Here is a 47,917-nt window from a genome sequence, read left to right as displayed (position 1 = left end):
CCGCGAGACCCTCGCCGAGCAGATGCTCAGCACCGGCGCGCTCTCGGTACACGACGTGGCCATCCGCCTCGGCTATGCCGAATCCGCGAGCTTCATCCACGCCTTCAAGCGCTGGAAGGGATTGACCCCCAAGCAGTTCCAGATGGCCGCCACCTCGGCCTCGGTGGCGATGCCACCCGCTGCGCCGGACGGCTAGGACGAGGGTCCCTGTGGTCGCACCGGATTCGCGCCACCCATGCCCGCCGGTCGCGGATTCGCGTGGGTCAGATCCCCTCGACGGTGTCGGTCACCGAGCGGCGCGGCGTCATCGGCAGCGGGTCGGCGGCCGTCGGCATGGCGCCGACCCGCAGCATGACCTGCGGGTGGGCGACCTCGTGGAGGAACGATCCGCGGATCCGGTCCCGCAGATCGATCATGCCCAGCGGCTCCGACTGGATGCTCGAGGCGAGGCCGAGGTGGGTCGCCTCCAGCACCATGGCGCTGAGCGCCTCCCCCGCCCGCACCTGGGCGACGGTGTCGTCGTGCGAGGTGCAGACCACGAGCCAGTGCGCCGCGTCCGGGCCGTCGGTGAACTCGCGCAGCGCGGGCTCGGCGAACGCGCGGACCGGCATCTCGTCCGCGGCGCGGGCCGGGGGCACATTGCGCGCGGGAACTCCCGCGTCGGCGCCGGTGCGCCCGCTCCAGGCCGTCAGTTCCGCCTGGTAGGCGCTGTCGAGGCGGTGGCGGTCGGCGGCTTCGCGCATCGGGGCCGCCAGTTCGGGCAGGAGGATCTCCGGCACGACCCGGGCCGCGGCGCCGTGCTCGGCGGCCGCGGCGGCGATCGCCCGCAGCGCGCCGGCGGGCAGCGGGCGTTCGGGAAAGCGGCGGCGGTCGGACTGCCGTAGCCGGATCGCGGCGGCCCAGCCGATGTCGCGGTCGGTGACCGGGCGCGGGAACAGGGTCAGGCGGGCGAGGTGGTCGGCGTCGGCGGGATTCGGGTGACGATGGATCTCCACGCCCCAGCCGAGCACATGAAACGCCACGGCGGCATGATGCAGCGCGGCGCCGCAGCTGACGAGCAGCGCCCGCGCGAGAGGATCTGTCGCGGGCAGGTGGCGGTGCGCGTCGGCGAACAGGTCGATGCCGCCGGGCTGTATCCGCCATTTCCACGGCTGGGTGTTGTGTACCGACGGGGCCCGCCCCGCCAGTTCCAGCGCTTCCCGACAGATCGCGGTGTCGGGACCGGACAGGCATTCCATCACCGAGAGTCCTTGGGGTCACCATTGAGCATCTCTACCGGAGGACATAACTCCGGTTCCAATTCCGATTTCGACCATAGGTCGGCAACGGCGTGTCCGCCAACTCCGCCGATGCCGGCGGAATTCCGGTTTCCCCAGTACACCGGCTCGCCGGCGCCGCCGGGATCCCCTGCACGATCGCCTGTTCCGCCCCGCCCGTGACGGTCGCGGCGACGGCGGGAAATCGCGGCCGAGCGTGACGATCGTCGCATCCGACGTCACCTTTTCGCGTCCCACGGAACCTTTCCGGATACCGAATTGCGAGGTTTCCTCCACCGGAAACGACTTTCCACATCGCTCGCCACGGCGTTGTTCGTTCGGCGTGCATACGAAATTTCAGGTGGATCACGATGCGATGCGACGGGAGCATTCGTGTGCTGGAATAACCAGGACCGGCCGATCTTCAGACCAGCAGGGTCGGGCGGGGCAGTTCGTAGGCCTGCCGGTGCCGAGGAATCGAGTACTCGATGAACACCACACAACGCCCACACCCGGGGGACGACCGGTACCGCGACGACGATCGCCGGCGAGCCCGCCCGGCGCGTCTGCGGATCGACACCGAACCCTGCGGATCGACCACCGTCGCCCATGTGCGCGGCGACGTCGACGCCGCCACGCTGGCGCAGTGGCACGCGCTGCTGGACGCGGCGATCACCGACACCGCGGCCGACGGCGGGCGACATCTCGTCGTCGACCTCAGCGACGCCGACTTCGTGTCCGTCCGCGCGGTGCTCGATCTGGCCGCGCTGACCCGGCAGAGCTGCCGCCGCCGCGTCTCGATCAGCCTGGTCGACGCCCGCACCTACTCGGCGACGGCCCGCATCATCGCCGTCGCCGGGCTCGGCCAGTGGCTTCCCGTGCACGCGGACCTGATCGACGCCCTGTCCGCCCAGAAGGCCGACGTGCCCCGCCTGCAGGCGTCCGCGGTCCGGCGCGCGGGCCCGCGCTCCCGGCGCCTACCCTCCCGGCTCTCCAGTCCCACCGGACGCGGCTGAAACCCGCCCTCCCCGCGGTAACCCCTCGCGCCACCACGGCGAGCACGACACGTGCCCCGGGCCTTTCGACGGTCCCGCCGCGTCGCGGCCACCCGTGCGGGGGGGTGATTCGCTGCGCGGTGAAGCCGCGCAGCGCGTCACGGGGCGCCGGTTCGGGCGACAACCCGCAGGCTGTTCGACCGTGGTTGATTTCGGCGACGGCGGGCCCTACATTGTGGACATCGTGGCGTATTGACACGCGGCCAATAGCGTACGACGGCGGGTCGCTCCGGGAGGACAGATGGATTACGGCTGGTCAGCGAAGGATCTGGCCTTTCGGGACGAGGTGCGGGAGTTCCTGGACGCGAACCTGACACCCGAGCTGCGCCGCGCCGGGCGGCTCGCGACGAGCGTCTACCCCGACCACGAGGCCAGCATGGCCTGGCAACGGACCCTGCACGCGCGCGGGTGGGCGGCGCCGCACTGGCCGGTCGAGCACGGCGGGTGCGACTGGAGCCTGACCCAGCACTACATCTTCAGCCGGGAAGCGACGCTCGCGGGCGCGCCGACGCTGTCGCCGATGGGGATCCGGATGGTCGCCCCCGCGATCATCGCCTTCGGCACGCCGGAGCAGAAGGGGTTCTATCTGCCCCGCATCCTGACCGGCGAGATCTTCTTCTGCCAGGGCTACTCCGAACCCGAGGCCGGCTCGGACCTGGCCTCGCTCGGCATGGCCGCGGTCGAGGACGGCGACGATCTGGTGTGCACCGGCAGCAAGATCTGGACCACCCACGCCACCGAGGCGAACTGGATCTTCTGCCTGGTCCGCACCTCGCGCACCGGCCGCAAGCAGCAGGGCATCACCTTCGTGCTCATCGACATGACCAGCCCGGGCATCGAGGTCCGCCCGCTGGTGATGACCTCCGGCGAGCAGGTGCAGAACCAGGTGTTCTTCGACAACGTGCGGGTGCCCAAGAGCAACGTGCTCGGCCGCGTCGACGACGGCTGGACGGTCGCGAAGTACCTGCTCGTCCACGAACGCGGCGGGGCCGCCTCGCCCATGCTGCAGGTCATGGGCCAGGAGCTGGCCGAGGCCGCGGCGCGGCAGCCCGGCCCCGACGGCACCCCGCTGATCGACGACCCCGGCTTCGCCTTGCGCCTGGCCGACGCGCGCATCCGCACCGAGGTGCTGGAAGTGCTGGAATACCGGACGATCTCGGCGATGGCCCAGGGCAAGGACCCCGGGCCCGCGTCGTCGATGCTGAAGATCCTGGCGACCGAGCTCAGCCAGCAGCTCACCGAGCTCGCCCTGGACGCGGCGGGCCCGGCGGGCCGGGTCTACCAGCCGCACGCCACCGCGCCCGGTGGGCCGATCGCCGGGTTCACCCCGCCCGCGGACGGCTACCACAGCGGCGAGCCCTGGCAGGCCGTCGCGCCGCTGCGGTACTTCAACGACCGCGCCGGCTCGATCTACGCGGGCAGCAACGAGATTCAGCGAAACATCCTCGCAAGAGCAGCATTGGGACTCTGATGGACAGCACACTCACCGAGGAGCAGCAGCAGCTGCGTGACGCGGTCGCCGGGTTCCTCGGCGCCCGCTACGACCTGGAGACGAGCCGGGCCGCGGCCAAGTCGACGCCCGGCTGGCAGCCCGCCGTGTGGCGGGGCTTCGCCGAGGAACTCGGCATCCTGGGCGCGACCCTGCCCGAACGCGTGGACGGGATGGGCGGCGGCGCCGCTGATTTGATGGTCGTGGTCGAGGAACTGGGGCGGGCGCTGGTCGTCGAACCGTTCGTCGACACCGTCGTCGTCGGCGCGGGACTGCTGGAACGCTCCGGCGGCGAGCGGGCCGACGCCGTCCTGCACGGCATCGTCGCGGGCGAGGTCCGCACCGCGTTCGCGGCGGTGGAACCCACCGCGGGCGCGACGCTGCACGACGTCGCGACCGTCGCGCGGCGCGACGGCGCCGACTGGGTCATCGACGGCGCGAAGGCCGTGGTGACCAGTGCGCCCCTGGCGACCCACCTGCTCGTCACCGCCCGCACCGGGGGCGAGCGGCGCGACCGGGACGGCATCTCGCTGTTCCTGACCGAGTTCGACGCGGCGAACCCGCCCGCCGGTGTCGAGGTGCACTCCTACCGCACCATCGACGACCGGGTCGGCGCCGATCTGGTCTTCACCGGACTGCGGCTACCCGCCCACGCCCTGCTCGGCGCCGAGGGCGGCGCCTGGGCGGCCATCGAGGAGACCGTGGACGTGGCGACGGCCGCGATCTGCGCCGAAGCGGTCGGCTGCCTGCGCACGGTGCTGGCCGACACCGTCGAATACGCGAAGCAGCGCAAGCAGTTCGGCGTCCCCATCGGCAGCTTCCAGGCGCTGCAGCACCGCATGGTCGACATGTACATCGAGCTGGAGCAGGCCGTCGCCGCGGCGCGGCTTGCCGCCGACGCGCTGTCGGCCGCCCCGGCCGACCGCGCCCGCGCGCTGTCGGCCGCCAAGGTCACCGTCGGCCGCGCGGCCCGCTTCGTCGGCCAGAACGCCGTCCAGCTCCACGGCGCCATGGGCATGACCGAGGAACTCGCCGTCGGCCACTACTTCAAGCGCCTCACCGCCCTGGAACGCGAATTCGGCACCACCGACCACCACCGCGCCCGCTACGCGCGGCTGACCCGGCCGTAGCGCGGGGCGTTCACCGGTTCCCCGCCGACCGTCGCCTGGGGCGGGGAACCGCCTGCGCCGCGGGCTGTCCCGCCGCCCCGGGCCCGCAGAGGGCGAGGACGAGGTGGTCGCCGAGCCACGCCTCGTACGCCGCCGGGCTCCATCCGCCGCGGCGCAGGAGACGGTCGGCGGTCTCGGGCGCGGTCAGTACCCAGACGGCGTCGATCGCGCGCTCCGGGGTGAGCCCCGCGGGCAGGCCGTGCCGCGCCCGCAGCGTGGTCACCATGTGGGTGTTGCCGGTGCGCCGCTCCCGCTCGATGGTCTCGGCGAACGTCGTGAGGGCGGGATCGGCGCCCGCGTGGGCGAGCACCGCCCAGACCAGCGGGCCGACCCGCTCGTAGATCGCCCGCGTCCACGCCGCGTAGGCGCGCGCGTGCGCGGCGGCGTCCGGCGCGGCGCTCATCGCCAGGAACTCGGGACGCTCACTCATCGGCACCTGCTCGTCGTCCCCGGCCAGGACCGCGTCATAGGTGGCCTTGAGGACGTCGGCCTTGCCACCGACGGCGTTGTAGATCGTCTGCGGGCTGACCCCGGCCGTCTTCGCCAGCGCGGTCACCGTCATCGCGGGATAGCCCGAGGACAGGAGGAGGTCGTGTGCGCTGCTCAGTACCCGGCGACGGGTTTCCCGTGCCGCGTCCCGGCGGGACGAATTGTCGTAGGTTCGCGTGGTTGCCACGCGCTCATCATATTGGCTAGAATTCAATTCCATTGGAATCTGAATCCAGTCGAATGAGGTCCTGCCATGGACAACCCGGCCCTTCCCGCGGCACTCGCCGTCTTCGATGCCATCAACACCGGCGACTTGGACGCGCTCCCGCGCCTCGTGACCCCCGACTTCGTGGACCACGGTTCCCCGTTCCCCCTCGAACCGGGTCCCGACGGCTACCGCCGGATCCTCACCTGGGTGACCCGGGTACTGCGCATCCGGTACCGGATCACCGACACGATCCAGACGGCCGACCGGATCGTCCTGCGGGCCGAGGCCACCGGTCACGGCATCGCCCCGGTGCACGGTCCGGACGCGGTGGGCATGCCGTACACGATGACCACAATCCACATCTACCGGACCGAGGGGACGCGCCTGGCCGAACACTGGGGCGTGCGCGACGAGGTCGGCGCGATGGTCCAGGTCGGCGCCCTACCCGCGCCGGACCCCTCCGCGCTCGACCTCGCCGCGCAGCTCCCCGCGCCCCACGAAAACACCGCTGCGCGTTGATGTCCCGGCCGTCCCGGCCGTCCCGCGGGCGCTACCGCCGGCCTCACGATCGTGGAGCGGCGCCCGGCCCGTTCAGGCGGTGAGCGCGTCGAGCGCCTTCTTCAGTGCGCGCGGCGCGGTGGGCGAGGTCGGTGCCTTCTCGCGCAGTTCCAGCATGCGGGCACCCATGTCCTGGAGCTGTTTGCGCCCGAGGTGCTTGCGGACCTCGGGGAACCACTCCTTCTCCTCTTCGTCGATGTGATGGTCGACGTTCTCGATGAGCACCGTCACCTTCGCGGTGAAGTGCTCGTCCTCGGGCTTCATCGTCGCGAGTTCCATGACCAGCACGTCGGCGACGTGGTGTTCCTCGTAGGACTCGAGGATGTCGTCCTCGACCTCCGGCACGAGGGCGCGGACCTCGGGATACACGCACTCGTTCTCGAGATAGGTGTGCACCGTCAGCGCCTCGATGATCTTGTCGACGATCCGGCCCTTCGTCGCGTACGCGTCGGTCCCGGCCTTCTCGAACTCACGGAACAGCCTGCGGATCTCCTTGTGGTCCTCACGCAGCAGCACGATGGCATCGGTGGACATGGGTACTCCTTCGCTACGGATCCGGCGGGTCCGGGCACCCGGCGTCGGCGCCGCGTGCCTCCGGTGTCCCAGCCGTACCCAGCGCTCGCGCGGCCAATCGGCCGGAACGCGCGCCGCCCGGCCGGGTACATCCCGCGATTCCGGGTAGTCGCCGTCTGTACCGGCCGAGATCCGGCCGTACAGAAAGGCAGTGATGAAGGCGGTAACGTGGCAGGGCAGGCGGAAGGTGTCCGTCGACACGGTCCCGGACCCGATCATCGAAGCGCCCACGGACGCGATCGTGCGGGTCACCTCCACCGCGATCTGCGGGTCCGATCTGCACCTGTACGAGGTGCTCGGCGCGTTCATGACCGAAGGCGACGTCCTCGGGCACGAACCGATCGGCATCGTGGAGGACGTGGGCGCCGGGATCGGCAACCTCGCGGTCGGTGACCGGGTGGTCGTGCCGTTCCAGATCAGCTGTGGTCACTGCTATCAGTGCGATCAGGGCCTGACCACCCAGTGCGAGACGACCCAGGTCCGCGAACAAGGCAGCGGCGCAGCGCTTTTCGGCTATTCCAAACTCTACGGGCAGGTCCCGGGCGGGCAGGCGCAGTACCTGCGGGTCCCGCACGCCGACTTCACCCACATCAAGGTGCCCGAAGGCCCCGACGACACGCGCTACCTGTACCTCTCGGACGTGCTGCCCACGGCCTGGCAGGCGGTCGAGTACGCCGCCGTGCCCGTCGGCGGATCGGTGACGGTGCTGGGGCTCGGCCCGATCGGCGACATGTGCGCGCGCATCGCGCTGCACCGCGGGCTGCGGGTGTTCGGCGTCGACCGGGTGCCCGAGCGGCTGCGGCGCGCCGCCGCGCGCGGGGTGGAGACCATCGACCTGGACGCCGAGAACGGCACGGTCGCCGAGATCATCCGGGACGCGACCGACGGGCGCGGCACCGACGCGGTGATCGACGCGGTGGGCATGGAGGCACACGGCTCACCGCTGGCCTCGACCGCGCAGAAGGCGGCGGCCTTCCTGCCCGACGCGCTGGCGGCCAAACTGGTCGACACCGCGGGCGTCGACCGCCTGGCGGCGCTGCTGTCCGCGGTCGACATCGTGCGCCGGGGCGGGACGATCTCGCTGGTCGGCGTCTACGGCGGGATGCTGGACCCGCTGCCGATGCGGGTGCTGTTCGACAAGCAGATCCAGCTGCGGATGGGCCAGGCCAACGTCAAACGCTGGACCGACGACATCCTGCCGCTGCTCGGCGACGACGACCCGCTCGGCGTGGACGACTTCGCCACCCATCACCTGCCCTTGGCGGCGGCGCCCGACGCCTACGAGATGTTCCAGCGCAAGACCGACGGCGCGGTGAAGGTCGTCCTGGACCCGTGGGCGTCGAACTGAGGCGCGCGTCCCCACCCATCTCCCTGGAGGTTGACATGACCCGGACCGAACCCGAATCCGCCCGCCTGCGCGCCGAGCGCGAGGAACTGGTGCGCCGGCGCACCGCCCTGAGCGAGGCGATCGAGCACGTGCAGCAGGTCGGCAGCTCCGCCGACGGCGAGCAGTACGTCGCCGCGCGGGAGGAGAAGTCGCTCGTCCAGACCCGTATCGACGAGATCGACGCCGAGCTCGGCCACCGGTGAGGCGGTGGCGCGGCGGGAACCGCGTGTCACGGCCGGACGGTCATCGATCCGGTCGCCGCAGGACTTCCAGGCGCGCCAGGTATTCCGGCTCGTCGATGTCGCCGCGAGCGAAGCGCTGGGCGAGCACCTGCTCGGCGGGGCGCGCGGGCGAGCCCTGGGCGCCGGGTCGGGATCGCGGCGCGAACCGCAGGGCGACCAGCACCACGACGAGCGTGGTCAGTGCCCACAACAACAGCATGCCCATGCCCATCCACGCATAGCCCATGTGGTCGGGGCCGTGGTCGTACCAGTACATGATCGCTCCTCCTCGGCGGTCGGTCGGCGGACCGAGGTGGTCTCCGAGCGGCTGGTAATACTCACCACCATTCGACTCGTGTTCCGCGTCTGCCGTCAGGGCCTGCGGTAGTCCGTCCGCCGGACTTTCGTCCCTCCTCGGCAGGACCCACGTCCGGCGGGTTCAGCTGCGCGGTGTCCGGCATCCGCAGGTGTCGCCGAGGTGCAGTTCCGGGGCGCTCGGTGCGGCGGCCGGACGATCGGCGGGCGCGGACGGGCCGGTGAGCAGTTCGTCCAGGGCGCGGCGGGCGATGCGGTCGACCGGCTGGCGGGCGCTGGTCAGGTCGTAGGGGCCGTATCTCGCCTGGTTGCCGTCGAAGCCGACGACGCGGACGTCCTCGGGGATGCGCAGACCGTGGTCGGTGAGGGCGCGGGTGGCGGCGGCGGTCTGGCCGTAGGTGCCGACGACGACGGCGTCGGGGGGTGCGGGGCGGACGCGCAGGAAGTCACGGACGGCGGCGTAGGCGCCGTCGGCGGTGAGGTCGGTGCGGATCTGGTGGAGCGGGGCGTCGCAGGCGGCGACCGCGCCGGCGAAACGCTGCGCCACGGTCTCCCGGTCACCGTGGGTGACGTCGTCCTCGGTGAACCCGCCGACGAAGGCGATGTCGCGGCACCCGTGGATCCCGGCGAGGTGCCCGGTGACGAGCCGGCCCGCCTCGACGTGGTCGGCGCCGATGATCTCGGCGTCGATCTCGCCCCGCATGCTGTGCATCCACGCCACGGGGACGCGTGCCCGCGCGCACAGCGCGGCGACCTCGGCCGCGTCGCAGGCGCCGATGACCACCAGACCGTCGATACCCGCCTCGATGAACGCGGACACGAACTCGGCCTCGCGCACGGGGTCGTAGCCGGTGTTGCCCACCATCGTCAGGTGATCACGCGCCCTGGCCTGCCGTTCGACGCTGCCGACGAACTCGCCGAACAGCGGCAGGATGAGATCGGGTACCAGCAGCCCGATCTGGCGCCAGCGTCGCGGGCGGCGCAGCGACTGGGCGCGGCGGTCGAGGCGGTAGTCGAGTTCCTCGATCGCCTGGGACACCCTGGCGCGCAACGCGTCCGACACCGGCCGCGGCCCGCCGTTGAGGACATAGCTCACCACGGCGGTGGACGTCCCCGCGCGGCGCGCGACATCGGCGACCGTCGGACGTTTCGACACCACTGACACCTCCTGCTCGGGACCGGCCCGGCCGGTCCCCTCCACAGCAACGTCCCCACCACCGGGGCGGAAGGGTTCGATTCACGTCGATTCTGACAGTTCCCGGGCCGACGCGCCGTCCCTACGCTAATCGATTAGAACGTTACGGAGCGGACCTGCCGCCGTAACACGGCATTGGTGGAGTAGCGGACATGGCATTTGTGAGAATCACCGGGGTCACGTACCTGGATCCCGAACTCGTCCACGACAGTTTCGTGGTGTTCACCGGCGCGGACTCGGTGACCCGCCTGATCGACCTCACCGGGACCGTCGTGCACGAATGGCCCCACGCCGGGGTGCCGCCGCGCGTCCTCGACCCGGCGCTCAACGGCGGCCGCGTCGGCGATGTCGGCGTGCAGCTGACCGAGAGCGGTGACGCGCGCGGCGGCATCTACGCCAACGGCACGGTCGGGCAACTGGATTGGGCCGGCGAGCGGGTGTGGGAGTGGGGCACCGAGGCGCCCGGCGGCGCGGCGCGGCAGAACCACGACTGGGAACTGCTGCCGAACGGCAACCGCCTGATCCTGGTCACGGTGCCCCGGGTGGTACCCGCACTGGGCGACCACGTGGTCGGCGACCAGGGTCTCTACGAGGTCGCCCCCGACGGCACGATCGTCTGGTCGTGGCTGGCGGGCGACCATCTCGCGGAGTTCGGCTTCTCCGAGGCGGGCTGGGAGGCCCTGCGCGCCACCGTCGCTCGCGATCCGGAGGATCCGTGGGGCTACCTGGAGATGAACAGCGCGAAGTCCCTCGGCCCGAACCGCTGGTTCGACGGGGACCCGGACAGCGTGTTCGCCCCGGACAACATCCTGATCAGTTTCCGCAAGGCCAACATCATCGCCCTCCTCGACAAGGCCACGGGTGCGCCGGTGTGGCAGTGCGGCCCCTACTACGAGGCGACCCCCGGTGCGCAGCATCAGCGGATCACCACCCACAAGGTGCCCCGCCCCCTCGATCAGACCTCCGGCCAGCACAATCCGCACATGATCGCGCCGGGCCTGCCCGGCGCGGGCAACATCCTGGTCTTCGACAACCAGGGCGGCGCGGGCTATCCCGCCGCGCCCCTTGGCATCTACGCGGGCTCGCGGGTCCTCGAGATCGATCCCTCGACGAGGGAGATCGTCTGGCAGTACACCGCCGAGGACTCCGGCCTGCCGCCGTGGACGTTCTTCAGTTCCTTCGTGAGCAACGCCCAGCGCCTGCCCAACGGCAACACGCTGATCACCGAAGGTATGCAGGGCAGGCTCTTCCAGGTCACCCCGGACGGTGACGTGGTGTGGGAGTACCTCAGCCCCTACGAGGGTTACGGCGTGGCCGGGGAGCCCGAGGTCAAGCACACCCGGGTGCCGGGCGTGGACCGGCTGACCCTGAGCCCGCTGGTCTACCGCGCCCAGGCGGTGCCCTTCGCGTGGACCCCGCTGGGGACCCCCGCGCGGGCCCTGCCGTCCATCGATCTGCGCGGTCGATCGTGACCGGCCCGGTCGTCGCCGAGAAACCGCGCACGCGCGTCGAGTCGGCGCCGCCCCCGGTGAGCGCCGGGCGGTCTCCCGGGCACGCAGTCGCCCGGCGGCGGATCGGCGCCGCGGTGCGCCCGGTGGGCTGGGCGCTCGCCGGTCTGCTCCTGGCGGGGCTCGCCTGGTCGGCCGTGGTCGCCACCGGCCACTTTCCCCGCCAGCTCTTTCCGAGCGTGCCGGAGATCCTGGCCGCCGGACGGTCGCTGTGGGACTCGGGACTGCTCGGCGAGGACCTCCTCGCCAGCCTGCGCCGGGCGGCGGCCGGTTTCGTGCTCGGCGCGGCGGCCGGGACCGCGGTCGCGGTGCTCACCGCGACCACCGCACCCGGGCGGCGGCTGCTGCAGCCCGTCCTGCGGGTCTTCTCCCCCATCCCGACCATCGGCCTGGTCCCGCTGGCCATCCTCTGGTTCGGGCTCGGCGAGGACAGCAAGATCCTGGTCATCACCCTCGGCGTGTTCGTTCCGGTCTGGATCAACGCGCACGCCGGCCTGGCCACCACCCCGATCGACTACCTCCAGGCCGCGCGCTGCCTCGGCGCGGGCCGCCGGCAGACCCTGGCCAGGGTGGTGCTGCCCGAGGCGGCGCCCGACATCATCGCGGGGCTGCGAGTGGGCGCGGCGACGGCCTTCGTCCTCATCGTGGTCGCCGAGATGACCGGTACCACCGCCGGACTCGGCTACCGCATCTACCAGGCGCAGCTGTTCTCCCAGGCCGACCGGCTGATCTTCTGTCTGCTGGTCCTCGGCGCGATCGGCGCCCTGTGCGACCTGGCCCTCCATACCCTCACGGCACCGTTCACCCGATGGGCGAAAGAGCAGCACTGACATGAGCATTCGGACCGACGATCTGGTCGTGCGCTTCCCCGGCGCGCCGGCGCCGACCATCGACCACCTCACCATGAGCCTGCCGGAGGGATCGTTCACCGTCCTGGTCGGCGCGTCGGGCAGTGGCAAATCGACTCTCCTGCACTGCCTCGCGGGGCTGACCGCGCCCACCGGCGGCCGCGTCGTCCACGACGGCGAGACGGTCACCGGCCCCGATCCCCGCCGCGGCGTCGCCTTCCAGCGCGACGTGCTGTATCCGTGGCTGAGCGTGGCCGACAACGTCGGCTTCGCCCTCGCCGCCCGCGGCACGCCGCGGCGACGACGCCGCGAGCGCGTCGCCGAACTCCTCGAGCTGGTCGGGCTCGCTCCCGAGGTCGCGGGCAGGCGTCCCGCCGAGCTCTCCGGCGGCATGCGCCAGCGCGTGGGCATCGCGCGCGTCCTGGCCGGTGAGCCGCAGGTCATGTTCATGGACGAACCGTTCGCCGCGCTCGACGCCCTCACCCGGCTGCGGATGCAGGACCTGATCATCGACCTCTGGCACCGGCTCCACCGCACGGTCGTGTTCGTCACCCACGACATCGACGAGGCCATCCGCCTCGGCGACACGATCGAGGTCCTGCGCGACGGCGGCATCGCCGAATCCCTGAACAACCCGCTCCCGCGCCCCCGGCCCGCCGACAGCCTCGCCGATCTGCCCGGCTACAGCGCGCTGCGCAAGACACTGCACCACCACCTCGGCGTCGACCACGCCGAGCCCGGCCCCGCCCCCGCACACCCCCGAGGACACCGATCGTGAAAACCCCACTGCGCCGCGCACTTCTCGGCCTGCTCGCCGCCCTCACCATGACCGCCGCGACCGCGTGCACGGGCTCGGACTCCGCCCCGGGCACCCTGACCGTCGGCTTCGTCGTCGACCCGTCGTGGGCCCAGATTCCCGTCGCCTCCGCCACCGGGCTCTTCGACAGGGAGGGTGTGCGCGTGAAGGTCGTCAACTTCTCCTCCGGCGTCGAAGCGCTGCAGGCCCTCGCCGCCGGACAGGTCGACATCACCACCGCCGCGGACGTGCCGAGCTCGGCCGCGCTGGCCCGCAACCCGTCCCTGCGGGTCGTCGGCGACGGCTCGCGCTGGCAGGGATCGAGGATCGTCGCCCGCCGCGACGCGGGGATCAGCACGCTGCGCGACCTGGCGGGCAAGTCCGTCGGCACGCCGCTGGGCACCAGCGCCGCCTACTACGCGACCAACGCCCTGGCCGCCGGGCACGTCGACGCCCGCCTCGTCCAGGCCGCGCCGTCGGCGACCCTCACCGCGATCACCCAGCGCAACGTCGACGCCGTCTCGATCTTCCAGCCCTACCAGGCCCAGGTCGTCGCGGCGCTCGGCGACAACGCCGTCGAGCTGACCGGCGGCACCTACAACCAGCACAGCCTCTACCTGTCCTCGCAGTCGGCCATCACCGGCAAGCGCGCGGAGATCGGCAGGTTCTTCACCGCGCTGCGGGCGGCGGGCGGCGAACTGGACCGCCGCAGCGACCCCGCCGTCGCCGCCGTGGCGGCCGCGACCCAGCTCGACCCCGCCCTGCTGCGCACGATCCTGGCCGAGTTCGACTTCACCCTCCAGCTCACCCCGGACGCGGCGACGAAACTGCTCGAACTGGGCACGTGGGCCCAGACCCAGGGCAACCTCGACCGCGCCGTCGCCCTGCCGGACTACGCCACGCTGCTCGAGACCGGGTTCGTCGGATCCTGACGTCGCCGTCGCGCCGGCCGGCGTCACCGCGACAGTGAGCAGCGGAATGGACTGGTAACCGAGCACTTCCGGCCCGCATCCTGACCGCCGTCGCCGAAACGTCAGGAGGTGCGCGATGGTGCGCAGAGGTGAACACGCGGTGGTGCTCGGGGCGAGCCTGGCCGGGTTGCTGGCCGCGCGGGTCCTCGCGGAGTCCTACGACCGGGTCACCGTGGTCGAGCGGGACCTGTTCGAGGACGAGTGGGGATTCCGTCGCGGCGTGCCGCAGGCCAGGCACGTCCACGCGCTGCTGCCCAGCGGGTCGGGTGCCTTGGAGGCCCTCTTCCCCGGGCTGCTGGCCGAACTCGTCGCGCACGGAACCCCGGTGATCTCCGACTACACGGAGTTCTGGTTCTCGATCGCCGGCCATCGGCTGTCCTCCGCGGTCGAGCCGGGCGTGCTGACCTACCTGCCGACGCGCCGGCACCTGGAGCAGCGGATCCGGCGGCGGGTCGCGGAGATCCCGGCGGTGCGCGTCGTCGACGGACACGATGTGGTCGGCCTGGCGGGCGACCCGGCCGCGGGCCGGATCGCCGGGGCCCGGATCAGGGCCCGCACCCCGGACAGCCCCGAGGAGTTCCTGGCCGCCGACCTGGTGGCCGACGCGCTGGGGCGCGGCACCCGGGTGCCTGCCTGGCTCACCGAACTCGGCTTCGCCGCGCCCGCCCAGGACGCCGTGGCGGTGCACATCGGCTACTCCAGCGCGCGGCTGCGGCTGCGGCCGGGGACCGCGCCGGAGAAGATCGTGCTCATCGGGCCCACGCCGACCCGGCCGACCGGTATGGCGCTGCTCGCCACCGAGGACGACACGTGGCTGTTCACCGCGACGGGCTACCGCGACCATCACCCCGCCGCCGGCTTCGAGGCGATGGTCGAGGGCGTCGCCGGATTCGCGCCCGCGCACGTCGTCGAGGCGCTGCGCGGCGCGGAGCCCCTCGCCCCGGTGGCGACCTACCGCTACGAGGCCAACCGCAGGCGCCGCTACGACCGGGCCGAGGCCCTGCCGCGCGGGATCATCGCGCTCGGGGACGCGCTGTGCGGCTTCAATCCGATCTACGCCCAGGGCATGTCGGTGGCCGCGCTCGCGGCGACCGCCCTGCGGGAGTGCCTGCGCGACGGCGGCGACGATCTCGAGCGGCGATACTTCCGCGCCGCGGCGCGGCCGGTGGACGTGGCCTGGCAGCTGGCCGTCGGCCAGGACCTGACCCAGCCGCTGGTCGAGGGTCCGCGCCCGCTGCGGGTCCGGCTGGTGAACCGGTACGTGCGGCGCCTGCTCGAGGCGGGCGAGCACGACCCCGTGGTGGCCGCCCGGTTCCTGCGGGTGTCGTCCTTCGTCGACTCCCCGGCCGCCCTGCTGCGGCCGGACATCGTGGCGCGGACCGTGTTCCGGTCCCGGCGCGCCCCGGCCGACGTCCCGCGCCCGGCCGCGCTCGCCCGATGACCCCGCCCCGCCGACGCGGAGCTGATACACAGGGGCGATGACGACTCCGCCACCGACCGTCGCCGAACGGCTGCGCGCGGCCCGCAGGCGCCGGTTCGTCGGGCGCGCGGGCGAGGTGGCACTCTTCCGTGACGCGCTCGACGCCGCCGATCCCCCGTTCACCGTGCTGTTCCTGCACGGCCCCGGCGGCATCGGCAAGACCACCCTGCTCGCCGAACTGCGGGAGGTCGCCGCGTCCGCGGGGGCGCGGACCGCCTGGATCGACGGCCGCACCGCGGACCCCGCGCCCGGCACCTTCCACGACGCCGCCGCACCGGCCGACGAGCGGTTCGTCCTGTTCGTGGACACCTTCGAACGTCTGGCGCCACTGGAGGATTGGCTCCGCGAGACCTTCCTGCCCGCCCTGCCGGTCTCCGCGCTCGTCGTGCTCGCCGGGCGCACTCCCCCGGATCCGGCCTGGGCCGCGGATCCCGGCTGGCAGGAGCTGGTGCGGGTGATCGCCCTGCGCAATCTCGCCCCCGACGACGCACGCGAGTATCTGCGCGCGGCGGGGGTCGCGGCGGACGCACACGAGCGGATGCTCTCGCTCACCCACGGTCATCCCCTGGCGCTGTCGCTGCTGGTCGACCTGGTGCGCCAGACCTCGGCCGAGTTGCCCGCGAGCCTGGCGCAGGCGCCGGACGCGGTGCGGGCGCTGCTGGAACGCTTCGTCGATTCCGTTCCAGGGCCGCGTCACCGGGCCGCGCTGGAGGTGTGCGCGCACGTCCGGCACACCACCGAGGCGCTGCTGCGGGCCGCGCTCGGGGAACCCGGCTGCGCCGAGATCTTCGCGTGGTTGCGGGGACTGGCGGTCATCGAGCAGGGGCCGTTCGGCCTGGCGCCGCACGACATCGCGCGCGATGTGCTCGACGCCGATCTGCGCTGGCGCGATCCGGAGTCCTACCTGAGGATCCATCAGCGGGTCCGCGCGCATCTGCTCGGCCTGCTCGACGACACCGCGCACGACGCGCCACCGGTCGCGGACCTGATCTTTCTGCACCGGCACAATCCCACCATCGCCGGCTATTGGGACTGGCCGAGTTTCGGGCGCGCGTTCCCCGACCGGTACGGGCCCGCCGACCGCGACCCGATCCTGGCCATGACGCGACGCCATCAGGGCCGCGAGCAGGCCGAACTGGTGGACTACTGGCTGGCCCGCCAGCCCGAGCGGTTCGTGGCCGTGCGCGGCGCGGGGAGCGCGCCGATCGGCTACTTCTGCCGCCTGGCCCTGCACGAGGCGAGCGAGAGCGACCGGGCGGGCGACCCCGGCACGGCCGTCATGTGGGAGCACGCGATCCGCTACGGGCGGACCGCGCCCGGCGAACCGGTGTACGCGGGGCGCTTCCTCGTCGACGCGGTCGCCGATCAGCTCCCCTCGCCGACGATGAACACGGTGACCGCGTTCTCCACCCACGCGTGGCTGTCGCAGCGGGGCGCGGCCTGGGATTTCATCGGCGCCTTCGCCGAGTCGGAGGCCTGGGAACCGTTCATGCGTCACATCGACTTCCACCCGGCCACGGGCTACACGATCGGCGCCCGGCGCTACGCGGTCTACGCCCACGACTGGCGCCGGGTCGGGATCGCGGACTGGCTCGACCTGACCAACGACCGTGTCGTCGGCCCGCCGCTGCACCGACCGGCGCCCCCGGAGCCCGAACTCGTGCTCTCCCAGCAGGAATTCGGACAAGCCGTCCGCGCGGCGCTGCGGGAGCTGGGACGCGGCGGCCGCCTCGACGGCAATCCGCTGCTGCGTTCGCGCGTGGCCCGCTCCCGCCCCGGGACGGTGAGCGGTGACACGCTGCGCGCGCTGATCGTCGAGATCGTGGAGGCCCTGCGCGCCGAACCCCGCGCGGGCAAACTCCACCGCGTCCTCGACCGCACCTACCTGCGTCCCGCCCCGACCCAGGAACGGGCGGCCGAGATGCTAGGGCTCCCGTTCTCCACCTACCGGCGCCACCTCACCCAGGGGGTCGCGCGGGTGGTGGCCGAGCTGTGGGAGCGCGAGCTGTACGGTCCGCCGCGCTAGCGACCGGCCGAGACGGACCGGGCGCCCCACCCCACCCACAGCAGGAGCACGCCGCATCCGGCGACCACCAGCCACCCGGGCGTCGCCGCCGCGGCCAGCCGCTCCGCGGGCACGCCGGCGACGAGCCCCGCCGCGAGCGCGACACCGACCGCGGTGCCGAGTTGCCGTGCGGTGGACGCGGTTCCGCCCGCGACGCCGGCCCGCTCGGGCGGCAGGCCGGCGACGGCGGTGTCGGTGATGGGCGCGTTGGCGAAGCCGACACCGATCCCGACGGCCAGGTAGGCCGCGGCGAGCAGCGACGTGTCCGCCCCGCTCGACCCCAGCAGCAGGGCGCCGCCCACCACGAGGCATCCGCCCGCGAGCAGCAGCGGAAGCCGCGCGCCGACCCGGCCGACCAGGTAGCCGGACACCGGCGCGCACACCATCGCCCCCAGCGCCATCGGCAGGGTCGCGGCGCCCGCGGCCAGCGGCGTCCAACCCTGTGCCCGTTGCCGCAGCAGCGTGGTCAGCAGCAGCGTGGTGCTGAACGCGACGAACACCGCGACCGCCCCCGCGATCGCCCCGGCGAAACGGGGAACCAGAAACAGCCGGGGATCGATCAGCGGCTGCGGGCTGCGCAGCTCGACCCGCGCGAACGCGATCGCCAGCACGACCAGCGCGGGATACCCGGCGATCACCGGCGGTGCCGTCCAGCCGAGGCGCGGCCCCTCGAGCAGCAGCGCGGTGACGGTCCACAGCACCGTCACGAGCAGCACCTGACCGGGCAGGTCCACCCGCCGCGACCGCTGGCCCCGCGACTCCGGGACCAGGGCACGCACCAGCACGATCGCCACCACAACGACCGGCACGTTCACCCAGAACACCGCCCGCCACCCGAACAGCGCGATCACCGCCCCGCCGGTGACCGGACCCGCCGCCATACTCAGCCCGAACATCGCCCCCCACACCCCGATCGCGCGGGCCCGCTCCCTCGGATCCGGCATCGCGGCGACCACGATGGCCAGCGCCACCGGCGTCAGCATCGAGGCACCCACACCCTGTGCGACTCGGGCCGCGACCAGGAACCCGAGCGAGGGCGCCGTCGCGCACGCGGCCGAGGACGCCGCGAACACGATCAGCCCCGCCTGGAACACCCGCCGCCTGCCGAGCCGGTCGGCGGCCGCCCCCGCCGTGATCAGGGCGCTCGCGAACGTCACGGTATAGGCGTCGACGACCCAGGCCGCGCGCCGCGTGTCCGCGCCGACACCGCGGCCGATCTCGTCCAGACCCACCGCCACGATCGTCGTGTCCAGACCGACCAGGAACAACGCCGACGCGCAGATCGCCAGCACGGTCCACCGCCTGCGCGCGCTCAGCGCGGGCACTGCCGGCAACGTCTCGGTCATCACCACACCACCTCTCACCGAGCCCGGCTCCGCGCCGGGCGCCGCCGATCGTCCGTGTGGGTGGCCGACCCGATCCACAGTTTTTGCGGAATCTGCAAACATGGGGCCATGGACACCGAGACAGCGACGATCCTGGCGGCGATCGGGCCACGGCTCCGGGCCCTGCGCCACGAACGCGGCCTGTCGCTGTCCACGGTCGCCGACCGCTCCGGCCTGTCGGTGAGCACCCTGTCGCGCCTCGAAACGGGCCGCCGCGCACCCACTCTCGACCTGCTCCTGCCCCTGGCCAGGACCTACCGGGTCTCCCTCGACCGCCTCGTCGCGCCGCCGCCCACCGGCGACCCCCGTATGCACCTGCAACCACACCGCCACGCCTCCGGCGGCGTGGTCGTGCCGCTGACGGGCTACCCGGGCCGGGTCCAGGTCTTCAAACACGTGCTCGGGCCCCGCGCGCCCCGCCTGGTCTCCCACGACGGTCACGCCTGGCTCTACGTCCTCGCCGGCACCCTGCGGCTGCTGCTCGGCGAGGACGAACACCTCCTCACGCCCGGCGAGACCGCCGAGTTCGACCCGGCCGTGCCGCACTGGTTCGGCCCCGCCGGGGACGCCACCGTGGAGATCCTGCACCTGTTCGGGCCCCACGGTGACCGGCCGGTCTCCCGGGTCACCCTCGGCTGAGGGCGGCGCCGCTCATCGCGTCGCGTCCACCAGCCGGCGCACCGCGATCTCGTAGACCTGGCGCAGGACCTCGGTCTCGGCGTTCAGTTCCTGCTCGGACATGGGCGGCTGCAGCATCACCATGGCCGAGAGCACGTAGCGGCCCACGCGGGCCACGAAGCGCTGCTGACCGACCGGCGTCGGCGGTGACTGGCCCTCCCCCGCCCGCACCTGCTGGGTTCCGGTCGCGCGCAGCGCCACGCTCTCGGTCGCGGCGGTCGCGGGGACCGCGACCGCGCTCATCGCGAAACGCACCGTCCGGTCGCGGGCGGTGGCCTCGATGTCGGCGCAGTGCTGGAGCACGTTGGTCAGCCCGGCGACCGGCTGGTCGGATTGGACGACCTGGACGAGGAACACGGCGGGACTCGTGCCCGAGACGACCGATTCGCGCGCGCCCGCGCCGACCGGGTTCTCCAGCAGGGACCGGCATCCCTCGTCGGTGAAGGTGAGCGCGGCGCCCGCGGGGGGATCCGCGGCGGTGAACGTCTGCGGCGTGCCGAGCAGCGAGTATCCCGGCGGATACTCCGCCAGCAGGGGCAGCGATTTCATCGCGACGATCCCGGGCGGTGTCGTCTCCGTCGCGCAGCCGACGGCGAGCAGGGTCGCGCCGGCCACGATCAGGCGCGCCCACGTCCTGTTTCGCGCGCTCATGCGGTCCGCTCACCGCCGACCAGCACGCGCTTGAGGATCTTGCCCGTCTCGCCCCGGGGCAGCTCGGCGACGAAGGTGACATCGCGCGGGACCGAGAAGCGGCTGAGCCGGTTGCGGACGTAGTCGCGCACCATCTGCGGGTCGAGGCCCGAGTCCTGGTTCTTGACGAGGAAGGCGGCCAGGCGCTGGCCGAACTCGCGGTCGGGCACGCCGACCACCGCGACCTCGCTGACCTGCGGCAGGTGCGCGAGCGCCTCCTCGACCGGGCGGGGGAAGACGTTCTCGCCGCCGGAGATGATCATCTCGTCGTCGCGGCCGGCCACGAACAGCCGGCCCTCGGCGTCGAGGTAGCCGAGGTCGCCCGTGTCGAGCATGCCGTCCGCCTCCGTCGGCGGCGCGTCGCTGACATAACCGTCGAAGAGCATGTGGTTGGCCACGAAGATCCGGCCGACGACACCGACCGGCACCGGCCGGTGCTCGGCGTCGAGGACCGCGATCCGGGTGCCCAGCGGGGGCCGCCCCGCCGTCGTCGGCGCGGCACGCAGGTCCTCGGGCCCGGCCACGGTCGCCCAGGACACCTCCGTCGACCCGTAGAGGTTGTAGAGGATCTCGCCGTAGCCGTCGAGGAAACGGTCCACGGTGACCGCCGCCAGCGGCGCCCCGCAGCTCACCACGTGCCGCAGGCTGCTCAGGTCGTAGCGGGCGCGCACCTCGGCGGGCAGGTCGACCATGCGCTGCACCATGGTCGGCACCACGATCAGGGTGTGCACGCCGTGTTCGGCCACGCGGCGCAGGCAGTCCTCGGCGTCGAAGCCCTGGGTCAGCACGACCGTGGCCCGCACCGCCGTGCTCAACTGCAGCGCCGACAGCCCCCAGGTGTGGAACAACGGCGCCGGGATCATCATCGTGCTGCCCACGTGGATCGGGATCCGCGACAGCAGCGCCACCAGGGTGTCGAAGCCCTTGGCGTGCGGGCGGCGCGCGCCTTTCGGCCTGCCGCTGGTTCCCGAGGTGAGCACGATGTGGCGGCCCGGCACGGCCGGCCGGGGAAAGCTCTCGCCACCGAGGCCGATGAGATCTTCGATCCGGGTCCGTCCGGGATCGAGGGGCACGTCGTCGGTGGCGAAGCGCGGCAGGTCGCGGTGCAGGTAGCGGACGAGGTGGTCCAGCGTGGTGTCGACGAACAGCGCCGAGAGGCGGTGGCGCTGCACGATCTCCTCGATCCGGCGCGCGGGGAGCCCGGCGTTGAGCAGCGCGACGTCGACGCCGAGTTTGCCTGCGGCGACCATGGTCTCGACCATGCCGCAGTGATTGCCCGCCAGCAGGCCGACCGCGTCGCCCGCCCGCAGCCCGACCGCGTACATGCCCGCCGCGAGCGCGGTGCTGCGCTTGTCGGTTTCGGCGAAGGTCACCGTGCTCACGTCGTCGATGACGGCCAGCTGATCGGGGCTGTGCGCGGCGCCCGCGGCATAGCCGCCCGCGAGGTTGAATCCCCAGCGGTAGAGCGAACGCAGCTGACGCGCCGAGGTCAGCGGCGGGGCGAGCAGCCCGGCGTTGACCCACCAGCGCACGATCTCGGATCTGCGGCGCAGCGTTGCCCGCTCCCCGTTGGCGACCACCGAGGTCGGCGCGCCCCGGACCACATCGGCCGCGCGGCGCAACCCGGCCTCGACCCAGGCGGCGATCTCGGCATTACCGACCCCGTCCAGCGCCGGGTGCAGGCGGGTCGCGGCGAAGACCGTCACGCTGACCCGGGTGCGCTCCTCGGCGCCGGTGAGCCGCACGAGCGCGAAGCTCCCGGAACCGGGACTGTGGACCTCGAAGCTCTCGTACCAGCGGCCGACGGTGACCGCCAGGCTGCACTGCCGCACACCGATGTCGGGATCACCGATGCGGACGTGCCACTGCGCCGCGTCGGCACCGGGGTCCTGCACGCGGTCACAGCCGCCGATGCCGGCCCACAACCGCGGATAGCTCTGCGGTTCGAGCAGTACGTCCCACAGCGCCCGGCGGGCGACAGGCAGTTCCACCGTCACATCGACGACATCACTGGGCATTGCGAGTGCCTTTCTCCGGCCCGGCCGAGCTGCCGGTCGGTGCCCGTCGCGCCACGAACTCCCCACGTGACGGTGCCCTGGCCGGGCATTGCACCGATGACCCATCGTCGGCGCCCACCCGCGCCCGCGCCGGAATTCCTCCGCATTCTGATCCGATCGACAGCATGTGCGCCGGAAACGATATGAGATGTCCCGAACCCGCGTAATGCGTCTCCGGGAGATCGCCCGCTGCGCATTCGACACCATCGGCCGGCGCGCACCGCACCGGATATGACCGATGACAGTTTCCGGGTCCGTCCGGCACGTCGGGGACACACAGTGAAAACCGGCGATGTTGACATGTCCCGAGTAATTTCCCCGCGCTCGGTCGCCCTGCGCAGACACCGGCGGCGCGGACCCGCGCGCAGGTTCTCCTGGGTACGTTGTCATTCATGGTCGGGGACAACGAGAACGAGAATTACGAGAACGACCTCACCGGATTCCGGCGGTCGGAATACACCGAGCGCGCCCAGGACATCCTGCGCTGCGGCGCGGTGCCCGCGGACGCGTGGACCGCGGATCTGATCGTGCGCCTGGTCGGCGCCGCGCGCGAGTGCGCCCGCTGCGGCATCCCCATCGGGGTGGCGTGGACGGCGGCCGAGGAGGGCTTCTTCCTCGGCGATCCCGGCGACGACGACGAGCATCTGCTCCGGTTGCGGGTCGTGGTCGCCGAGAGCATCTTCCGTGGATACGGTTCCGCTGACGCCGCGGGCCACTGATCGAGAACGACGAGCGGTGGGGGCGACCGATTCCGGTCGCCCCCACCGCGTTCGCCGTGACCGCCGCCTGTTACAGCGAGCCGCCGCCGCCGACGACCCAGGGGTTGAACGTGCAGACCAGGTTCGGGCTGCCGACCGGGTCCAGCGCACGCAACGCGATCGACAACGCCCGGGGGGAATACATCATCGTCAAATGATCCGAGACGTCCTGCTCGCACCCGTCCTGCAACGTGATGTTCGAAACCGTCGCCCCCGCACCGGCCTTCAGGAAGGTCAGATCATAGGGATTGGTCACCTCGTCGTAGCGGGTCCCGACCACCGTGTAATCGACCCCGGCCACCGTGTCACCGTTCGCGTTGAGCCGATTCACGAAATCCGAGCCGATCGTCTGCTGGATACCGGCGTGACCGACGAAGATCTCGATGAAACCGAGGATGTCGATACCGGCGTTGTTGATCATCCGGCCCAACGCCCCGATACCGTCGAGCGAGGTCCCGTGATGCGTCGCACCGAAAGTGATCAGATTCTTCACCTTCGCCGCACCACCCTCGTACTTGGTGTACCAGTTCGACATCGACCCACCCTGCGAGTGCGCCACGATGTCGACCTCCTCGGCACCGGTCGCCGCGAGCACCCGATCCACGAACGTACCCAACTGCTTGGCCGAATCCTGGATGTACCCGGTACCCATCACACCCGGCAACACCGAACCCAGGCCACCACCCTCGACCAGATTCGACCGACCGTAATTGAACGTGAACGTGCAATAGCCCGCGTCCTTGATCGGCTGACCCATGAACGCATACCCGTTGTAGGCATTCATCCACGTCCCATGGATCAACAACACCGGACGCGGATGCGCCGCACTCGGCTTGCAGTTCCAGTCGTTGGCACCCGGAGGCGACGCATCACCATTGGCCAACCCATAGGCGAACGCCGCCAGCCACGACGTCTGCGCCGGGCCCCAGCCCCGGGTGTCACTGGCATAACCACCCGAAGACCCCGAACTCGAACCCGAACCGCCGTAGCAGTCACCCGAGCCGTTACCCGACCCGGTACCCGAACCGGAGTTACACGCCGAACCCGACGCACTCCCGCTCGGACCGGCGACGGGCCGCCCGGCCGCGATGATGTCGGCCAGGGCCTGCTCGGTGGGTTCCGGTGTCGGGTTCGCCGAGGCGCCCGCACCGGACAGGGCGACAGCGAGCGCGCCGACGCCGGTGAGTACTGCCGCATGCACACTGCGTCTGCGGCGGCGAGTTGTTTTCATAGACACTTTGCCTTCCGAAGGGAAAAGGTTCGGCTCGAAAGCCGTCCCGAACCTAAGCCCCGAAAAGCGAAGCAAATTGCGGTGATCGCGGCCTCTGGACACTTCACCATCGCCCCGTCGGCATCGCCATGGCGCCGCACAGGAAATATTCGGAGGAATTCCGCACGATGTCCGTGCCGCGGGAATCGTGGCAGGAACGCGGTGTTCCGCATTCGGGGAAGGCGCGTTGTCCGGTATCGCGCGATTCGCCCGGCGTGGTTGTGATGACGGTGAATCGCGCACTCGGCTCGCGCGCGGTCAGCGCCCGAATGCCTCCTGACGCAGCAGGCGCAGCATGCTCGGGTTGTCGGTGGTGGTCACGACCGCGACGACGCGGCGGAAGAAGAGGTCTTCCTCGGCCAGCCGCAGCAGGCTCGCCGCCAGGTCGGCGCGCGCGGTGAAGCGGCCGTCGGCGTGCCCGGCCACCAGGGTGTAGTCGGTGACCGTGGGCAGGTCGTAGAGCCCGCTCGGCCGGACGACGGTCCAGTCCAGGTCGGCGTCCTCGACCAGCGCCTCCATCCTGCGCATGTCGTCGTAGAGGGTCTTGCCGAGCACCTTGGCCACGTAGGGCTGCACCACGCGATTGAACAGGAATCCGCCGTCGGAGTAGGGCTTCGGGTCGACCGCGCTCGACGACACCACCACCAGGCGCCGCACGCCGTGCTCGCGCATCGCCGCCGTGATGGCGGCCGCGCCCACCGAATAGGTGGTGATCTCCGCCTTGCCGAACGGCACGCCCAGGGTGGACAGCACCGCGTCGGCGCCGGCGATCGCGACGCCGACCGATTCCGGCTCCCGCACATCGCCGCCGAACACCGTCAGCCGGTCGTGGGTCAGGGGGAAGTCGGCGGGCCGGCGGGTGACCGCCACGACGTCGTGCCCGCGGTCGAGGGCCCGGGCGGTGAGCAGACGGCCGGTGGGCCCGTTGGCTCCGAAGATGGTGAGACGCACGACGTCCTCCTTGGTGCGGCGACGGCACCTACCCCTTTCGGTGCCATATGATATGAGAACCATACCATCTATTTCGAGAGTCATACTATATGGGATCCGAAAATCATCGGCGGCGGGCCGCCAACGCCGTCAAGGACGCGCTCCGGGACCTGAACACCCAACTGGCCCTGCTGAACCGGCAGTTCGGCGGCAAGCTCGCGCTCAAGGACGCCGACTGGAACTGCCTCGACCTGATCCAGCGGCAGGGACCGCTCAGCCCCGGCGCCCTGGCCAGGCTGGCGGGCCTGCACCCCGCCACCATGACCGGGATCCTCGACCGGCTCCAGCGCGGCGGGTGGATCACCCGCGACCGCGACCCCGACGCCGCCGATCGGCGCGCGGTCACCGTCCGCGCGGTCCGCGACCGCACCCCCGAGGTGTACCGGGTGCTGTCCGGGATGAACGCCCGCATGGACGAGCTGTGCGGCGACTACACCACCGAGCAACTCGATGTGATCGCGGACTTCCTGCGCCGCACCGCCTCCGCGGGACGGGACACGGCCACCGAACTCGCCGCGGATTGAGCGCCGCGCCGGCGGGACGGCACCGTGTTTCGCCCGGTTTGCCCGGGGTAGGCGATGCTCGCCGGGCACGTGCCCGGCCCGAGCCGAGGAGGTAGCCATGCCGACCGAGCCCCGCTCCCCCGACGACCACGCCTACGACCCCCGTGAGGATCCCGACGCGGACCCGGAGATGCTGCAGAACGAGGAACGGCACGTCCCGCAGCCGGATCAGGCCGAGGGCGAGGACGAGGACGGCTGACGCGCCCGACGCCGATTCGGTCCGCCCCGGGCGGGTAAGCGCCGCGTGACCGACGGACGACGAGAGGAGCCCATCATGGCCGTGTGCGACACCTGCGGCAACGACTACGCCCGAGCGTTCACCGTCAGCCGCGGCGAGCAGCACTGGGTGTTCGACAGCATCGAATGCGCCGCGACGACGCTGGCGCCCACCTGCGCGCACTGCCGGTGCCGGATCCTCGGGCACGGGCTGGAGAGCGACGGCGCGATGTACTGCTGCGCCCATTGCGCGCGCCACGCGGGGCAGACGGCGCTCGTCGACAACGCCGACACCTGACGCGGCGGCGGTCGATTACCGCCCGCGGCCCCGGGTACACGCCGACCAGCGTGCGTTCACGGCAGTTCGGCACGGCTGTCCACCAGCGAGACCGGCGAAAGGTGATGACCGATGTCGACGACGATCGCCGAAGTGACCCCCGCGCGGACCGCGGTGCGCGTCGCCTCCGTCCCGGCTTCCCACGTCTACGTCCGCCACCTGTCGGCACCCGACGGCGACGGCGAGGTCACCCGGCTGCCCGACCCGCCGCCGGCCGACGGTCGCACCGTTCCCGGCGGCTGGTGGCCGCCGCTGATGCTCGACCCGGGGTGGATCCGCGCGAACCATCGCCACTTCGACGTGTTCCACATCCATTTCGGCTTCGACGCCGTGTCCCCCGCGACGCTCACCGACATCGTCGGCGAGCTGCGGACCCTGGGCAAACCGCTCGTGTACACGGTGCACGACCTGCGCAATCCCCACCAGCCCGACCCGGCCGGGCACGACGAGCAGCTGGACGTCCTGATCCGGGGCGCCGACGAACTCCTCACCCTGACCCCGGGTGCCGCCGCGGTGATCGCGGACCGCTGGCACCGGCAGTGCCGGGTGCTGAGCCATCCGCACGTGGTCGAGCGGGACCTCATCCGGGCCCCGCGCCGCAGCCCGGGGCCGTTCACCGTGGGCGTGCACGTGAAGAGCCTGCGCGCCAACATGGATCCGTTCCCGGTGCTCGAGGTCCTGGCCGACACCGTCGCGGACCTGCCGGACACCGTGCTGCGCATCGACCTGCACGACGAGCTGTTCGAGCCGGGCAACCACTGGTACGCGCCGGAGGTGGGCCGCAGGCTGCTCGACTTCGGGCGCCGCCCGCACGTCGAGGTCCACCAGCACCCCTACTTCACCGACGACGAACTCTGGCAGTACCTCTCGTCGCTGTCGGTCTCGGTGCTGCCGTACCGGTTCGGCACGCATTCGGGCTGGCTGGAGGCCTGCTACGACCTCGGCACCGCGGTGATCGCGCCCAGCTGCGGCTTCTACCGCGAGCAACGGCCCTGCCACGTCTTCACTTTCGACGAGGACCGGTTCGACCCGGAGTCCCTGGCGCGCGCGGTCCTGGCGAGCCGGGAGACGCCCGCCGCCCGCGCGACCTGGCCCGCGCGGCGCGCGGAACGGCGCGATCTCGCCGCCGCGCACCACGCGCTCTACCGACAGGCGCTGGCGCGATGACCGGCGGACCGCTCTCGATCGCGCTGCTGGCCTCGAGCCGCCACCCGATCCGCCAGCCCTTCGCCGGCGGGCTGGAGGCGCACGTCTGGTACCTGGCCAGGGCGCTGCGCCGGCGCGGACACCGCGTCACGCTGTTCGCCGCCGAGGGCAGCGATCCCGCCGCCACCGATGCCACCGTGCGCGTGCAGCCGTTCCGGGCCAGCGCCGCCGCGGGCAACGACCCGTCGGCCGCGCCCGCGCCGTTCCTCGCCGACCACCACGCCTACCTCGCGCTGATGATCGACCTGGCCGCGCTCGGCTCACGCTCCTTCGACGTCGTCCACAATCACAGCCTGCACTACCTGCCCCTGGCGATGGCGCCCGCACTGGACATCCCGATGCTCACCACCCTGCACACTCCCCCGACCCCGTGGCTGGAGTCCGCGCTCGAGGTCAGTCTGGGGGCGGGCAGCGGCTTCGTCGCGGTCAGCGAACACACCGCGCGCTCCTGGCGGCCGACGGTGCCCGACGTCGACGTGATCGCCAACGGCGTCGACGTGGCGAGCTGGCCGGTGGGCCCGGGGGGCGACGACGTCGCCTGGTTCGGCAGGCTGACGCCGGAGAAGGGCGCGCACCTGGCCATCGCGACCGCGCGGCGCGCCGGGCGCAGGCTGCACCTGGCCGGCCCGGTCAGCGACCGGCGGTACTTCGACGAGCGCGTCGCCCCCTGCCTCGACGGCGACACCGTCTATCACGGGCATCTCGACCAGCCCGCGCTGGCCGACCTCATCGGCGGCTGCGGCGTGGTCCTGGTGACCCCGCTGTGGGACGAGCCGTACGGGCTCGTGGTGGCCGAGGCGCTGGCCTGCGGTACCCCGGTCGCGGCGTTCCGGCGCGGCGGCATCCCCGAGATCCTCGACGCCACCTGCGGGCGGCTCGCCGAGCCCGGCGACGTGGACGGCCTCGCGGCGACCGTCGAGGAGGTCTGCGGCCTCGACCGCGCCGCCGCCCGGGCCCGCGCGGTGGCCCACTGCGGCCACGACCCGATGGTGGAGGCGTATCTGCGGCGCTACCGCCACCTCATCGCCGCCGACCGGGCCGGGCGCGCACGCAAGGGCGCGCCGTGATCGGCTACTACATCCACCATCACGGCTCGGGCCATCTCGCCCGCGCCGAGTGCGTCGCCGCGCACCTGCGTTCGCCCGTCACCGCGCTGACCTCCCTGCCGGTAGGCGACACCGCCTTCGACGACGTCGTGCGGCTGCCCCGCGACGACAGCGCGGCCGAGGTACGCGACCCGACCGCGGCCGGGTTGCTCCACTGGGTTCCCCTCGGCGACAGCGGTTTACGCGCCCGGATGGCCGCGGTCGCGGCCTGGATCGATCGCGCGCGTCCCGCCGCGATCGTCGCCGACGTCTCGGTGGAGGTGGCGTTGCTCGCCCGGTTGCACGGCGTGCCCGTGATCGCGATGGTCCTGCCCGGCGAGCGCACCGACACCCCGCATCGCCTCGTCCACCAGCTGGCCGACGCGCTCGTCGCGGCCTGGCCGCGCGAGGTCTACGACCCGGCATGGCTGCACGAGCACCGCGCCAAGACCCGCTACGTCGGCGGGATCTCGCGCTTCGCGGGGGCGGCGAAGCCACCCCGGCACGGCGCCCGGCGGCCGGCCGTGCTGGTGCTCGCGGGCCGTGGCGGGAGCGCGTTCACCCCCGCGCTGATCGAGCGCTGCGCGCGCAGGCACGACCGCTACCGATGGTCGGCTCTCGGCGTCGGCGAGTGGACCGACGACCCCTGGCCCCGGCTGTGCGCGGCCGACGTGATCGTCTCCCACGCCGGGCAGGGCGCGGTGGCCGACATCGCCGCCGCCGCACGGCCCGCGGTGCTGATCCCCGCGCCGCGACCGTTCGGCGAACAGCGCGCGACCGCGGCCGCCCTCGGAGCGGCCGGGCTCGCGGTGACCGTCGAGGACTTCCCCCACGACGATCGGTGGCCGGACCTGCTCGAGCGGGCACGCCGCCTCGACACCGGCCGATGGCGGCGCTGGTCGGTGGAGGGCGCCGCCGCCCGGGCAGCCGCGGTCGTCGAGCGCGTCGCCGACCGGCGCGTGGCGGCATGAGAACCGCGGTGATCACCCTCGCGGCGGGCCGGATCACGCACCTGCGCAACCAGATCCGCGGACTGGCGCGCAATCGCGCCACCGATCACATCGTGGTGTCGATGAACGACCCCCGCGTGGCCGACGTGGCCCGTCGCGGCGGGGCGCACGGCGTCCGCCTCGACACCGCCGGGCCGCTGCCCCTGGCCGCGGCCCGCAACCTGGGCGCGCGGACCGCGCTCGCGCGCGGCGCGGACCTGCTCGTGTTCCTCGACGTCGACTGCGTCCCCGACGATCGGCTCCTCGACCGCTACCTCGCCGCCGCCCGCCGCCGCCCGGGCCCGGTCCTGCTGTGCGGTCCCGTCACCTATCTCGGGCCGCCGCCGCCCGGCGGATACGACATCGCGTCGCTCCCCGAGCACCGCGCGCCCCACCCGGCGCGTCCGGCGCCCGCCGACGACGCGCTGATCGACAGCACCGCGCTCGACCTGTTCTGGTCGCTGTCGTTCGCCGTGACCGCCGCGACCTGGCGCGCGATCGGCGGGTTCTGCACCCGGTATCGCGGCTACGGCGGGGAGGACACCGACTTCGCGTACAAGGCCGGGGCCGTCGGCGCGGGCCTGTGCTGGGTCGGCGGTGCCGACGCCTACCACCAGCATCATCCCGTCTCCGATCCGCCGGTCGAGCATCTCGACGACATCCTGACCAACGCGCGGATCTTCCACGGCCGCTGGGGACGCTGGCCGATGCGCGGCTGGCTCGACGCGTTCGCCGAGGCCGGGCTCGTCCTCTACGACGAGGACGCCGACCGCTGGCTCAGGACCGGGCCGTCCCTGACGGCCGCGCGGCCCGCGAACTAGAGCGGTTCGTGGATCTGCTGGGTGACCAGGGCCGCGACCTCCACCGTCGCTTCCGCGGCCGCGCGGACCGGCTCCGGGGCCTCCTCGTCGCCCGCGACGACACGGGCGAGCTGGTGCAGGTCGGCGGTCAGCGCGATCAGCGCGGCCTCGGCGGCGTCGAGGTCGGGGCCGTGCTGGTGCAGGGCGGGATCCTCCCGGCGCACCCGCAACCCGGCCCGCTCGCGCGGCGGGACCCGCAGCACGTCGTCGATGACCTCGCCCAGCCGCGCGGCCAGGTCCTCGCACGGCTCGACCATGCGCGGATAGCGGGCCGGGGTCGGCAGGGCGTGCTCGGTGATGATCCAGGCCGCGGTACCGATCGCGGTGACCGCGCGATGGCAACGCGCCAGCGGCACCACCGCGGGCACCGCCGCCGGGACGTCGGCCAGTCCGCGCCGGGCTTCGGCGAGCAAGGCGACCACCCCACCCGGGTCGGCGCCGGACACGCTGTCGAACGGGCCATGACCTGCGACAACATGACTGTTCATGGCCGGCGATGCTAAAGCCGCCCCGCGACACGCAGAAGGCGACCCGCCGAGCCCGTGACTCGATCGTGCACCGAGCGCAGGCGACCCGCGACGCTCCCGGCCGATCGCCCCACCGGTGGCTTCATGCCGTCGGCGCGGCGGCCGAGGACAACCGGACACGAAGTCCGGACCGGAGGAACCTCGGCGGCGGTCCTCGACGTTGAGCCGAGGGACCGGTGAACGGGAGGACATCGATGACGCATCCCACCCAGCAGTGGCGCGCGATCCTGGAGATCGTGGAGCGGGCGCGGAAGACGACCGGGCATTTCGCCGTCGCGTCCGTGGACCGGCACGGGATTCCGAACATCACGCCGGTGGGCACGGTGTTCTTCCGCGAGGACGGCACCGCGTTCTATTTCGACCGCTACACCCGCGCGCTCGCGGAGAACCTCGCCACGAACCCGCACGTCTGCCTGCTGGCCGTCGATCGCGGACCGCTGTTCTGGTTCCGGTCGCTGGCGCTCGGCCGCTTCGGCGGCGCTCCGGGTGTCCGGCTCTACGGGACCGTCGGCCCGCTGCGGCGCGCCACCGCGCCCGAACTCGACCGGGTGCGGCGACGCGTGCGGCCGATGCGGCTGCTCCCGGGCGGGCGGCTGCTGTGGTCGGGGTTCGAACAGGTCCGCGACATCACGTTCACCAGTGCCCGCCTGGTGCGGTATCCGGCCATGATGTCGCATCTGCCCGACATCGAACCCGGTGCCCTGCGCGAGGATTCGGGCGCCCCCTGCCGGGAGCGCCCGACGCCGTGATCCGTCCCGGGCGGATCAGGGTTCGACGGGCAGGCCCGCCGCCACCCAGTCCTGGATCCCCTCCCGGTACTTGCGGACGTTGCCGTAGCCGAGCGCGGTGAGCCGGGCGGCGACCTGTCCGCTGTTCGGGCAGGCCGCGTTCGAGCAGTAGGTGACGATCGCGGCGTCCTTGTCCGGGAGCAGGCGCGCGGCCAGGGTCTCCACGTCGGCCTCGACGAGGTTGAGCGCGCCGGGCAGGTGCGCCTCGGCGTAGTACTCGGCACCGAGGGCGTCGACGACGGTCACCGTCCCGGCTTCCAGTTCTCGGGCCAGTTCGTCGCGGGTGATCAATGCGGTCATGGGGAGCACCTTTCCGATTTACGTGCGTGCGCACACACTCTAAGCTTTGCGTGCGTGCGCACGCAACCGGCTAGGATGATCCGCATGCCCAACGCGCAGAGAAACCACCCCGCGATCGGCGCCTGGGCGGCGCTGCTGCAGGTGCACGCCCGTCTCGTCCCCGAACTCGACACCGAGCTGCGTCGCGCGACCGGTCTACCGCTGAGCTGGTACGACGTCCTGCTCGAACTGGACGGACCGCAGCCGTTGCGGATGAGCGACCTGGGGGAACGGGTGGTGCTGAGCCGCACGCGGGTCAGCCGGCTGGTCACCGAGCTGGAATCGCACGGGCTGGTCCGCCGCGACAGCAATCCCGCCGACGGCCGGTCTGCGGTCGTCGGCATCACCGACGAGGGCCGCGACCGCCTCCGTGCGGCGGCCCCGCACTACCTCGCCGCCGTCGAACGCCGCTTCGCCGGGCTCGACGACCAGACCGTCGCCGCCCTGTCGACGACCCTGCGCGCGATCCTCGGCCCGACCGGCCTCGACGATCCCCCGCTCCCGGGACGACAGCCCCACCTCTGAACGAAAGACGTGGGGGACGTCCGCCGGGAACCGGGCGGCTGTGGGTTCCCGGCGGACGGAACCATGGCCGGGTTGCCGCGCGCGCCGTTGAGCGAGGATCCGGACCGGCTCGCTGAGGGAGTACCCCGAATCACCCCGATGATCACCTCGTGTTCCACACGACCGCACCATGTCCGGCTCCTCAGGGCTCGGCCTCCGGATGGATCCGCTCGTGGCTGGTCAGCAGCAGGTGGTCGAAGACCGAGATCGTGGCCGGATCGGGCGGCGGGACCAGGTCCAGATCCGCGATCACCTGGCCGGCGATGTCACGCAGCTTGAGGTTGGCCTCCTGCGAGCGCCACACGAGCACCTTGAACGCCTGGTCGGCATCGATCCGGTACATCCGCATCAGCACGCCCTTGGCCTGCTCGATCACCGCCCGCGCGGTCGCCGCCCCGACGGCCTCACTCACCGCCGCCCGGTTCGCGTCGTCGGCCGCGGCACCGATCGTGTCGGACAGGTCGAGGTAGTAGCCGGTGGTCCCCACCGGCGTGCCCTCGTCGTCGAGGACGCGATCGGCGAGCACCATCACCGTGTGCACCTGCCCGGACGTGTCGAGAAACCGGTGCCTGCTGGAGAACGGGTGCCCCGCGCCGATCACGCGACTGATCAGGCCGGCGACGACATCGGGGGCGTCGGGATGCTTGTGATCGAGCAGCAATTCGGTGGTCGGCTCGACCTCACCGGGGACGTAACCGTGCATCCGGTAGATCTCCGCCGACCACTCCCATCGGCCCGTGGTGAACCAGAAGGTGAACGTTCCGACACCGGCGGGCCGATAGGCACGGGCGAACCGTTCCTCGTCGTCCTCGTGCGATCCGGTCATGGTCTCCAGTGTCCACCCGCCGGGGCTGCGGCGACAGCATCGTCACACCCGCGACCTGCGGCGACGATGCGTGGGGTTTATCCGGACCTCCGGACGGGAAATCTCCGGCTACCGCTACCGGCTCGATTCAAACCGTGTGTTGCACCGGGGTCGGTCATCAGGACGGGGTCCGGCCATGGGCGCTGACCACGATCTGTCCAGCGCGACCTTTGGCTACGAGCATCTCGAGCCGGCGTTCGCGAAGCTGCTCGAACTGGATCGCGACTGCGCCGCGTTCCGCGCGGGACGCGACCGCATCATCTGTCGATGTCTGCCGCTCGCCGAGCACATCGCCCGCCGCTACAACGGGCGGGGTGTGCCCTTCGACGACCTCGAACAGGTCGCCCGCGTCGGCGTCGTCCTCGCGGTCGACCGGTACGACGTCGGTCGCGGCACGCCGTTTCTCGCCTTCGCCATCCCGACCGTCATGGGCGAGGTCCGCCGCCACTTCCGCGACAAGACCTGGGCCCTGCGCGTCACCCGCCGCGACAAGGAGGACCAGGCCCGCGTCAGCGCCGCCGTGGACGAGCTGACCCAGCGCCTGCGGCACTCGCCCACGGTCAGCGAGATCGCCGCCGAGACCGGGCTCGACCGCGCCGAGATCGCCCGCGTCCGCGTGACCGCCGAGGCCTACAACACCACCAGCCTCGATGCCCGCGTGCACGTCGGTGAGCACGACACCCTCGGCGCGCCGGCCGACACCCTCGGCTACGACGAACCCTGCTACGACCTCACCGAACGGGCCATGGCCGCCGCGCCCGCGGTGGCGGCGCTGTCCGCCGAGGACCGGCAGCTGCTGGTCTGGCGGTTCTTCGATCAGCTGCCCCAGCAGCAGATCGGCAGGCTCCTCGGCGTCTCACAGATGAGCATCTCGCGCCGCCTGTCCCGGCTGCTCGATCGCCTGCGCCGCCAGGTCGGCGAGGAGGCGCCGCCCGCGGATCAGGCGCGGCCCCGGGACGTGGTCCACCGCTGATCCCACCCTGCCGGGCCGAAGCCCTCGCCGCGTACGCCACGCGGTAGCCGACCGCGCCGCCCGCTTCGACGCCGCGGCGTCGGGCAGCGCGGTCGGCAGCGGCGGTTCGTGGGCGACGACGGTGGCCACCGGGTCGGGTGGGCGGCGACCGGCGCCGGCGCGACGGCGCCGCCGCTGCCGGCGACCAGGTCGACCGGGCCGCCGCCGGCTTCGACGTCTCCCGCGCGCGGAAGTCATCGGCGCGACCGCGCCCTCCGCGGTCCCCCCGCCGTCGCTTCGCCGGACGACCGGATTCTCGCTGTTACGGTGGAAGTGCCGGATGCTCCGCCGTAGCCGGGCCCCGGAGGACATCGCCTGAGAGCTCGAAGCGCCGCTGTGCCGTTTCCGTGAAACCGAAGGAGAAGTCACGTGACCACATTCGACCCCACCGCCGGGCACGAGTCGTCGGCGCCGTCGACGACCGAGTCGGGAGCGCCGCGCGAGAACGACGCGCACTCGCTGAGCGTGGGCCCGGACGGGCCGCTGTTGCTGCACGACGTCGCCCTGGTGGAGAAGCTGGCCCGGTTCGACCGGGAACGCATCCCCGAGCGCAGCCCGCACGCCAAAGGCTCCGGCGCCTTCGGCAGGCTCGAGATCACCGAGGACGTCTCCGCCTACACGAAGGCCAAGGTCTTCCAGCCGGGCACCGTCACGCCGATGCTGGCCCGGTTCTCCACCGTGGCAGGCGAACTCGGCTCCCCCGACACGTGGCGTGACGTGCGCGGCTTCGCGCTGAAGTTCTACACCGAGGACGGCAACTTCGACATCGTCGGCAACAACACCCCCACCTTCTTCGTCCGCGACCCGATGAAGTTCGCCGACTTCATCCACTCGCAGAAGCGGCTGCCCGACTCGGGCCTGCGCGACGCGACCATGCAGTGGGATTTCTGGACCCTGTCCCCCGAATCCGCCCATCAGGTGACCTACCTGATGGGCGATCGCGGCATCCCGCGCACGTGGCGGCACATGAACGGCTACTCCTCCCACACCTACATGTGGGTCAACGCCGCGGGCGAGCGGTTCTGGGTGAAATACCACTTCCTGACCGAGCAGGGCCTCGAGTTCCTCACCAACGCCGAGGCCGAGAAACTGGCCGGGCAGGACGCCGACGCCCACCGGCGGGACCTGTTCGAGTCCATCCGCGACGGCGAGTTCCCGTCCTGGCGGGTCGAGGTCCAGATCATGCCCTACCAGGACGCGAAGTCCTACCGCTTCAATCCGTTCGACCTCACCAAGGTCTGGTCGAAGAAGGACTACCCGCGGATCCCGGTGGGCCGGTTCACCCTCGATCAGAACCCGGTCAATCACTTCGCCCAGATCGAGCAGGCCGCGTTCAGCCCGTCCAACACCGTGCCCGGCACCGGGATCTCCCCGGACAAGATGCTGCTCGGCCGCGTCTTCTCCTACCCCGACGCGCAGCGGAACCGCCTGGGCACCAACCACAATCAGCTGCCGGTGAACCGTCCGGTCGTGCCGACCAACTCCTACGACAAGGAGGGCGCGATGCAGTTCTTCCACAGCGGCGCCGCGCCGGTGTACGCGCCGAACTCCTTCGGCCGCACCTACCAGGACGCGCAGGGTCCGGTCGACAACGGCTGGGAGAGCGACGGCGAGCTCGTGCGCGCCGCCTACACCCTGCACGCGGAGGACGACGACTTCGGCCAGGCGCACACGCTGGTGCGCGACGTCATGGGCGAGGACGAGCGCGCCCGCCTGGTCGACACCGTCGTCGGCACCCTGCTCGGCGGCGTGGTGGAACCGGTGCTGTCCAACGTCTTCCAGTACTGGCGCAACATCGACCAGGAGGTCGGCGACCGCATCGAGGCCGAGTACAAGTCCCGCGCCGACGCCTGAGCGGCGCGGCGCACCGGGGAGGCGGTCCCGCCGTGGGGCCGCCTCCCCGCTCACCCGATGGCGAAGGCGACGAAGAAGCCGCCCGCGGTCGCCATCCCGACCCACCAGCCGCCCTCGCGGTAGGCCTCGGGCACCATCGAATCCGCCAGCATGGCGATGGTGGCGCCACCCGCGAACGCCTGCACGGCGCTGATCGCGGTCCCCGGGATGGCGTCGGCGAGCCCGTTACCCAGCACCGTCACCGCGACCAGCACCGCGGCGGTCACCGCCCACAGGGCGAATGTGCGCCGCGGCGCGAAACCGTGCTGTTCGCGCATCAGCGCGACCCCGCTGACCGCCTCGGGCACGTTGCCCGCCGCGATCGCCACCAGCAGCACCAGTCCCCCGCCGGCGCCGAGGGATACCCCGAGCGCGATGTTCTCCGGCACCCCGTCGAGCACCGTCCCGAGCAGCAGCGCCCAGCCGATGGCGGCAGGTCCGAGCTTGTTCTCGATGAGATGGTTGGCCACCACGTAGATCCCGGCCCCGGCGAACAGCGCCGCCCCCGCGACCACGGCGCCGTCGCGATGGAACGCCGGGGCGAACAGTTCCTCCGACACCGCCGCGATCATCGTGCCTGCGCCGAAGGCCATCATCGTGGCCAGCACCGGCCGAGGCAGCGTCCACCGGATGCCGACGGCCACCCCGATCATCAGCGGAACCACCGTGCCGAGCCCGTACAGCAGCGCGTTGAGCATGCCGCCGAGCCTATTCGCCCCACGGACGGGCGCGTCCACCGTGGTGGCTCGGCGGGGCCTCGTAGGCTGGGGTGATGGCAGACGACACCGGCAGGCCGGTCGACATCAAGCCCCGCTCCCGCGATGTCACCGACGGACTCGAGAAGACCGCGGCGCGCGGCATGCTCCGCGCGGTGGGGATGGGCGATGAGGACTGGGCCAAACCCCAGATCGGGGTGGCGTCGAGCTGGAACGAGATCACCCCGTGCAACCTGTCCCTCGACCGCCTGGCCAAGGCGGTCAAGGAGGGCGTGCACGCCGCGGGCGGCTATCCCCTGGAGTTCGGCACGATCTCGGTGTCGGACGGCATCTCCATGGGCCACGAGGGGATGCACTTCTCGCTGGTCAGCCGGGAGATCATCGCCGACTCGGTCGAGACGGTGATGATGGCCGAGCGTCTCGACGGTTCGGTGCTGCTGGCCGGCTGCGACAAGAGCCTGCCCGGGATGCTGATGGCCGCCGCCCGGCTGGACCTGTCCAGCGTCTTCCTCTACGCGGGCTCGACCCTGCCCGGCAACGTCGACGGCCGCGAGGTCACCATCATCGATGCGTTCGAGGCGGTCGGCGCCTGTATCAAGGGCCTGATCACCCGGGAGGAGGTCGACCGTATCGAGCGGGCGATCTGCCCCGGCGAGGGCGCGTGCGGCGGCATGTACACCGCCAACACGATGGCCTCGGTCGCCGAGGCGCTGGGGATGAGCCTGCCCGGCTCGGCCGCGCCGCCCGCGCCGGACCGCCGCCGCGACGAGTACGCCCGCCGCTCCGGCGAGGCCGTCGTCGAACTGCTGCGACGCGGGATCACCGCCCGCGACATCCTGACGATGGAGGCGTTCGAGAACGCCATCACCATCGTCATGGCGCTGGGCGGGTCGACCAACGCCGTGCTGCACCTGCTGGCCATCGCGCGCGAGGCCGGTGTCGACCTGACGCTGGCCGACTTCAACCGGGTCGGCGAGAAGGTGCCGCACCTGGGCGATCTCAAGCCGTTCGGCCGCTACGTCATGAACGATGTCGACCGGGTCGGCGGGATCCCGGTCGTGCTCAAGGCCCTGCTCGACGCCGGTCTCCTGCACGGCGACGTGCTGACCGCCACCGGCAGGACCATGGCCGAGAACCTCGCCTCGATCGAGCTGGGCCTCGACGGCGACGTCATCCGGCGCCTGGACCGGCCGATCCACCGGACCGGCGGCCTCACCATCCTGCACGGTTCCCTCGCCCCCGAGGGCGCGGTGGTGAAGAGCGCGGGCTTCGACTCCGATGTCTTCCGCGGCACCGCCCGGGTCTTCGACGGGGAGCGCGCCGCGATGGACGCGCTGGAGAACGGCACGATCGTGGCCGGCGACGTGGTCGTCATCCGCTACGAGGGTCCCAAGGGCGGTCCTGGCATGCGGGAGATGCTCGCCATCACCGGCGCCATCAAGGGCGCGGGGCTCGGGAAGGACGTCCTGCTGCTCACCGACGGCCGGTTCTCCGGCGGCACAACGGGTTTGTGTGTCGGCCACGTCGCGCCGGAGGCCGTGGACGGCGGGCCGATCGCGTTCGTGCGCGACGGCGATCCGATCGTCCTCGACGTCGCCGACCACTCGCTCGACGTCGAGATCGACGAGGACGAGCTGGCCGCGCGCAAGGTAGGCTGGGAGCCGCTGCCGCCGAAGTACACCTCCGGCGTCCTGGCCAAGTACCGCAAGCTGGTCAGCTCGGCCGCGCACGGCGCGGTCACCGGCTGACCGCGCGCCGCGGTCAGCTCACCATCTGCGGGTCGAACCGGGGATAGACGACGAGCGGATCGACGACGACCACCGCGCAGACCCGGATGAGCCGCTCGGGCACGACGTCGCCGAGGTGGGCGAACGACGGGGTGAGCACCGCGTCGACGCCGAGGTCCGCGGCGATCGCGGTCAGCCGGGCGACCGGGTCGAAGGTGGTGGCGGAGAACGCGATGGTCTTGCGCAGGTCGTAGCCCTGATCGTCTGCCGCGCAGCGCATCTGCTCCTCGTCCCACACCTGGCCGACCCCGCTGATGTCGGTGCGGATGTAGCCGATGGCCGAGAGCAGCTCCGTCTCGTCGCGCAGCGGCGGCGCCTGCGGGAACGACCGGGTCCACACTCGCGACGCCGCGACAGCGCGTCCGTGCCCGAGCACGGCGCGGCTGTCGATTCCGTTCATCAGGGGTCCTGCTGTCGTCTTGTGGCGTTGCACGGCCCTATCCCAGCACCGCGGCCCCGCGGCAAAAAGAGGAGAAAGACCCTTCGAATCCGTCGCGTCACGTGGTGCGCGGGTAGGACTTCGGCGCGGCGGGCCGGTGCGCGCCACCGATTGGCGGTCGTCACAAACCGGCCGCGCCGCGCCAGTCCTCGTGCCCAGTGTCGACTCCCGGGTGTTGCCGGGACCGGTGTGCCGGTCCCACAGTGGAGAGGGTGTCAGCGCAGCATCATCAGCACGATAGTGGGCCCGATTTCGCGTGGCGACTCAACGAACTCTTCGACCGGCCCACGCTCCCGGGTCGTCGTCCGCACACCAACCGCACCGTCGCCGACGCGGTGACCGCGCGGGGCCACCGGCTCTCCTCCCCGTACCTGTCGCAGTTGCGTACGGGTCAGCGCGTCAATCCCTCGCCGCGGCTGGTCGCCGCGCTGGCCGCCTACTTCGGCGTCGCACCGCAATACTTCTACGGGCTCACCGGCGCGCATCCCGTGCGCGCCGACAGCACCGTCGTCCGGCGGCTGCGCACGCCGGGCCTGCGCTCCCTGCTGCATCACGCCCAGCAGCTCGACGCCGACACCCTCGATGTCATCCTGCAGTTCTCCGACAGCCTCCGCGCGGCCGAAGGACTGCCGGCTCATCCCGACGTCCACTAACCGACGCAACGTCTCTGCATCGAATCACCCCACAGACAGGCAGCCCTGCCAGGTCTGGAAGTCGCCGGCGAACGCGGGTCCGCCGCTGCAGGTCGGGCCGGTCGCGCCGGAGACCGTCACCGAGGCGCCCGGCCCCGCGATGCCGATCGACAGGCCGGGGCGGGCGCCCGTGACGTCGGCGCGCGCGCCCGCTCCGACGGCGATGGCCGCGGGCCCGGACAGATACTGCGACGCCGACGTGGCGGTGCCGCCGCCGGCGGCGACGGCGAGCGACAGGCTCGTCGCGGCGGCGTCGGCCGCGGCGTTCCCGCCGAATCCGTAAGCGGCGGCGGCGCCGCCCGCGTCACTGGCCGCCGAGCAGGACTCCGCGCCCGTGCCTGCCTCGGCGAAGGCCGCGCCCGGCGCGGGACACCCCGCGGCCGCGGACGCGCCGGGGGCCGCGGCGAGGATGCCGAGCGACGCCGCGCCGGCGCCGACGAGCAGACAGAACACCCGGCCCGAAGCTGACAAGACCATGACTGACTCCCTTCTCGGGCGGTCCGGCGCGCCCGCGAACAGGCGACCGGGACCGCTGAACGTGTGTGCCTGAGGGTCACTCTACCCCAATAACGATGCATAAACGATGCATTCTCGGCGGGCGTACGTCGCTCCGTCCGGGTGCGTCGGTGGCGCACGGACCCGGCTCCGAGAGGCGGTCCACCCCCTCGGCGACGACGCACCGGGGTGACACCCGGCACGGCTGTGAACATCGGGACACAGTGCCGCGAAACACAGTGTGACGCAGGCGAGTGCGGGTATGGCCGTCCGCGACCGAGCGACGTGCACAGCGGGGTGGGCGAAGCCGGCGCGGTCATGGTTTCGACGAAGGGGACCGGAATGTCGTTGCTGATCATGGTGGCTGTCCTACCGGTGATGGCGGCCGCCGCTTCCTACCTGGCCATCGCGCTCGCGTGCTGGTGCGAGCTACCCCAACGCGCGCCCCTCGAGATCGACCGCTTCGCGCCGAGGCCCGGCCCGGCCCCGGCGAACCGGACCGAGAAGTCCCCGTAGGCGGCGCTCGCCGGCGAGCCGGGAACGTCGGGCCGATGAGCGGGCGCGTCCCGGGCCGGCTCCCGGCGATCGCGGGACCGCTCCGGACGATCAGCGTCACCGACGGCACGGTCCGGGAATTCCCCGGCTCGTCCACCAAACCGCCGGGCCGACCGCTGCGAAGTACCTCGCGCCATCACCGACGCGAGAGGTACCCGATGTCGAGGACACGAACGATGCGGTCCGCCGCGCTCACGGCCGTTCTGGCGGCCGCCCTGTGCCTGTCCCCCGTGTTCGCGCGGGCGGCACCCGAGGACGCGCGGGTGGTCACCGTCGCGGACGTCGGCGAGCGACTGCAGACCGTCACGGTCTACTCACCGGCCATGAACCGGGAGATACCGCTGACGGTGGTCCGCGCCGCCGCGGCGGGACGGCCGACGCTGTACCTGCTCAACGGCTCCCAGGGTGGGCCCAACGGGTCGGGCTGGGACGCGCAGACCGACGCGGTGGGTTTCCTGCGCGACCGGGACGTCAACGCCGTCATCCCGGTGGGCGGCGCGGGCTCCTACTACACCGACTGGATCCGCGACGACGCCGTCCTCGGGCGCAACAAGTGGCAGACCTTCCTCAACGAGGAACTCCCGCCGGTGATCGAGGCATACCTGAACGCCGACGGCGCGCGCGCCCTGGCCGGGGTGTCGATGAGCGGCACCTCCGTCCTGAACCTGGCGATCGCCGCGCCCGGATTCTGGCGGGGCGTCGCCTCGTTCAGCGGCTGCGCCCAGACCTCGGACCCCCTCGGCCAGGAGTACATCCGCGTCACGGTGGAGAACTGGAGCGGCGCGCAGAGCGTGGAGAACATGTGGGGACCGCGCACCGATCCCCGCTGGCGGGCCAACGATCCGCTCGTCAACGCGGCCGGCCTGCGTGGCACCGCGGTGTACCTCAGCACCGGCACCGGCGTGCCCGCCGCGCCGCACGACACGCCCGCCGACCCACGCGTCCGGGACGGGCGCATCCCGCTGCCGGTCCAGATCGCGTTCGGCGGCCCCATCGAGGCGGCCGTGCACTCGTGCACGCTCGCCCTGGCGTCGCGGCTGCGCGAACTCGACATCCCCGCCACCGTGCACGAGCGTCCCGCGGGCACCCACTCCTGGGGCTACTGGGAGGACGACCTGCACTCCGCGTGGCCGTTCCTGGCCGGGGTGCTCGGCACGAACTGAGACGACGCCCGCCGCAGCGCCTTCAGCGTCCGGGCAGCACACCGAGGGTCGCGCACCGGGCCGCCCGGTCGCCGGGCGGGCCGGTGCGGTCGTCTCACAGGCCCGCTCTGCTCCGCGCCACCTCCTCGGCCAGTGCCAATGTCGCGTGCACCTGGGCCTGCGCCTGCAGCGCCTGCACCCGCGCCCACCGGTTTCCGTGGATGCCGTCGACCGGGACCGCGTTGGTGTATCCGGCGTCCTCCTGCTCGATCGCCGTCCGGAGTGCCTCGTTCGCCTCGTCCGCGAGTTGCTCGGCCCGCGCCGCGTGTGTGTCAGCCATACCGACGACGGTAGCCGCCGACCGGCCGCCGCGCGGCGTTCAGAGCTCGGCGGTGTGGCGGGGGTGCTGCAGACCTTCGTTGTGGCGCAAGGACTCCGCGGCGGCGCCGAGACGTCGCTGGGCTTGCGGGGACAGGCCCGAGGCCGTGGCCAGCAGCGCGCGCAGACGGCGGTCGTGCAGCCGCACGAGCAGGCGGTCGTCGGGATCGATGTCCCCGGCGGTGGGCGTCACGGGCGGAATCGGGGCGGGGCGCGGTGAGAGCTGCATCAGGGTCTCCGAATCGGCTGATCGGGCGAGGATGTTTCGCCACGCGACATCGGCGTGCGCGCGTCGGCAGCCGTATTCCCGATCCGGCGCGCCCCAATCACCCCGGCACCCGCGACCGCGGAAATGCCCGGCGCGGCGCCGCGGTTCGGCGTGCCGCCGGAGTGTCTCCCCATGCCTCGGCGGGGTGGATCACCGGGGTTCGTCCAGCCCGGACGCCGGCGAGGAGGCGGTGCCGAGGGGCGACCGGGGACGCCGCGCCGGCGGGCAGGGCACCTCCGGGCGGGACACGCGGGTCCCGGCTCCGCGCCGACGGTGAGCACGTACACTCCGTCGGTCGGCCGATCACCGCGTCGTCCTCGCACCGAAAGCGCTGGGCAACAGTCTTTCTCGGGCCGATGCTGTACCGAGCGTTCGATGACCGTAGCCATTGCGAGCGAAGGAGTCGGTTCGATGACGGTAAAGCCGAACGAGGAGTGGGATCTTCACGGTTCCACCGCATGGGTGTTCACGACACAGCGCGGCCTGCAACGGCCGTTCGTGCTCGTCGCCGACGGCGGCCCGGCGGACATGGCGGCGCTGGGGGAAGCGGCGGACGCGGCGGACTTCGCGCTGCGTGCACAGCTCACCCAGCGCGGCTACGACCTGATCCTGGTCGGGTTCGATCACGATCCCGCCGATCCGGCCAAGTCCGCCGACACGGTGCGCCACGCGGTTCTCCGTGCCGTCGCCCAGCGGCTCGGGTCGGTCCCGCTGATGCTCGGCGGGATCGGTCGCGGGGCGCTGGTCGCCCGCTACGCGCTGGCCCGGATGGAGCACGAGCACATGGACCACCAGACCCAGACCTACTACTCCTACAACGGTGTCGCGCCGACCGCGCAGGAAGCCGGCGAGTTCGAGCGGGTCGGCGGGATGCCCCGGCGGCCCCGGCTGCTGAAGATCACCGCGGGCGCACCGGATCTGGAGGGGCTCGGCCGCGACGCCGACCCCGACGCGTCGATGTTCGACGACTGGCTGTTCACCGACGGCGCCGCCGACGGGCTGATGTCCCCCGAGGCGGGCACCTGGCTGCTCGACCGGCTCCCGTACTAGTGTCCGACCCGCTCCGCCCGGCGGCGGCACGGCCGCGAACTCGACCGGACCGCCGCCGGGCGCGCACCAGCGGGCGCCGTGACCCGCCGCCTCAGGGCAGCGCGTCACCGGGGATGGACTGCGCGTCGTAGAGCTCGTAGGCCAGGACGCCCGCGTCGATGGCCTTGTCCTGGTCCAGGATCGCGCGCACGTCGTCGGGACCGCAGGTGTAGACGCCGACTCCGGCGAGCTCGCCGGAGGCCGGGATGCGCAGGGTGATGGGCAGCAGACCCTGCTCGCGCAGGTCGCAGTTGAGGCGGCCGTGCTCCCACAGCAGCGCGTCGCGGTCCGGGTGGTCGGCCGCGGGCCCCCAGCGCAGCACGCAGACGGTGTAGTCGCGGGAGCGGGCGAGCAGGGCGAGCATCTGGTCGTCGGTGAACACGGTGGGTCCGTCCTTCGTGGTGGTTGTGGGGAATCCGGCGCGGAACGCCGAGAGGATGCGCTGCCAGCCGATGCGGTAGGCCTCGCCGTCGTAGCCGCCGGGCAGCGCGCAGGCCCGGCGCAGTTCGTCGGGGTCGAGCCGGTCCCAGCCGCCGTGCACCAGGTCGACCTTGGTCAGGGCGGCACCGATCGGACGGAAGGTGATGGTCACCTCGGTCGGGGTGCCGGTGATGTTCCAGGTCATGGCGAAGGTGTGCGGCGGTTCGAAACGCAGGACGGTGCCCCAGGATTCGACGGTGCCGTCCTCTCAGACCTCGGTCACCTCGCCGCCGACGCGGCCGTCGACGACCACGTCGCGGACGCGGGCGCCGCCCCGGGAGAACGGCTCCAGCGGCCACCAGCCTGCCATCTCGAACACGAACACCCGCCACACCCGCTCGATCGGCGCGCGCACCAGCGTGGACTGCCGGATCGGCGGGCGTCGCAGCGGCATCACCGCGGCGTCGGGCCCGGCGGCCCGCGGTTCGGGGGTATTCATGCGAAACCTCCTGGATCGCTGTCGTTCTCGGCCAGGTCCCGGCCTCGCCGCAGGGCCGTCGACCACATGTTCTCGAAGGCCAGGCGCGCCTGGGTCATGCCCGAGGGCGAGGCCCGGTAGAGGCGGCGGGTGCCGTCGCGCCGTTCGTCGACCAGCCCGGCTTCCCGCAGCACGGCCAGGTGCTGGCTGACCGCGGGCCTGCTGATCTCGAACGCCCCCGCGATCTCCCCCGCGGCCAGTTCGGCGGCGTTCACCAGGCGCAGGATGGCCCGGCGGCGCGGTTCGGCGAGGGCGCGGAACACCTCGTCGGCCCCGTCGTCGTACCAGGCGTGGGCGGGTTCACTCATGCCGCGCCGCCCCGCCGCCGCCCGCCTCCGCGCGCCCTGGGGACGCCTCCCTCAGGGCCCCGACCGGGCCGGTTCTGTCGATCATGGCTACCTCCACGCTATGCGTAAGCAATCTCTTACGTAAGTAGCTACGAACATATACCGGCTCGCGCGACCGCACAAGACGCCGAGACCCGGGAAGCGCCCCGGTCGGCGCCGCGAGCCCGCGGCGCCGACTCCGACGCCGCCGGCCGGGACGCGGAACATCCGCCGCCCCCGAAGGCCATTCGGCGTCCCGGGTCCCCCGGCGGCGTAGGGTGAAGTCCATCAGTACCGCCACCGGCGCGATTCACACTGCGAGTCGTCTCCGGGGTCGGCCATCAGGACGGGGTCCGGCCATGAGCGCTGACCACGATCTGCCCACCGCTTCGACCACCGGCTACGAAAATCTCGAGCCGGAATTCTCGAAACTGCGCGACCTCGACACCGGGAGCACCGCGTTCCGGCGCGCCCGCGAGGACATCATCTGCCGGTGCCTGCCGCTGGCCGAACACGTCGCCCGCCGCTACAGCGGCCGAGGTGTCCCCTTCGACGACCTCGAGCAGGTCGCCCGCGTCGGGGTGATGATGGCCGTCGACCGCTACGACGTCGACCGCGGCAGCCCGTTCCTGTCCTTCGCCGTCCCGACGGTGATGGGTGAGGTCCGCCGCCACTTCCGTGACAAGACGTGGGCCCTGCGGGTCACCCGCCGCGACAAGGAGGATCAGGCCCGCGTCAGCGCCGCCGTCGACGTCCTCACCCAGCGGCTGCAGCACTGGCCGACCGTCAGCGAGATCGCCGCCGAGACGGGCCTGGACCGGGCCGAGGTGCTGCGCACGCAGGTGACCGCCGAGGCATACCACACCGACAGCCTCGACGCCCGCTTCCGCGCCGCCGACCAGCAGGAGGGCGGCGCCCTCGCCGAAACCCTCGGCTACGACGAACCCTGCTACGACCTCACCGAACGCTCCATGGCGGCCGCGCCCGCGGTCGCGGCGCTGCCCGCCGAAGACCGTCAGCTGTTGCAGTGGCGCTTCTTCGCCCGGCTGTCCCAGCAGCAGATCGCCCGGCGGCTCGGGGTCTCGCAGATGAGCGTCTCGCGGCGCCTGAGCCGTCTCCTCGACGACCTCCGCCGCCACCTCGACGACGAACCAGCGCCCGCGCAGGTGGTCCGGCCCGGCCCGGCGAGGCTCGCCGACGCGACGGCGGGCTCCCCGCACCCACGGTGACCCGCTTCTACGGTGACAACCATGGGATCGGCAGTCCCGGCACCGATGCTGGCCACCGCCGGACGGCCGCCCGTGCCGCCCGGCGACTGGGCCGCGGAGATGAAATGGGACGGGGTGCGCGCCCTGGCCCACGTCGCCACCGACGGTGGGGTGCGGCTGTTCAGCCGCAACTCCCGTGACGTCACCGGCAGCTATCCGGAGATCGCCGAAGCGCTCACCGCCATGGCCGCCGGCCGCGAGCTGGTCCTCGACGGCGAGCTGGTGGCGCCCGACGCGACCGGCGCGCCGTCGTTCTCGCGGTTGCAGCGGCGCATGCACGTCCTGGCGCCGACGCCTGCGCTGATCGGGCAGGTGCGCGTCGACTACATGCTCTTCGACCTGCTCGGCCTCGACGGTAGGCCGCTGCTCCGCGTCCCCTACCGCGAACGCCGCGCACGACTCGAAGGGCTCGGCCTCGACGACGGCGCCCGGGTGCGCGTCCCCCCGGCCTGGGCGCTGGCCGACGTGGGCGCCGAGGAACTGATGGCGCAGTCGGCCGCGGCGGGGCTCGAGGGCATCGTGTGCAAGCGCTGGGACTCGATCTACGAGGCGGGCAGGCGCTCGACCGCCTGGATCAAAACCGTCCTGCGCACCACCACCGAGGCCGTGATCGTCGGCGCCGTGCCCGGCACGGGTGTCAACGCCGCGACCTTCGGCGGCCTCGTGCTGGCCGCCTACACCCCGCAAGGCCGCCTGCGCTGCCTCGGCGGCGTCGGCACCGGCTTCAGCCAGGCGACGCGCCGCGCGCTGCGCACGCAGCTCGACGGGATCCGCCGCGACACCAGCCCCCTCGACGAGCCCGCGCCGGCGACGATCGCCCGCACGGCGTGGTGGGTCGAGCCGGTCCTGGTCGCCGACATCGAATACCGCGAGGTCAGCGGCGACGGGCTGCTGCGTCACCCCAGCTTCCGCGGCCTGCGCACGGACAAGACCCCGCCGGAGGTGGGCCTGCCCTCCTAGGAACGGACCGGCAGGGTACCCCCGCGACGAGACCCGCCCCCGGCGAGGCGTACGTCGAGAACGACTGCCGGAGAGCGGGTCTCGTCGGAGCAGGGACTCAGCGGTGGGCGGGATCGGCGGAGCGGTGGCCGAACGACCGCCCGCGGAAGGGGTTGCGCCAGCTGCCGCGAGCGGGTGCGGTGCGCGGCT

53 protein-coding genes and 1 pseudogene are annotated in these 47,917 nt (G+C 72.3%); 33 read left to right on the top strand and 21 right to left on the bottom strand.

Features of this window, described 5'->3' with window-relative positions:
• Positions 1 to 196: helix-turn-helix domain-containing protein (locus ON36_RS30805; protein WP_043661096.1), on the top strand; the 196-nt coding region annotated here is incomplete at its 5' end.
• A gap of 67 nt (positions 197 to 263) precedes the next feature.
• Here ON36_RS30805 and ON36_RS30800 read toward each other — a convergent pair.
• Positions 264 to 1,238, bottom strand: a complete 975-nt coding sequence (locus tag ON36_RS30800; protein ID WP_043661095.1) for an Acg family FMN-binding oxidoreductase — start codon at positions 1,236 to 1,238, stop codon at positions 264 to 266.
• Positions 1,239 to 1,744: 506 nt separating this feature from the next.
• On the opposite strand from ON36_RS30800, the gene ON36_RS30795 reads away from it, so the two are divergent.
• From ON36_RS30795 to ON36_RS30785, 3 genes are all read left to right on the top strand, one after another.
• On the top strand, positions 1,745 to 2,272 hold the full coding sequence (locus tag ON36_RS30795) for an STAS domain-containing protein (RefSeq protein ID WP_043661094.1): 528 nt from the start codon (positions 1,745 to 1,747) through the stop codon (positions 2,270 to 2,272).
• A gap of 280 nt (positions 2,273 to 2,552) precedes the next feature.
• Positions 2,553 to 3,782 (top strand): acyl-CoA dehydrogenase family protein, encoded by a 1,230-nt coding sequence (locus tag ON36_RS30790; protein WP_043661093.1) that lies wholly within the window; start codon positions 2,553 to 2,555, stop codon positions 3,780 to 3,782.
• Positions 3,782 to 4,930, top strand: coding sequence for an acyl-CoA dehydrogenase family protein (locus ON36_RS30785; protein WP_043661092.1), 1,149 nt, complete (start codon positions 3,782 to 3,784; stop codon positions 4,928 to 4,930). Before ON36_RS30790 ends, ON36_RS30785 begins: the two co-directional genes overlap by 1 nt.
• Before the next feature lie 10 nt (positions 4,931 to 4,940).
• Here ON36_RS30785 and ON36_RS30780 read toward each other — a convergent pair whose 3' ends face one another.
• A complete protein-coding gene (locus ON36_RS30780) occupies positions 4,941 to 5,645 on the bottom strand; it encodes a TetR/AcrR family transcriptional regulator (protein ID WP_218001263.1) in 705 nt (234 codons plus the stop codon).
• Positions 5,646 to 5,711: 66 nt separating this feature from the next.
• Here ON36_RS30780 and ON36_RS30775 point away from each other — a divergent pair, with 66 nt between their 5' ends.
• Positions 5,712 to 6,185, top strand: a complete 474-nt coding sequence (locus ON36_RS30775) for an ester cyclase (protein ID WP_052314553.1) — start codon at positions 5,712 to 5,714, stop codon at positions 6,183 to 6,185.
• Between the two features lie 72 nt (positions 6,186 to 6,257).
• On the opposite strand, the gene ON36_RS30770 is transcribed toward ON36_RS30775, so the two are convergent.
• Positions 6,258 to 6,758, bottom strand: coding sequence for a hemerythrin domain-containing protein (locus tag ON36_RS30770; protein ID WP_043661091.1), 501 nt, complete (start codon positions 6,756 to 6,758; stop codon positions 6,258 to 6,260).
• 193 nt (positions 6,759 to 6,951) lie between these two features.
• Here ON36_RS30770 and ON36_RS30765 point away from each other — a divergent pair, with 193 nt between their 5' ends.
• A complete protein-coding gene (locus ON36_RS30765; RefSeq protein WP_043661090.1) occupies positions 6,952 to 8,145 on the top strand; it encodes an alcohol dehydrogenase catalytic domain-containing protein in 1,194 nt (397 codons plus the stop codon).
• 35 nt (positions 8,146 to 8,180) lie between these two features.
• The gene (locus ON36_RS30760) at positions 8,181 to 8,387 is read left to right on the top strand and encodes a GreA/GreB family elongation factor (RefSeq protein WP_157225091.1); all 207 of its coding nucleotides are present in this window, start codon (positions 8,181 to 8,183) and stop codon (positions 8,385 to 8,387) included.
• A 40-nt stretch (positions 8,388 to 8,427) separates the two neighbouring features.
• Here ON36_RS30760 and ON36_RS30755 read toward each other — a convergent pair whose 3' ends face one another.
• Together ON36_RS30755 and ON36_RS30750 are read right to left on the bottom strand one after the other, a co-directional pair.
• Positions 8,428 to 8,682, bottom strand: a complete 255-nt coding sequence (locus ON36_RS30755; protein ID WP_245558271.1) for an SHOCT domain-containing protein — start codon at positions 8,680 to 8,682, stop codon at positions 8,428 to 8,430.
• A 162-nt stretch (positions 8,683 to 8,844) separates the two neighbouring features.
• A complete protein-coding gene (locus tag ON36_RS30750) occupies positions 8,845 to 9,879 on the bottom strand; it encodes a LacI family DNA-binding transcriptional regulator (RefSeq protein WP_043661118.1) in 1,035 nt (344 codons plus the stop codon).
• Positions 9,880 to 10,067: 188 nt separating this feature from the next.
• Between ON36_RS30750 and ON36_RS30745 the strand changes: the two genes are divergently transcribed.
• The 6 genes from ON36_RS30745 to ON36_RS30720 all read left to right on the top strand — a co-directional run bounded on the left by ON36_RS30745 (position 10,068) and on the right by ON36_RS30720 (position 17,544).
• Positions 10,068 to 11,387, top strand: coding sequence for an aryl-sulfate sulfotransferase (locus ON36_RS30745; RefSeq protein WP_043661085.1), 1,320 nt, complete (start codon positions 10,068 to 10,070; stop codon positions 11,385 to 11,387).
• Positions 11,384 to 12,253, top strand: a complete 870-nt coding sequence (locus tag ON36_RS30740; RefSeq protein ID WP_245558270.1) for an ABC transporter permease — start codon at positions 11,384 to 11,386, stop codon at positions 12,251 to 12,253. Before ON36_RS30745 ends, ON36_RS30740 begins: the two co-directional genes overlap by 4 nt.
• 1 nt (position 12,254) lies before the next feature.
• The gene (locus ON36_RS30735) at positions 12,255 to 13,049 is read left to right on the top strand and encodes an ABC transporter ATP-binding protein (RefSeq protein ID WP_052314552.1); all 795 of its coding nucleotides are present in this window, start codon (positions 12,255 to 12,257) and stop codon (positions 13,047 to 13,049) included.
• Complete coding sequence (locus ON36_RS30730) at positions 13,046 to 13,999, top strand: ABC transporter substrate-binding protein (protein WP_043661083.1); 954 nt, start codon at positions 13,046 to 13,048, stop codon at positions 13,997 to 13,999. Before ON36_RS30735 ends, ON36_RS30730 begins: the two co-directional genes overlap by 4 nt.
• 115 nt (positions 14,000 to 14,114) lie before the next feature.
• The gene (locus ON36_RS30725; RefSeq protein ID WP_043661081.1) at positions 14,115 to 15,479 is read left to right on the top strand and encodes an FAD-dependent oxidoreductase; all 1,365 of its coding nucleotides are present in this window, start codon (positions 14,115 to 14,117) and stop codon (positions 15,477 to 15,479) included.
• A gap of 37 nt (positions 15,480 to 15,516) precedes the next feature.
• Positions 15,517 to 17,544: an AAA family ATPase gene (locus ON36_RS30720; protein ID WP_043661079.1), complete on the top strand. Its 2,028-nt coding sequence runs from the start codon at positions 15,517 to 15,519 to the stop codon at positions 17,542 to 17,544.
• Here the strand turns inward: ON36_RS30720 and ON36_RS30715 are convergent.
• Positions 17,541 to 18,929: an MFS transporter gene (locus tag ON36_RS30715; protein WP_083885561.1), complete on the bottom strand. Its 1,389-nt coding sequence runs from the start codon at positions 18,927 to 18,929 to the stop codon at positions 17,541 to 17,543. The two genes, ON36_RS30720 and ON36_RS30715, sit on opposite strands and share 4 nt — an antisense overlap.
• A 108-nt stretch (positions 18,930 to 19,037) precedes the next feature.
• Between ON36_RS30715 and ON36_RS30710 the strand changes: the two genes are divergently transcribed.
• Positions 19,038 to 19,607 carry a helix-turn-helix domain-containing protein gene (locus tag ON36_RS30710; RefSeq protein WP_043661077.1) on the top strand — a complete coding sequence of 190 codons (570 nt, stop codon included), beginning with the start codon at positions 19,038 to 19,040 and terminating at the stop codon, positions 19,605 to 19,607.
• A gap of 12 nt (positions 19,608 to 19,619) precedes the next feature.
• On the opposite strand, the gene ON36_RS30705 is transcribed toward ON36_RS30710, so the two are convergent.
• A complete protein-coding gene (locus ON36_RS30705) occupies positions 19,620 to 20,297 on the bottom strand; it encodes a hypothetical protein (RefSeq protein ID WP_043661075.1) in 678 nt (225 codons plus the stop codon).
• Positions 20,294 to 22,354 carry an AMP-binding protein gene (locus ON36_RS30700; protein WP_043661073.1) on the bottom strand — a complete coding sequence of 687 codons (2,061 nt, stop codon included), beginning with the start codon at positions 22,352 to 22,354 and terminating at the stop codon, positions 20,294 to 20,296. The genes ON36_RS30705 and ON36_RS30700 overlap by 4 nt, the downstream gene beginning before the upstream one ends.
• Before the next feature lie 431 nt (positions 22,355 to 22,785).
• Between ON36_RS30700 and ON36_RS30695 the strand changes: the two genes are divergently transcribed.
• Positions 22,786 to 23,112, top strand: coding sequence for a hypothetical protein (locus ON36_RS30695; protein WP_043661072.1), 327 nt, complete (start codon positions 22,786 to 22,788; stop codon positions 23,110 to 23,112).
• Positions 23,113 to 23,182: 70 nt separating this feature from the next.
• On the opposite strand, the gene ON36_RS30690 is transcribed toward ON36_RS30695, so the two are convergent.
• Together ON36_RS30690 and ON36_RS30685 are read right to left on the bottom strand one after the other, a co-directional pair.
• Positions 23,183 to 24,382 (bottom strand): esterase/lipase family protein, encoded by a 1,200-nt coding sequence (locus tag ON36_RS30690; RefSeq protein ID WP_043661070.1) that lies wholly within the window; start codon positions 24,380 to 24,382, stop codon positions 23,183 to 23,185.
• A 297-nt stretch (positions 24,383 to 24,679) separates the two neighbouring features.
• Positions 24,680 to 25,372 (bottom strand): NAD(P)-dependent oxidoreductase, encoded by a 693-nt coding sequence (locus tag ON36_RS30685; RefSeq protein WP_043661068.1) that lies wholly within the window; start codon positions 25,370 to 25,372, stop codon positions 24,680 to 24,682.
• An 89-nt stretch (positions 25,373 to 25,461) separates the two neighbouring features.
• Between ON36_RS30685 and ON36_RS30680 the strand changes: the two genes are divergently transcribed.
• The 7 genes from ON36_RS30680 to ON36_RS30655 all read left to right on the top strand — a co-directional run bounded on the left by ON36_RS30680 (position 25,462) and on the right by ON36_RS30655 (position 30,628).
• Positions 25,462 to 25,935 (top strand): MarR family winged helix-turn-helix transcriptional regulator, encoded by a 474-nt coding sequence (locus ON36_RS30680; RefSeq protein WP_043661066.1) that lies wholly within the window; start codon positions 25,462 to 25,464, stop codon positions 25,933 to 25,935.
• Between the two features lie 97 nt (positions 25,936 to 26,032).
• Positions 26,033 to 26,173 (top strand): hypothetical protein, encoded by a 141-nt coding sequence (locus ON36_RS35600; RefSeq protein WP_085999729.1) that lies wholly within the window; start codon positions 26,033 to 26,035, stop codon positions 26,171 to 26,173.
• Between the two features lie 75 nt (positions 26,174 to 26,248).
• On the top strand, positions 26,249 to 26,488 hold the full coding sequence (locus tag ON36_RS30675) for a metallothionein (protein ID WP_043661064.1): 240 nt from the start codon (positions 26,249 to 26,251) through the stop codon (positions 26,486 to 26,488).
• A 111-nt stretch (positions 26,489 to 26,599) separates the two neighbouring features.
• Positions 26,600 to 27,694: a glycosyltransferase family protein gene (locus ON36_RS30670; RefSeq protein ID WP_052314551.1), complete on the top strand. Its 1,095-nt coding sequence runs from the start codon at positions 26,600 to 26,602 to the stop codon at positions 27,692 to 27,694.
• A complete protein-coding gene (locus tag ON36_RS30665) occupies positions 27,691 to 28,800 on the top strand; it encodes a glycosyltransferase (RefSeq protein ID WP_043661062.1) in 1,110 nt (369 codons plus the stop codon). The genes ON36_RS30670 and ON36_RS30665 overlap by 4 nt, the downstream gene beginning before the upstream one ends.
• Entirely contained in the window at positions 28,797 to 29,789 is a 993-nt protein-coding gene (locus ON36_RS30660) for a glycosyltransferase (protein ID WP_043661060.1), read from the top strand. Before ON36_RS30665 ends, ON36_RS30660 begins: the two co-directional genes overlap by 4 nt.
• On the top strand, positions 29,786 to 30,628 hold the full coding sequence (locus tag ON36_RS30655; RefSeq protein WP_043661058.1) for a glycosyltransferase family 2 protein: 843 nt from the start codon (positions 29,786 to 29,788) through the stop codon (positions 30,626 to 30,628). The genes ON36_RS30660 and ON36_RS30655 overlap by 4 nt, the downstream gene beginning before the upstream one ends.
• Here ON36_RS30655 and ON36_RS30650 read toward each other — a convergent pair.
• The gene (locus ON36_RS30650) at positions 30,625 to 31,155 is read right to left on the bottom strand and encodes a hypothetical protein (RefSeq protein ID WP_157225090.1); all 531 of its coding nucleotides are present in this window, start codon (positions 31,153 to 31,155) and stop codon (positions 30,625 to 30,627) included. The genes ON36_RS30655 and ON36_RS30650 overlap by 4 nt on opposite strands.
• Before the next feature lie 233 nt (positions 31,156 to 31,388).
• Here ON36_RS30650 and ON36_RS30645 point away from each other — a divergent pair, with 233 nt between their 5' ends.
• Positions 31,389 to 31,943, top strand: coding sequence for a pyridoxamine 5'-phosphate oxidase family protein (locus tag ON36_RS30645; RefSeq protein WP_083885560.1), 555 nt, complete (start codon positions 31,389 to 31,391; stop codon positions 31,941 to 31,943).
• Positions 31,944 to 31,958: 15 nt separating this feature from the next.
• Here the strand turns inward: ON36_RS30645 and ON36_RS30640 are convergent, their stop codons facing one another.
• Complete coding sequence (locus ON36_RS30640; protein WP_043661054.1) at positions 31,959 to 32,282, bottom strand: rhodanese-like domain-containing protein; 324 nt, start codon at positions 32,280 to 32,282, stop codon at positions 31,959 to 31,961.
• A gap of 84 nt (positions 32,283 to 32,366) precedes the next feature.
• On the opposite strand from ON36_RS30640, the gene ON36_RS30635 reads away from it, so the two are divergent.
• Positions 32,367 to 32,846, top strand: a complete 480-nt coding sequence (locus tag ON36_RS30635; protein WP_052314555.1) for a MarR family winged helix-turn-helix transcriptional regulator — start codon at positions 32,367 to 32,369, stop codon at positions 32,844 to 32,846.
• A 181-nt stretch (positions 32,847 to 33,027) separates the two neighbouring features.
• Here the strand turns inward: ON36_RS30635 and ON36_RS30630 are convergent, their stop codons facing one another.
• Positions 33,028 to 33,711, bottom strand: a complete 684-nt coding sequence (locus tag ON36_RS30630) for an ANTAR domain-containing protein (RefSeq protein WP_043661052.1) — start codon at positions 33,709 to 33,711, stop codon at positions 33,028 to 33,030.
• Between the two features lie 175 nt (positions 33,712 to 33,886).
• Here ON36_RS30630 and ON36_RS30625 point away from each other — a divergent pair, with 175 nt between their 5' ends.
• Positions 33,887 to 34,723 (top strand): SigB/SigF/SigG family RNA polymerase sigma factor, encoded by an 837-nt coding sequence (locus ON36_RS30625; RefSeq protein ID WP_083885559.1) that lies wholly within the window; start codon positions 33,887 to 33,889, stop codon positions 34,721 to 34,723.
• A gap of 408 nt (positions 34,724 to 35,131) precedes the next feature.
• Complete coding sequence (locus ON36_RS30620) at positions 35,132 to 36,616, top strand: catalase (RefSeq protein ID WP_043661050.1); 1,485 nt, start codon at positions 35,132 to 35,134, stop codon at positions 36,614 to 36,616.
• 50 nt (positions 36,617 to 36,666) lie between these two features.
• Here ON36_RS30620 and ON36_RS30615 read toward each other — a convergent pair whose 3' ends face one another.
• Positions 36,667 to 37,353 (bottom strand): ZIP family metal transporter, encoded by a 687-nt coding sequence (locus ON36_RS30615; RefSeq protein ID WP_043661049.1) that lies wholly within the window; start codon positions 37,351 to 37,353, stop codon positions 36,667 to 36,669.
• A 74-nt stretch (positions 37,354 to 37,427) separates the two neighbouring features.
• Between ON36_RS30615 and ilvD the strand changes: the two genes are divergently transcribed.
• Positions 37,428 to 39,119 (top strand): dihydroxy-acid dehydratase, encoded by a 1,692-nt coding sequence (gene ilvD / locus ON36_RS30610; RefSeq protein ID WP_043661047.1) that lies wholly within the window; start codon positions 37,428 to 37,430, stop codon positions 39,117 to 39,119.
• A gap of 13 nt (positions 39,120 to 39,132) precedes the next feature.
• On the opposite strand, the gene ON36_RS30605 is transcribed toward ilvD, so the two are convergent.
• Positions 39,133 to 39,558: a hypothetical protein gene (locus ON36_RS30605; RefSeq protein WP_052314550.1), complete on the bottom strand. Its 426-nt coding sequence runs from the start codon at positions 39,556 to 39,558 to the stop codon at positions 39,133 to 39,135.
• Positions 39,559 to 39,809: 251 nt separating this feature from the next.
• Here ON36_RS30605 and ON36_RS30600 point away from each other — a divergent pair, with 251 nt between their 5' ends.
• Positions 39,810 to 40,250 carry a transcriptional regulator gene (locus ON36_RS30600; RefSeq protein WP_043661046.1) on the top strand — a complete coding sequence of 147 codons (441 nt, stop codon included), beginning with the start codon at positions 39,810 to 39,812 and terminating at the stop codon, positions 40,248 to 40,250.
• Positions 40,251 to 40,274: 24 nt separating this feature from the next.
• Here ON36_RS30600 and ON36_RS30595 read toward each other — a convergent pair whose 3' ends face one another.
• Positions 40,275 to 40,766, bottom strand: coding sequence for a DUF6764 family protein (locus tag ON36_RS30595; RefSeq protein WP_052314549.1), 492 nt, complete (start codon positions 40,764 to 40,766; stop codon positions 40,275 to 40,277).
• Between the two features lie 360 nt (positions 40,767 to 41,126).
• Here ON36_RS30595 and ON36_RS30590 point away from each other — a divergent pair, with 360 nt between their 5' ends.
• Positions 41,127 to 41,300, top strand: a complete 174-nt coding sequence (locus ON36_RS30590; RefSeq protein WP_157225089.1) for a hypothetical protein — start codon at positions 41,127 to 41,129, stop codon at positions 41,298 to 41,300.
• Positions 41,301 to 41,515: 215 nt separating this feature from the next.
• The gene (locus tag ON36_RS30585) at positions 41,516 to 42,502 is read left to right on the top strand and encodes an alpha/beta hydrolase (protein ID WP_043661043.1); all 987 of its coding nucleotides are present in this window, start codon (positions 41,516 to 41,518) and stop codon (positions 42,500 to 42,502) included.
• Between the two features lie 94 nt (positions 42,503 to 42,596).
• Here ON36_RS30585 and ON36_RS34360 read toward each other — a convergent pair whose 3' ends face one another.
• Positions 42,597 to 42,821, bottom strand: coding sequence for a hypothetical protein (locus tag ON36_RS34360; protein WP_043661041.1), 225 nt, complete (start codon positions 42,819 to 42,821; stop codon positions 42,597 to 42,599).
• Between the two features lie 39 nt (positions 42,822 to 42,860).
• Entirely contained in the window at positions 42,861 to 43,088 is a 228-nt protein-coding gene (locus ON36_RS30575) for a hypothetical protein (RefSeq protein ID WP_043661039.1), read from the bottom strand.
• A 450-nt stretch (positions 43,089 to 43,538) separates the two neighbouring features.
• Between ON36_RS30575 and ON36_RS33160 the strand changes: the two genes are divergently transcribed.
• Positions 43,539 to 44,177, top strand: coding sequence for a lipase family protein (locus ON36_RS33160; RefSeq protein WP_157225088.1), 639 nt, complete (start codon positions 43,539 to 43,541; stop codon positions 44,175 to 44,177).
• Positions 44,178 to 44,268: 91 nt separating this feature from the next.
• On the opposite strand, the pseudogene ON36_RS35200 reads toward ON36_RS33160, so the two are convergent.
• The 3 genes and pseudogenes from ON36_RS35200 to ON36_RS30555 form a co-directional block, all read right to left on the bottom strand.
• Positions 44,269 to 44,880, bottom strand: a pseudogene (locus tag ON36_RS35200) (SRPBCC domain-containing protein); the annotation flags it as partial.
• Between the two features lie 24 nt (positions 44,881 to 44,904).
• Positions 44,905 to 45,135: an SRPBCC family protein gene (locus ON36_RS35970; protein WP_218001262.1), complete on the bottom strand. Its 231-nt coding sequence runs from the start codon at positions 45,133 to 45,135 to the stop codon at positions 44,905 to 44,907.
• The gene (locus tag ON36_RS30555; protein ID WP_043661038.1) at positions 45,132 to 45,482 is read right to left on the bottom strand and encodes an ArsR/SmtB family transcription factor; all 351 of its coding nucleotides are present in this window, start codon (positions 45,480 to 45,482) and stop codon (positions 45,132 to 45,134) included. The genes ON36_RS35970 and ON36_RS30555 overlap by 4 nt, the downstream gene beginning before the upstream one ends.
• A gap of 377 nt (positions 45,483 to 45,859) precedes the next feature.
• Here ON36_RS30555 and ON36_RS30550 point away from each other — a divergent pair, with 377 nt between their 5' ends.
• Complete coding sequence (locus ON36_RS30550; RefSeq protein WP_083885556.1) at positions 45,860 to 46,729, top strand: SigB/SigF/SigG family RNA polymerase sigma factor; 870 nt, start codon at positions 45,860 to 45,862, stop codon at positions 46,727 to 46,729.
• 21 nt (positions 46,730 to 46,750) lie between these two features.
• The gene (gene ligD, locus ON36_RS30545) at positions 46,751 to 47,728 is read left to right on the top strand and encodes a non-homologous end-joining DNA ligase (RefSeq protein WP_083885555.1); all 978 of its coding nucleotides are present in this window, start codon (positions 46,751 to 46,753) and stop codon (positions 47,726 to 47,728) included.
• The last annotated feature ends 189 nt before the right edge of the window (positions 47,729 to 47,917 follow it).

This window comes from Nocardia thailandica NBRC 100428, assembly GCF_000308795.1.
Lineage (GTDB): Bacteria > Actinomycetota > Actinomycetes > Mycobacteriales > Mycobacteriaceae > Nocardia > Nocardia thailandica.
This window is presented reverse-complemented; position numbering and strand designations above follow the sequence as displayed.

Coding starts and splice junctions, on each gene's coding strand:
- ON36_RS35600 (WP_085999729.1), top strand. CDS start 26,033: ATGCCGACCGAGCCCCGCTCCCCCGACGACCACGCCTACGACCCCCGT.
- ON36_RS35970 (WP_218001262.1), bottom strand. CDS start 45,135: ATGAATACCCCCGAACCGCGGGCCGCCGGGCCCGACGCCGCGGTGATG.
- ON36_RS30665 (WP_043661062.1), top strand. CDS start 27,691: ATGACCGGCGGACCGCTCTCGATCGCGCTGCTGGCCTCGAGCCGCCAC.
- ON36_RS30695 (WP_043661072.1), top strand. CDS start 22,786: ATGGTCGGGGACAACGAGAACGAGAATTACGAGAACGACCTCACCGGA.
- ON36_RS30575 (WP_043661039.1), bottom strand. CDS start 43,088: ATGCAGCTCTCACCGCGCCCCGCCCCGATTCCGCCCGTGACGCCCACC.
- ON36_RS30590 (WP_157225089.1), top strand. CDS start 41,127: ATGTCGTTGCTGATCATGGTGGCTGTCCTACCGGTGATGGCGGCCGCC.
- ON36_RS30745 (WP_043661085.1), top strand. CDS start 10,068: ATGGCATTTGTGAGAATCACCGGGGTCACGTACCTGGATCCCGAACTC.
- ON36_RS30775 (WP_052314553.1), top strand. CDS start 5,712: ATGGACAACCCGGCCCTTCCCGCGGCACTCGCCGTCTTCGATGCCATC.
- ON36_RS30550 (WP_083885556.1), top strand. CDS start 45,860: ATGAGCGCTGACCACGATCTGCCCACCGCTTCGACCACCGGCTACGAA.
- ON36_RS30655 (WP_043661058.1), top strand. CDS start 29,786: ATGAGAACCGCGGTGATCACCCTCGCGGCGGGCCGGATCACGCACCTG.
- ON36_RS30615 (WP_043661049.1), bottom strand. CDS start 37,353: ATGCTCAACGCGCTGCTGTACGGGCTCGGCACGGTGGTTCCGCTGATG.
- ON36_RS30705 (WP_043661075.1), bottom strand. CDS start 20,297: ATGAGCGCGCGAAACAGGACGTGGGCGCGCCTGATCGTGGCCGGCGCG.
- ligD (WP_083885555.1), top strand. CDS start 46,751: ATGGGATCGGCAGTCCCGGCACCGATGCTGGCCACCGCCGGACGGCCG.
- ON36_RS30700 (WP_043661073.1), bottom strand. CDS start 22,354: ATGCCCAGTGATGTCGTCGATGTGACGGTGGAACTGCCTGTCGCCCGC.
- ON36_RS30640 (WP_043661054.1), bottom strand. CDS start 32,282: ATGACCGCATTGATCACCCGCGACGAACTGGCCCGAGAACTGGAAGCC.
- ON36_RS30755 (WP_245558271.1), bottom strand. CDS start 8,682: ATGTACTGGTACGACCACGGCCCCGACCACATGGGCTATGCGTGGATG.
- ON36_RS30800 (WP_043661095.1), bottom strand. CDS start 1,238: ATGGAATGCCTGTCCGGTCCCGACACCGCGATCTGTCGGGAAGCGCTG.
- ON36_RS30625 (WP_083885559.1), top strand. CDS start 33,887: ATGGGCGCTGACCACGATCTGTCCAGCGCGACCTTTGGCTACGAGCAT.
- ON36_RS30785 (WP_043661092.1), top strand. CDS start 3,782: ATGGACAGCACACTCACCGAGGAGCAGCAGCAGCTGCGTGACGCGGTC.
- ON36_RS30735 (WP_052314552.1), top strand. CDS start 12,255: ATGAGCATTCGGACCGACGATCTGGTCGTGCGCTTCCCCGGCGCGCCG.
- ON36_RS30635 (WP_052314555.1), top strand. CDS start 32,367: ATGCCCAACGCGCAGAGAAACCACCCCGCGATCGGCGCCTGGGCGGCG.
- ON36_RS30725 (WP_043661081.1), top strand. CDS start 14,115: ATGGTGCGCAGAGGTGAACACGCGGTGGTGCTCGGGGCGAGCCTGGCC.
- ON36_RS30645 (WP_083885560.1), top strand. CDS start 31,389: ATGACGCATCCCACCCAGCAGTGGCGCGCGATCCTGGAGATCGTGGAG.
- ON36_RS30710 (WP_043661077.1), top strand. CDS start 19,038: ATGGACACCGAGACAGCGACGATCCTGGCGGCGATCGGGCCACGGCTC.
- ON36_RS30765 (WP_043661090.1), top strand. CDS start 6,952: ATGAAGGCGGTAACGTGGCAGGGCAGGCGGAAGGTGTCCGTCGACACG.
- ON36_RS30675 (WP_043661064.1), top strand. CDS start 26,249: ATGGCCGTGTGCGACACCTGCGGCAACGACTACGCCCGAGCGTTCACC.
- ON36_RS30630 (WP_043661052.1), bottom strand. CDS start 33,711: ATGACCGGATCGCACGAGGACGACGAGGAACGGTTCGCCCGTGCCTAT.
- ON36_RS30650 (WP_157225090.1), bottom strand. CDS start 31,155: ATGAACAGTCATGTTGTCGCAGGTCATGGCCCGTTCGACAGCGTGTCC.
- ON36_RS30760 (WP_157225091.1), top strand. CDS start 8,181: ATGACCCGGACCGAACCCGAATCCGCCCGCCTGCGCGCCGAGCGCGAG.
- ON36_RS30795 (WP_043661094.1), top strand. CDS start 1,745: ATGAACACCACACAACGCCCACACCCGGGGGACGACCGGTACCGCGAC.
- ON36_RS30715 (WP_083885561.1), bottom strand. CDS start 18,929: ATGACCGAGACGTTGCCGGCAGTGCCCGCGCTGAGCGCGCGCAGGCGG.
- ON36_RS30680 (WP_043661066.1), top strand. CDS start 25,462: ATGGGATCCGAAAATCATCGGCGGCGGGCCGCCAACGCCGTCAAGGAC.
- ON36_RS30605 (WP_052314550.1), bottom strand. CDS start 39,558: ATGAACGGAATCGACAGCCGCGCCGTGCTCGGGCACGGACGCGCTGTC.
- ilvD (WP_043661047.1), top strand. CDS start 37,428: ATGGCAGACGACACCGGCAGGCCGGTCGACATCAAGCCCCGCTCCCGC.
- ON36_RS30670 (WP_052314551.1), top strand. CDS start 26,600: ATGTCGACGACGATCGCCGAAGTGACCCCCGCGCGGACCGCGGTGCGC.
- ON36_RS30595 (WP_052314549.1), bottom strand. CDS start 40,766: ATGGTCTTGTCAGCTTCGGGCCGGGTGTTCTGTCTGCTCGTCGGCGCC.
- ON36_RS30555 (WP_043661038.1), bottom strand. CDS start 45,482: ATGAGTGAACCCGCCCACGCCTGGTACGACGACGGGGCCGACGAGGTG.
- ON36_RS33160 (WP_157225088.1), top strand. CDS start 43,539: ATGACGGTAAAGCCGAACGAGGAGTGGGATCTTCACGGTTCCACCGCA.
- ON36_RS30790 (WP_043661093.1), top strand. CDS start 2,553: ATGGATTACGGCTGGTCAGCGAAGGATCTGGCCTTTCGGGACGAGGTG.
- ON36_RS34360 (WP_043661041.1), bottom strand. CDS start 42,821: ATGGCTGACACACACGCGGCGCGGGCCGAGCAACTCGCGGACGAGGCG.
- ON36_RS30585 (WP_043661043.1), top strand. CDS start 41,516: ATGCGGTCCGCCGCGCTCACGGCCGTTCTGGCGGCCGCCCTGTGCCTG.
- ON36_RS30720 (WP_043661079.1), top strand. CDS start 15,517: ATGACGACTCCGCCACCGACCGTCGCCGAACGGCTGCGCGCGGCCCGC.
- ON36_RS30690 (WP_043661070.1), bottom strand. CDS start 24,382: ATGAAAACAACTCGCCGCCGCAGACGCAGTGTGCATGCGGCAGTACTC.
- ON36_RS30770 (WP_043661091.1), bottom strand. CDS start 6,758: ATGTCCACCGATGCCATCGTGCTGCTGCGTGAGGACCACAAGGAGATC.